Genomic DNA, 57,059 nt, shown 5'->3' with positions numbered 1-57,059 from the left:
CGGGGCGGTCAGGCGGCGGGCCAGTCGGCCGACGCGGCTTTTTCCTTGCCGATCGTCGTCGCTTCGCCGTGGCCGGTGCGGACGATCGTCGCGTCGGGGAGGGGAAAGAGGCGGTCGCGGATGGAGTGCACGATGGTCGGGTAGTCGGAGTACGAGCGGCCGGTCGCGCCGGGGCCGCCGTTGAACAGGGTGTCTCCGGTGAAGAGGACTTCCAGGTCGGGGCTGTGCAGGCAGATCGCGCCGGGCGCGTGGCCGGGCGTGTGCAGCACGGTGAGGTCGGTGCCGGCGACGGTGAGGACCTGTCCGTCGGCCAGGTCGCCGTCGGGGGCGCGGTCCGGGTGAGTCAGGTCCCAGACGACGCGGTCGGCCGGGTGCAGCAGGATCGGCGCGCCGGTGCGGTCGGCCAGCGCGGGGGCGGCGTTGACGTGGTCATTGTGCGCGTGGGTGCAGACAATCGCGCGGACCGTGCGGTCTCCGACTACGTCCGCGATCGCGTCCGCGTCGTGCGCGGCGTCGATCACGATCACCTCGGAGCCGTCGCCGACTATCCAGACGTTGTTGTCCACGTCCCAGCTGCCGCCGTCGAGCTCGAACACGCCCGACGTGACCAGGTTCTGCACTATCGCCGTCATGCCGCAGACCCTAGTGGCCCGCGAGGCATACCGCCGGTACTTACTTTCGAGTATTCTTACTCGCGGTAAGTTAGCCGCGACGACGGGACTGCACATGACCGACCCCCGGGATCTGCTCGCCGAACCGCTCAAACTGCAGTGCGGGGCCGTGTTGCCGCATCGCCTCGCGAAGTCGGCGCTCAGCGAGCAGCTTGGCGACCGCCGGAACGCGCCGTCCGCCGAACTCGCGCGGCTGTACCGGACCTGGGCGCGCGGGGGAGCCGGCCTGCTGGTGACCGGCAACGTGATGGTCGACCCCACCGCGCTCGGCGAACCGCGCAACGTCGCGGTGCCTGCCGTGCCAGACCCGGCGGCGTACCGGTCGTGGGCGAGGTCCGTGGACGGCACGGACGCGCAGTTGTGGGTGCAGCTCAACCATCCCGGTCGGCAGAGCCCGCGGTACTTGTCCCGGCAGCCGGTCGCACCGTCGGCGGTGCCGTTTGGCGATCGTGGGGTGCGGACGGCGTTCGCGACGCCGCGGGCGTTGACCGGGGACGAGATCGAAGCGGTGGTGGCGAGGTTCGCGTTGTCGGCGCGGACGTTCGTTGACGCTGGGTTCGCCGGGATCCAGATCCACGGCGCGCACGGGTATCTGATCTCGCAGTTCTTGTCTCCGTTGGTGAATCGGCGCGACGACGAGTGGGGGCGCGACCGCAGCCGGTTCCTGCTTGAGGTGGTGCGCGCCGTCCGGGGTGCGGTGGGGGATCGCGTGCCGGTTTCGGTGAAGCTCAACAGCGCTGACTTCCAGCGCGGCGGGTTCGACGAGGACGAGTCGCTGCGGGTGGTTCGCGCGCTGGGCGAGGCCGGGATCGATCTGCTGGAGATTTCCGGCGGCACGTACGAGCGAGCCGTGATGATGGGATCCGGCCGGGCGAGCACGCAGCGGCGGGAAGCGTACTTCCTGGACTACGCGGCGAAAGCGCGGCAGATCAGCGACGTCGCGCTGATGGTCACCGGCGGGTTCACCACGGCGGCGGGGATGGCGGAGGCGCTGGAATCCGGTGCGCTGGACGTGATCGGGATCGGCCGTCCGTTCACGGTGGACCCCGCGCTGCCGGGGCGGCTGCTCGCGGGCGAGGACGTCCGGGCCGAACGGCGGTGCCCGCACACGGGAATCCGGCTCGCCGACAGCCTGCTCGAGATTCAGTGGCACACACAGCAGATGCACCGCGTCGCCGCGGGCAAACCGGTCGACCTGAAGCGCGGCGCGTGGCGGGCGCTCGCTCAGGCCGGGCTCAGCGATCCGCTGAACGCGTTTCGCCGGGTACGCGCGTGAGCCGCCGGTCGGCGACCTGCGCTCCGCTGGCGAGCACGATGAAGAAGACGCCGATGAGCAGGCAGTTCAGCGCGACCTGTCCGTAGCCGAGGTTGTCGGCGTTGACGAACGGGTACGGGTAGTAGCCGTCGATCGCACCGCGGACGAGCGTGAAAACCAGCCACACCAAGGGGTAGACGAGCGACCACCAGACCGTGCGCCATTCCAGCACGCGTGGAGCGAAGATCAGCCAGCCGAGCACGCACAGCACCGGGCTGACGCGGTGCAGCAGGATGTCCGCGGCGAGGCCGAGCCCGTGCAGTTCGTACAGCCCGGCGAGCGCGACCTGGTAGACCACGCCGGTAACCACGATCCCGACCAGCGCATCGAGCCACAGCACGCGCATCAGCCGGGAGCTGCCGCGTCCGAGGGCGAACGCCGCGCTGGTGATGAGGACGAGCACGTTCGAGAGGATCGTGAAGTAGGTGAACAGGTTCGCCACCCGCCCGCCGAAGCTGGCGTACCGACCCTGCGGCGCCACCAGCGCGACGATCTGGATCACGAGCGCGGCCAGCACGACGACCGCGGTCACCCCGAACCACAGCCGGGCCAGCGCTTTCGAGGACATGCCGCTGACATTACGGCTCGATTGGGGTCCGCCCGGCCCGACACGACCAGGATCGATCGCGCCGGGCCGAGTGAACTTGCTCAAGCCGAGAGCCGCCTGCCCTCCGGAGGCAGTGCTCGGGCGTTGATTACCGCATCACCGCACCGCCTTCACCAAGGCCGGGACGAAGACCGACGCGTCGACCGTGCCCCAGCCGCTCGCGATGTCGTAGCCCGGACCGGCCTTGAAGCCCTCGACGCCGTACTGGCTGTTGTCGCCCTTGGCGACGTCAACGATCCCGGCCGCGGTGCCCTTCGGACCCAGCTTCGAGTACAGCGCCGGGTTGATCTGGCCCAGCCGGCCGTGGTTGGCCTGCACCGCCAGCGCCAGCACCCCGGCGAACAGCGGTGCCGACTGCGACGTGCCCTGGACGCCTTCCATGCTGATGTCCGGGTACGCCCGCATCGTGCTGCCGGTGATGTTCTTGACGCGGTTCTGCCAGGACGGCCGCGCGTACGCCTTCGACAGGCCCGCGCCTTCGCTGAACCCGTTGTCCGCCACGTTGACCAGGTCGTCGGGCTGGGTGCGGTTGCCGTTCGCGTCCAGGTGCAGCTGGGTGCCGCCGAGCGCGGTGACGTTCGGGTCGCTCGCCGGCCAGCTCGCCACGCGGTACGGGTACTTGCCGGGCCCTTGCAGGTACGACCCGGACGGCCCGTCGTCGCCGGACGACGCGACCAGCGTGACGCCCGCGCGGCTCGCCCGCTCCAGCGCCGGGTCGAGGGTCTTGATCGACTCGAACGACGGGAAGTTCTCCTCGGTGGTGCCGAAGCTCATCGAGACCACGTCGGCGATCCGGTGCTCAGTCAGGTAGTCGACGGCGTGCATCATTTCCGGCAATCCGGCGAAGCCCTGCGTCTCGGCGACCGGCGTGGCCGCGACGACGATCTTCGCGGCCGGAGCCATCGCGTGCATCATCGTGACGTCGAGATCGGTTTCCCCGCCCCACGACTGGCAGGTGGCGGTGTCCACCCCGGGGTCGGTGCACGCGGGCACCGCACCGGACGGCTGCAGCACCTCGACGTTCGCCGGCGGCAGGCCGTGCTGCCGCGAATACTCGTCCAGCACCTGCTTGACCTTGTCGTCGCCGAACGACACCAGCGTGGCCACGGTGGACCCGGCGCCGGTGATGCCCTGGTTCCACAACTTCGTGGCGTTGTACGCGCCGGCTTCCTTCGGCAGCTTGGCCATCGCCGCGTTGAGTCGTGCCACCCGCTCGGGCACGGTGGTCGCGCCGACGAACGACTGCGCGGCAGCCGAGAAGTGGTGTCGCGACGGCTGCGGCGGCGCCGGCGCGGCACTGGCCGGTGCCGCCACCACGGTGGCGGCGAGCGCCACGCCCGCCAGCAGGGTCATCGGCCGCCCGAATCCCCGGACGGCTGATTTCACCCGGAACGTCATGCTTTTCTCCCATCGACACAGGCCAGTGCTCCCACTCTCGGGCACGCGGCCACGGGCGCGACATCGACTTTCGTCGGGCGTTTTCCCGAGTACGGCAGGGAAAACTGCCCGATGTCCGTAATGTGCCCACTCATTCCGACGGCGGGTGCGGCGATCGTCATCCGGACGCCTCCTCGGAACCGGGCTGGTCTTCGGCACCGGACTGCTCCGCTTGGCCGGGTCCCACCGCCGGACGGCTGCCGCGCAGCAGTCCCCGGACGGTGTCGATGGTGTCGGCCTCGGCAGGGTCCTTGTCCGGCCGGTACCGCACCACCCGCGCGAACCGCAGCGCCAGCCCGCCCGGATACCGCGTGCTGACCTGTGCCCCGTCCAGTTCGATCTCGACCACCAGCTCCGGCCGGACATGGACGGTCCACCGGTCGCGGTGCGTCTCGATTTCCTGGAACCGCTCGGTCTGCCAGGCCAGCAGCTCGTCGGTGAGGCCCTTGAACGTCTTGCCCACCATGATCGGCGGTCCGCCGTCCGGATCACGCGCGCCGAGGTGCAGGTTGGACAGTTTCCCGGTGCGCCTCCCGTGGCCCCATTCCGCCGCCAGCACCACGAGGTCGATCGTGTGCACTGGTTTCACCTTCAGCCACGCGCGGCCGCGCCGCCCGGCTGCGTAGATCGAATCGAGGTCCTTCACCATCACGCCCTCGTGCCCGGCGTCCATCGCCGCGTCGAGCACCGCCGCCGGTGATTCCGGCCGGACCGAACCGGGGATCACGTGCTCGCCCGCCACGCGGCGCAGCGCCTCGTTGCGTTCGGACAACGGAGCGTCGAGCAGATCGACCCCGTCCAGATGCAGGCAGTCGAAGAAGTACGGCCGCAGCAGCAACGCCCGCACCTGTTCGTCCCGCGTGCTGCCGAACCGGCTCATCGTTTCCTGGAACGGCCGCGGCCGTCCTTCGTCGGTGAGGGCGAGGGTTTCGCCGTCCAGCACCACCGATTCGCACGGCAGCGCCCGCACCAGTTCGACCAGTTCGCCTACGCTGCCGGTGATTTCCCGCAGCGTGCGCGTGTATACGTGCACTTCCGAACCTTGCCGGTGCACCTGGATCCGCGCACCGTCCATTTTGTACTCGACGATCGCGTTCCCGTGCTCGGTCACCGCTTCCTCCAGCGATTCCGCCGGGGACGCGAGCATCGGCCGCACCGGACGGCCCAGCTCCAGCCCGAATTCCGCGAGCGCCGCCGCGCCCCCGGTCAAGGCCGCCTGCCCGGTGACCGGCAGGCGTCCGGACAGCATGAAGGCGCGCCGCACCTGGTCGACCTCCACCTCGGCCGCCGCCGCGACCGCGTCGACCATCACCCCTTCCAGCGCGCCTTGCCGCAGCTCCCCGGTGACGAGCCGGAACACGAACTCCTGCTCCGCACGGGTCAGCCGGGAGAACAGCGCGGTGAGCGCCTCCGCTCGTCGCTTCACCGAACCCGCGCCCGCCGCGGCCGCGACTTCGGTGAGCGCGACGTCGACCTCCGCCACGGAGACGGCGGGCACGGCCGCGGGTTCGACGGCGAGGTCGGCGAGCGTGCGCCAGCCGGCGCCGAGCCGGTCCTGCGCCGTCTGCCCGGTGAGATACGCGATCACCGCGGGCAGCTCGCCGGGTTCGGCCGCGCGCAGCACCTTGGCCAGCACGGCGATCTTCGTTTTCCGTGACCGCGTGGCCGCCAGTTCGGCGGAGGCGGTGACGAGGTCGGTGAACAACACCCGGCCATCATCGCCCCCGCCACCGACAAAAACTCCAGCCTCAGCCTCGACCGGGTGAAAAAGAGCTGGTCAGGCATCCGGACGAGTGCAGTACTGGTCCAGCAGTCCCTGTTTCGTCACACACGGCGTGTACCCTGCGTCCTGCAGTTCCGCCCGTGCCGTGCTGCTGCGCAGATAGTCGATGAACTGCTTCAGCAGCGAATCGTTCTCCGGCACGCCCTTGGTGTAGAGGTACTCCACCGTCCAGAAGCGATAACCAGCGTCGATGCTGGTCACGTCGGGGTAGCGGTCGTCGAGTTTCGCCATCGCGACCTGGCCGCCCGCCGCGGCGATCTTGGCCGCAGGCACGTCCGCATAGCCGATCGCTCCAGGTGTTTCGCCTACGGCACGCAGCAGATCGTCGGTCGTGCCGCGTTCGCAGCGCACCACCGCGGCGTGCGGGTCGCGGATCGGCGTCCGGCAGTCGTCCGACGACAGCCCAGGTTCGGCCGCACCCAGCACTTTCTCCTCGAAAGTCTTGCGCGTGCCCGATTCCTGCCCGCGCCCGACGACCCGGATCGGGACCGACGGGCCGTCGCGCAGCTGAGCCCAGTTGGTGTACTTCCCGCTGAAGATGCCGCGGACCTGCTCGCTGCTCAGATGGTCGACACCGACGGAGTTGTTCACTACCAGGCTGTACACGAGCACCGCTACCGGTTGCGTGACCAGATCCGGCCCGGCGTCGGGAGCCTTGCCGTCGGACAGCACTGCCAAACTGTCCTTTTGGTCTGCTGGCAACGGCCCCAGTTCGCGCACCGCGGACACGCTGCCGACAGCTTGCGTCGTGATCGTCGCACCAGGACACTGCCCGTGATACTCCGTCGCGACACTGTTCATGATCCGCGCGAACGCGCTGGATCCGTGCACCGCAAGGGTTCCGCTGCCGCAGCCGGGCGCAGGACCGCGCGACGCGGCCACGATCAGCGTGCTCAGCAACACCCCGCTCAGCAGTACTCCGATCGCCACGGTCACCACCGGCCACGACAGCCAGCGCTGTTTGCGTTCGTCCTTGATCCGCCCGCCGCTGAGCCGTCCGACGACGTCCAGTTCCTTGGACAACGACCCGCCGCGCCAGTCGTCCGGCTCGCGCAGCACGACGACGAGCTTGAACTTTTCCCGTCGCTTCAACGAAAGCTGTTCGAGCCGGACACCGTGCCATTGCGGGGTCTGCACCGCCGGAACCGGGGATTCGGGCTGGCGCAGGAAACCGGACAGCCGCTGCGACAGCAGGGCTCGCACACCGGACAGTCGCGCGGTGTCGGATTCAGGCGTAGGCTGATCATGAGTGAAGAATTCAAGGCCGTTCCGGACCACCTCACGCAGCCCGTCCTTGGCGTCAGACACGCGCGCGTCCCACACCACCCTCCGGCCGAAGGTGAACTGCAGCGGGTGTTCCCAGTCGTCCGGGCCGATGTCGAAGCTGCCCGTGTTGCGGATGCGGATCACGACCACGCTGAGCGGTTCCAGGAGCCGCACCGTGCGCACGAGCTCCGGATCCGCTTGCACCGCGCCGTTTTCCTGATCGCTCAACGTCACCGGGTTGAGGCCGATCTTGGAGTTGTACAGCTCCCGGTAGATGACGCGCCTGCGGCGGATCACGTAGCGGTCGACGATCGGGGCGAGGATCGTCGCGCCCGCGACGACCGCGATGGGCACGATGCCGCGATCGGACGTGAGCACCTCGGCGAGCGCTCGCAGGACATCTCCGAAGCTCACGGTCGCCTCCCCCTTGCCGCTCCCGAGAATGTCCACCCTAAGCGTCCGCCACGGGACCCTTCCCCGGTGCACCAGGTGTTCACCAGCGGTTCAACCCGCCGATGCGATCCGCTCGACGGCGGCGCGGAGCCGGTCCGGCGGGAGCGCGGCGTATCCGAGCACGAGGCCTGGATATCCCGCTGAGGTATGGGAATAAGTCGACAAAGCTGGAGCATGTACGCCTGCCGCGGCGAGCTTTTCCTGCAGCCGCACGTCATCGGTGCCGTCCGGGAGCCGGACGACCAGGTGCAGTCCGGCTGCGATCCCGACGGGCTGCCACTGTGGCAACCGCTGGGCGAGCGCTTCGATGAGCGCGTCACGACGGGCGCGATAGAGGCGCCGGGTGCGGCGCAGATGCCGGTCGTAACCGCCGGTGGCGATCAGATGCGCGAGTGCGGCTTGCGGGAGCGGCGGGCATCCCAGGTCATGCATTTCCTTGACCCGGGCCACGGCGTCGCGCAGTCGTCGCGGCGGAATGAGCCAGCCGATCCGCAACGCTGGCGCGAGCACCTTGCTGACGCTGCCGATGTACGCGACGTGATCCGGCGCGAGCGCGCGCATCGCGCCGAGAGCGGGACGGTCGTAGCGATGCTCGGCGTCGTAGTCGTCTTCCAGGATGAGCCCGCCGGTTTCCGCCGCCCACGCCAGCAGTTGCCGACGGCGTTCCGGATGCAACGCCACGCCGAGCGGGAACTGGTGCGCAGCGGTCACCAGCACGACGGAGCAGTCTGAAGTAGACAGTGCGTCGACGTTGATGCCTTTGTCGTCGACCGGAATCCCGATCGGACGCAGTCCGTGGTCTCGCAGCAGGTTCGCTTGGCCGTGGTGGCTCGGGTCCTCGACCGCGATGCGCTGGTCCGGCAAGGCTTCGGCCAGCAACGACAGTGCTTCGGCGGCACCGCTGGTGATCACGATGTCATCCGGGTTCGTCGGCAAGGCCCGGACTCGCCCGAGGTAGGCGGCCAGTTCCGCGCGCAGCGCCGGATGGCCGGTCGGATCGGGGTAGCCGAGACCGAGATCAGGCGTCGCGTTCAGGGCTTCTCGTTCGGCGGCAAGCCATTCGGCTCTCGGAAACGCTGACAACGCAGGCAGCCCGGGACGCAGGTCGAACTCCCAGGTCGGAGATTTCGCCGCACTGACCTCGGGTTTCGGCGCAGGACCGTCGATTGATGCAACGCGAGTGCCCGAACCATGCTTGCTCAGCAGGTAACCCTCGGCGGTGAGCTGCTCGTACAACGCGGTGACGGTGCCGCGCGCGACTCCGAGCTGGCGCGCGAGATCGCGACTCGACGGCAGCCGGGTGCCGACAGCCAGCCGTCCAGTGCGGATCGCGTCGCGCAACGCGCCTTCGACAGCGCGACCCCGGCGTCCGCCAGTGGCGGCGGGCAGGAGCAGCTCACGGATGGTTTCCACGGCCCCGACGGTACGGCGAAGTGGTCTAATTAGGCCACTGTCGAGTGGTCCTTCTGAATGGACCACTCTCCGCTGAAGACTGAGCGGCGTGAAACGGTCGATGGTGCTTTCAGGGGTGGCCGGTGCGGTGCTGGTCGGCGGATCGGTGCCGGTCACCGGCATGCTGGACGGGTATCCGGTGATCACCGGGCAAGCGCTGCGGTACGCGCTCGGCGGCCTTCTGCTGCTGGGCTGGGCGAAGGTCACGCGCAGTCCGCTGCCGCGCCCGAATCTGGGCGATCTGCCGACCCTGCTCGGCCTCGCCGCGACCGGGATGATCGGGTTCCAGGCCTGTCTGCTGCTGGCGCAACGCTACGCGGAACCCAGTGCGGTAGCGGCGTTTCTCGGGGCAAGTCCGCTCGTGCTCGCCTTGATCGCACCGATGCTCGACGGTCGCCGTCCGTCCGCCGCTCCAGTCGTGGGATCGGTACTGGCCGGACTCGGCATCGTGGTGCTGTCCGGTGGCGGATCCGCTTCCGCGCCAGGGCTGTTGCTGGCTGCGCTGGCGATGTTGTGCGAAGCGTCGTTCACCCTGCTCGCGGTGGGATTGCTGCGCCGGCTCGGACCGTTGGCGACCTCGACGTGGAGCTGTTTCACTGCTGCGGCAAGCGGTTCCGTGGTCGGGACGGTCGTCGATCCAGCCGGAGCCTGGCGGTGGCCGAACGCACGCGAACTCGTCGCGTTGCTGTTGCTGGCGATCCTGGTGACCGCGGTGGCGTTCGTGCTCTGGTACAGCTGCGTTGTCGGGCTGGGCGCGGACCGGGCGGGCCTGTTGATCGGGCTGATGCCGGTGTCCGGACTGGTCGTGGCGGTGCTGATCGGCGCGCAACGGTTCGAGTTGGCGGACCTGGCCGGGGTCACGCTCGTCGCCGCGGGTGTCGCATGCGGACTGCGCCCGGAAAGGTCCGTGAAGGACTCCTTGGGGGAATCAGGTTCCCTCAAGGAGTCCTTCACGGACAGCTGAAGCGCTACTTGCCGCCGCGCGCCATTCGCAGCACGTCGAGCGCCTCGTCCAGCTGCGCCTCGGTGAGCTTGCCGTCGCGGACATACCCGCGCTCCAGCACGACCTCGCGGATCGTCTTGAGTTCCTTGAGCGCCTGCTTCGCCACCGCGGCAGCTTCCTCGTAGCCGATGTACTTGTTGAGCGGCGTGACGATCGACGGCGACCCCTCGGCGTACTGTCGCGCGCGCTCGGCGTTCGCGGCGACCCCGGCGAACACCTTGTCCGCCAACAGTCGCGAGACGGCCGCGAGCAGCCGCGCCGATTCCAGCACGTTGCGCGCGATGACCGGCAGGTTGACGTTGAGCTGGAAGTTGCCCGCCGCGCCGGCGAACGCGACCGCCGCGTCGTTGCCGACGACCTGCGCGACGACCTGCAGCGTCGCTTCCGGGATGACCGGGTTGACCTTGCCCGGCATGATCGACGAACCCGGCTGCAGGTCCGGCAGCGCCAACTCGGCCAGCCCGGTGCGCGGGCCGGATCCCAGCCAGCGAAGGTCGTTCGCGATCTTGTTGAGCGACACCGCGACCGTGCGCAGGTGCCCGGAGGTTTCGACAACGCTGTCCTGCGTCGCCTGCGCCTCGAAGTGGTTGCGCGCCTCGGTGAGCGGCAACCCCGTGATCTGCGCCAGCTCGGCCGACACTGCCGCGCCGAACCCGTCGGGCGCGTTCAGACCGGAGCCGACCGCGGTGCCGCCGATCGGCAGCTCGCCCAGCCGCGGCAGACCGGACTGCAGCCGCTCGATGCCGAACCGGATCTGCGCCGCCCACGCACCTGCCTCCTGGCCGAGCGTGATCGGCACGGCGTCCATCAGGTGCGTGCGGCCGGACTTGACGACGTCCTGCCACTCCTCGGCGCGCCCCTCGATCGCGCCGGCGAGGTGCTCCAGCGCGGGGATGACGTCGGTGAGGACGGCCTCGGTGGCGGCGACGTGGATCGTCGTCGGGAAGGTGTCGTTGGACGACTGCGACGCGTTGACGTGGTCGTTCGGGTGCACGTCGCGGCCGAGCGCGCGGGTGGCCAGCGTCGCGATGACCTCGTTCGCGTTCATGTTGGACGACGTGCCCGAGCCGGTCTGGAAGACGTCGATCGGGAAGTGCTCGTCGTGCTTGCCCTCGGCGACCTCGTCGGCGGCCTTCGCGATCGCGTCGGCGACGTCGGTGTCGAGGACGCCAAGACGCGCGTTCACGCGGGCGGCGGCGGCCTTCAACAGGCCCAGCGCGCGGATCTGGGCGCGCTCGAGACCGCGGCCGGAGATGGGGAAGTTCTCGACGGCACGCTGCGTCTGCGCGCGGTAGAGCGCGTCGACCGGGACGCGGACCTCACCCATCGTGTCGTGTTCGATCCGGTATTCCTGTTCAGCCATACCCCCGATTCTGGCCCCGTTTCGCGCACGTGGCCGGGTGTTGTCGCCCACCCCGGCGACTAACCCGCGCCCGCCCCGCCACCACCCTCAACGGAATGGCTACGCCATACTGGTTACGACCAATGTGTTCTCGATCACCGCCACCCACCACTGGCATGGAGCGAGCCTCATGGATTACGACCTCGTCGTCATCGGAGCCGGTCCCACCGGCCTCTTCGCCGCCTACTACGCGGGATTCCGCGGCCTGTCGATGGCCGTCGTCGATTCGCTGCCCGAACCCGGCGGCCAGGTCACCGCGATGTATCCGGAGAAGATGATCTACGACGTCGGCGGGTTCCCCGCGGTTCGCGGCCGCGACCTCGTGCAGGGCCTGGTGGACCAGGCCGCGCCGTGGAAGCCGGACTACCTGCTCGGCCGCAAGGCGGAGAAGCTGGAGAGCGTCGACGGCGGGCTGGAGCTGACCCTCGACGGCGGTGACGTGCTGCGTGCGGGCGCGGTCCTGATCACCGCGGGCATCGGCGAGTTCACGCCCCGTCCGCTGCCCGCCGGGGACGGCTGGCTCGGCCGGGGGATGGTCCATTTCGTCCCGTCGCTCGCGGCCCACGCGGGCCAGCACGTCGTCGTGGTCGGCGGCGGGGATTCGGCGTTCGACTGGTGCCTGGCGCTGCACCCGGTCGCGGCGAGCGTGACGCTGGTGCACCGCCGCGCGAAGTTCCGGGCCGCGGAATCGATCGTGCGGCAGGTGCGGGAGCTGGGCGTGCGGCTGGTCACGGACGCCGAGGTGTCCCGGTTCGTGGAAGCCCCGGACGGTTCGCTGACGGCGGTCGACGTGACGGTAAAGGGCGGCGGGGAAGAGCAATTGCGCGCGGACGCTGTGGTCGCGGCGTTGGGATTCACCGCGGATTTGGGCCCGATCGAAAGCTGGGGGCTGGAAATCGATCACCGCGCGATTTCGGTGGACTCGACCATGGCGACGGCCCGGCCGCGCGTTTACGCGGCGGGGGACGTGGCGGCGTATCCGGGAAAGGTGAAGCTGATCGCGACGGGATTCGGGGAGGCGGCGACGGCGGTGAACAACATCGCGGTGGCGTTGAATCCCGAGGCGCATTTGTTCCCCGGGCATTCGAGCAACGTCGAGTGACTCAGCCGGTTTTCTCCGCCAGCCAAGGCTGATACGCCACCGCCGAGGTCGCGATCGACGGTGCCGATCCGCAGGCCGACGACCGGTTTCCCGGGCGGCTGACCATCCCGGCCAGCACCCACCGGTCGCCGTCGCGGAGCAGCTCTGGGCCTCCGGAATCGCCGTAGCACGAGCCGGATCCGCCGGGGCTTTCCGTGCACAGCTCGGAAGTTCCGTCGAACGTCGACGTGCATTTCGCGCCCGGCACCAGTTGCGTGTCGAGCTGGCGCAGTGTCTTCGACACCGGGCCGCAATTCGGCGTCGCGCATGTCTGGCCCCAGCCGATTACCCGGACCGCCGTGCCTGGTGCGGCCGAACCGGCGATCGCGATAGGCGCGGCTTTCACCGGAGCGGTCAGCCGGATCAGGCCGATGTCGCCCGTTTGCGTTTCGGCATTGAAATGCGGGTGCAGTACGAATTCCGCCGCTTTCGGAGTTTCCCCGCCCTCGTCCGCGTCGTTGCTGCCGACGCGCAACCCGAGCGTCGCCGGGTCCTTCGCGGACAGGCAATGCGCCGCGGTGACCACCCACGTGGGCGCGATCAGCGAGCCGCCGCAGAACAGCGCGCCGCCCGAAGTGTGCAGGGACACCGCGAACGGGTACGGCTGGTCCGCGTCGGTCCCGCCGACGATCGACGGCGCAGCGGGCCCGGCCGAAGCGCTGCCCGCGCTGAGCACGACTCCGGTGAGGACAGTCAGCACCAGCGCGAGCAGCCGTTTCGACACCGGGAAACTCCTTGGCAGATCAGGGCAGCGGAGGCACCACGTGGTCGTCCTCGTCGAGGTCGAGGTTGCCGTCGAAGTTGACCGACGAGTACGCCCGCAGCTTCTCGAGCCGGTGGTAGCCGTCGATCATTCTGACCGTCCCGGACTTCGACCGCATGACGATCGACTGCGTCGTCGCGCCGCCCGCCCGGTAGTGGACGCCGCGCAGCAGGTCGCCGTCGGTGACGCCGGTCGCGCAGAAGAACACGTTGTCGCCGGTGACCAGGTCGTCGTTGAGCAGGATCCGGTCCAGATCGTGGCCCGCCGCGAGCGCCTTCTCGCGCTCCGCGTCGTCCTTCGGCCACAGCCGGCCCTGCAGCTCGCCGCCGAGGCACTTCATCGCGCAGGCGGCGATGATGCCCTCGGGCGTCCCGCCGATGCCGAGCAGCATGTCGACGCCGGTGGTCGGCCGGGCCGCGGCGATGGCCCCCGCGACGTCGCCGTCCGAGATGAACCGGATCCGGGCCCCCGCCTCGCGGACCTCCTTGACCAGCTGCTCGTGCCGCGGCCGGTCGAGGATGCAGACCGTCACGTCGCTGACGCTGGAGTTCTTCGCCTTCGCCACGCGCCGGATGTTCTCCGCGACCGGGGCGGAGATGTCCACCTTGCCCGCCGCGTCCGGGCCGACGGCCAGCTTCTCCATGTAGAACACCGCGGACGGGTCGAACATCGCGCCGCGCTCGGCGACGGCGAGCACGGCCAGCGCGTTCGGCATGCCCTTCGCCATGAGCGTGGTGCCGTCGACCGGGTCGACCGCGACGTCGCAGTCCGGGCCGTCGCCGTTGCCGACTTCTTCGCCGTTGAACAGCATCGGCGCTTCGTCCTTCTCGCCCTCGCCGATGACGACGACGCCGCGCATCGAGACGGTGGAGACGAGCTGGCGCATCGCGTCGACGGCAGCACCGTCGCCGCCGATCTTGTCGCCGCGGCCGACCCAGCGGCCGGCCGCCATCGCGGCTGCCTCGGTCACCCGCACCAGTTCCATGGCGAGGTTGCGATCAGGCGCTTCGCGTCGGCTGCGGTCACTGGCGGTGGTCATGGTGGCCTCCCGGAACACGGTTCGTCAGCGGGTGCCCAGTCTGTCAGATCCCGGAACCACCTGACCGATTCAGCCACGCATGGTGCACGTCACTCTGTGTCGTCGTCGGTCTCGACCGAGGCCAGCGCGGCCTCGATCCGCTCGCGGGCGCCTTCCAGATGCCGTTCGCACACCTTGGCGAGCCGCTCGCCCTTCTCCCAGAGCTCGAGCGACTGCTCCAGGGACAGCCCGCCGGCCTCGAGTTCCTTCACCACTTCGACGAGCTGGTCGCGGGCCTGCTCGTAACCGAGTCCGGCGGTGTCTGCTTCGCTCACGTTCTCCGACCTTGTGGTGCACGGGGCTGTCGGCGCAGACTACCGCGTTCGGCGGCGGTTCCGGGCTGGCCGGGGACGCTGGGGCGAGTCCGCCGCGGGCAAGCCACCACCGCGCTGGCCATCGCGTGGTCGTACCCGACGAAAGCCAGCGCGAACTCTTGCCCGTCACCGTCCGCGATGGCGTCTTCGAGGTTCTCCTGCGCGCTCGCCACCCGTCGCCGGTGCCCGGTCCCTTCGGCGAACCACCACCGGACGCCGACGTGCTCCGACGTCGCCTCGGACAGTCGCCTGAGCTGCGGAGCCAGTCCGCGCCGGGCGGCGGTGCCGCAGCCCGCGAGCAGCGCCGTCCAGCATTCGTCGGCCGCGCGGTCGGTGACCAGGGCCTGCCGCAGCAGGAGACCGGCGTCGAGCCGGGCGGCGGCGTCCACCGTGAGCGGGAGGAACGCCGGGGCCCGGTGCATCACGGCCGCTCTCCTTCCGGTACGGGTGTCGTCGGCTCGACGGATTCGGCCACCGCGTGGACCGCCCCGTCGGCGACCCGCACGCGCAGCCGCGCACCGTCCTCGATCTGGGAGACGGAGCGGAGCACGTGGAGGTTGCCCGCGGAATCAGTGAACTGGACAACGGCGTATCCGCGCTCCATCGTGGCCGCCGGGCCGAGCGCGGTCAGCCTGCCCCGCGCGTTCGCGACTTCCGCCTGGTCCTTGGCGAGCAGGCTGAGCATCGCGCGACGGCCGCGTTCGCGGTGCATCTCGACGTCGCTGAGCCTGCGTTCGATCGGACCCAGCGGATCGGCCAGCGACGGACGGCTGCGGAGCTGGGTCAGCAGCCGCGTCTCCCGGTCGACCCAGCCGTGCAGCGCGCGACGGCCGCGGTCGCGCATCTGCCGCACCCGGGCGGTTTCCTCGCGGACGTCCGGCACGATGCGCTTGCTCGCGTCGGTCGGAGTGGAGCAGCGCAGGTCGGCGACGTGATCGAGCAGCGGCGTGTCCGGCTCGTGCCCGATGGCGCTGACGATCGGCGTGCCCGCGGCCGCGACCGCCCGGCACAGCGCTTCGTCGGAGAACGGCAGCAGGTCCTCGACGCTGCCGCCGCCGCGGGCGATGACGATCACGTCGATGTCCGGATCTTTGTCCAAGATGGACAGTGCGCGGAGGATTTGCGGCACCGCCTGCGAACCCTGCACGGCGGTGTTCAGCACCTTGAACAACACGTGCGGCCAGCGTGCCTGTGCGTTCGCCAGCACGTCCCGCTCGGCCGCCGACGCGCGTCCGGTGATCAGGCCGATTCCCTTGGGCAGAAAGGGAATCGGACGTTTCCGCTCCCGGGCGAACATGCCCTCGGCGGCCAGCAGCTTGCGCAGCCGTTCGATCCGCGCGAGCAGTTCGCCGATGCCGACCGCGCGGATCTGGTCCGCGCGCAGGCTCAGCGTGCCGCGGCCGAAGAAGAACGACGGCTTGGCGTGGATGACCACCCGGTCGCCTTCGCGCAGCGGCGTCGGCAGTTCGCGCACCAGCCACATCGGACAGGTGACGGACATCGAGACGTCCGCGGACGGGTCGCGCAGGGTCAGGAACGCGGTCTGCGTGCCGGGCCGCGCGTTCATCTGCGTGACCTGGCCTTCGACCCAGACGTCGCCGAGCCGGTGGATCCAGTCGCCGATTTTGCGCGCGACGGTGCGGACCGGCCACGGATTCTCCGCGCTGGTGGCGGGGTCGTTGCTCACTGGCCTTCCGCGGGGTCGCCCGGCTGTTCCTCGGCCTTGCGCGCGTTGCCGATCCGCCGCGTCAGCATGCCGACGAACGACGCGCGGTCGGCGTGGGCCTTCTCGTACTCCAGCAGCTCCTCCAGCTGGGGCACGGTCAGCCGGCGCAGCCGGGCGCGCAGCTGCGGCAGGGTCAGCTCGTCGTAATTGCCCAGGCCAGCCGGGCCGGAGCTGTCGTTCTCGCCCTCGGAGTGCTCCTCGGCGAGCGCGCGGGTCTCCTCGACCCACGGATCGTCGATGGTTTCCGCGGGGAGATCCGGCGGCTGCGTGCGGTGGCCGTTGGTGCGCGGCTCGGGCAGGTCGTCGACCGGCACGAGCGTGGGCCGGGGCCGGGCGAACTCGGGCTCGGCGTCCTCGTCGAACGTGGCCCAGCTGGGGGTGTCCTCGACCGGGCGCAGCATCGACAGCGCGTCGTCGCCTTTGATGGCCAGCTCGGTGACGTGCTGCTGGACGCGCATGGACAGCTGCAGCACCTGGCTCACGACGGTGACCGGCAGGCCGGTGAGCTGCTTCGGGAGCTCACGAACCCGCTCGGCGGTGGTGACGGCGAGGCCCGCGGCGACCCGGAGGGGGAGCGGGAGTGGCTTCATGGGTCCAGCGTGCCGCATCCAGGCCGTCCTGCCCAACCGAACGGGTGGCCAGAGGCACCGGACGTGACGCCCGGCACAGCCTGAATGGCCGCGGCGGTCATCCGAACGAGGACTTCAACCCCGGATCGGCACTGCCCGTACCCTGGAGGCATGACTTCTGCGAGTCCCGGAACCGAACCCGCCGGTACCCCGACGATCACCCGGTCCGGCGCCGCCAAACGCGTGCTGCTCGCGAAGCCGCGCGGTTACTGCGCCGGCGTTGACCGCGCTGTCGTCGCCGTCGAGAAGGCGCTCGAGCTGTACGGGCCGCCGGTGTACGTGCGCAAGGAAATCGTGCACAACCGGCATGTCGTCGACACCCTGCGCGAACGCGGTGTGATTTTCGTCGACGAGACCTCCGAGGTGCCCGAGGGCGCGCTCGTGGTGTTCTCCGCGCACGGCGTCTCGCCCGCGGTGCACGCCGAGGCCGCGGAGCGGAACCTGCGCACCATCGACGCGACCTGCCCGTTGGTCACCAAGGTGCACAAAGAGGTCAACCGGTTCGCGAAGGACGACTACGACATCCTCCTCATCGGCCACGAAGGCCACGAGGAGGTCGAGGGCACGGCCGGTGAGGCTCCGGAGAAGGTGCAGCTGGTCGACAAGCCCGAGGACGTCGACAAGGTCGACGTGCGCGATCCGTCGAAGGTGATCTGGCTGTCGCAGACGACGCTGTCGGTGGACGAGACGATGGAACGCGTCGACCAGCTGCGCGACCGCTTCCCGACCTTGGCCGACCCGCCCAGCGACGACATCTGTTACGCCACCACCAACCGCCAGGTCGCGGTCAAGGCGATGGCCCCGGAGTGCGACCTGGTGCTGGTCGTCGGCTCGAAGAACTCGTCGAACTCGAAGCGGCTGGTAGAGGTCGCGTTGAAGGCTGGCGCGTCGGCTTCGCACCTGATCGACTTCGCGTCCGAGGTCGACGAGGCGTGGCTGGAGGGCGTGTCGACGGTCGGGGTCACGTCGGGTGCCTCCGTGCCGGACGTGCTGGTGATGGACCTGCTGAAGTGGCTGGCCGAGCGCGGGTACGGGCAGGTGGACGAGGTGACCACGGCGAACGAGAAGATCGCGTTCGCGTTGCCTAAGGAGCTTCGGAAGGCTGTTAAGCCGGAGTCCTGAGGGCAGGTTGTCTTCCGCATGTCTCTCCTCGCGGTGATTTCTGGCGAGGGAGTTCGGATCGGCGGGCTTTCGTTTGGTGCTGCGATGTTCGGCCGGGCGCGCGGTGCGCTTTGCCGCTGTACCGATTAGTCGAGAGCTGATCTTTGCTTCGGGACCCGTCATGCCTGGCAACTCCGCGTGAAGCTTGTCCACTGAGCAGCCACGGCGCTGGGAATCCCTTTAGCCACAACGAAAAGGCCGCCGACCCCGGTGAGGGGATCGGCGGCCTTTTCGTTTGCCTGCGGAGTGCCTGCCTTGTGCGCTCGGTCAGCCTTCGTCTTCCCAAGGACGCTGGCGGCGGGGCGGTTCCCGGCGAGGCGGACGCGGACGTCCGGGCGGCGGCTCGTCCCCGCGCGGCCGACGACGCGGCGGCGGTGCGTCGCCCCGCGGATCACGACGGCGCGGATCGCCTTCCGGCGGCCGGGGACGACGACCCTCCGGAGGCGGCTTGCGGCCACCGCGCGGAGCGTTCGGATCCAACGGCTCGCGCCGCGGACGGGCACCCGGGTCGGCAGGCGGACGCGGACGGCGCGGCGGCGGAGCGTCGAGATCCCGGTCCCGAGGCGGACGGCGACGGTTGCCCGGAGGCGGCGTCTGACCGGACTGCCCGGTGCGACCGGCAGGCGGACGCGAGCGCGGACGGCTGGCTTTGTCGTCGTCCTCGTTCCGGCCGCGCGGGACCTTGCCGTCCTTGATCTTGACGGGAGCGTCCGGGTCGCGTTCGCGGTAGATCCGGAAGAAGCCGAAGAGCAGCGTGACGCCGGTGGTGACCGCCATCGTCGGGAAGCCCTTGATCAGCGGCGTGCCGATGTTGAGCAGCTTCGACAGAGTGTCGCTGGCCTCCGAACCCCCGCCGGTCAGCAGCACGACGCCCGGCACGGTGACGGCGAGCACCAGCGGCGGCTGCACCATCGGACCGAACAGCCCGCGTCTTTGCACCGCACCGACCGCGATCACGGCCCCGAGGAAGTAGCCGGCCTTGAAAACAAAACCGAGGCTGCCGGAGGACTTCTCGTCGATGATGGCGCCGAGCACTGCCAAGCCGAAGCCCACGAGCACGGCCGCCCACCAGGGCAGGCCGCGCCTCGTGCCGACGACGAGACGCTCGTCCCACGGCACGGGGGCGTCATCGGCATCAGGATCGCTCTGGCGATCGCGTATCGCGGTCACGAGGCACACCGTAGCCCGTACTTGTCACGATCTTGTTGGCACTGCCGAGGACAGCACGAAGCAGCCACTCGACCGCATGACATTTCGTACGGTCGAGCGGTACCCGCGGTACGGCCTGTCCGCCCCGCTCCGCCGGACGGGGAACCAGTGGACCAGACCTCTGACCAGCGGTGATACCGACGGTATGGTCTGGCTGCCCGTTTCCCGGCCCTGCGCTGACCCCAGGCTAGGCCACCAGCCGACAACGGCAACGGCGGCATCGCCGGTCCCGTTCCGGAACATTCGCCGTTCCGGAACTTGACCAGGAATTGACGTTCCCGTGAGCCGCCTGAGCGTTCAGACCCTGCCCGTGCGACGTCGGAACCCTGCCCTTTCGCCCGCCCGGGCGGCAGTGTCCAACCTGGACTCCGCCGTTGGTTCCGGGCAATCCGGACTCCGGCGCGCGCTCGCTCGACGCGCGCCACCGCCGAAAGCTGCCGACGGCGGAGGACGTGATCACGCGGACCGCGGCCCCGCCTTGCCTGCCGACACACTCTCGCGGCTCGCCGCTCATCGGGACGGCGCTCAGCGGACGTTCGACGCCTGCCGCCTCGCTGCGGTGCGCTACCGCTCCCGGCAAACGCCCGTGCGAGACCGCACTCCGTAGGCAAGTCGTCAGGGCAGCCGTGCCAGACGTCGCTGGGACGCTCTGCCGATCCGGCTGCCAGCTCACGCCCCGCCGGACCGAGCCGACCGCGCTCGCCCCGCCAGGCTGTGCCGCCGACGTTCGCCCCGCCAGGCTGTGCCGCCGACGTTCGCCCCGCCAGGCTGTGCCGCCGACGTTCGCCCCCGTCAGACTGCGCCGCCAATGCTCGCCCCACCGGGCCGCGTTGGCGAGGCTCACCCCGCCGGTAGGCGCTGGCGAGGCTCACGCCGCCGGGCCGTGCCGCTCAGCTTGCTCCGTCAGGTCAGGCTGCCAAGGCTCACGCCGTCGGGCACCGCCCTGTCGGAGCTCACGACCGCCGGGCCGCGCCGCCCAGCCTGGATGCACCACATCGCACCCGCTGAGACCTACGCCACGGGATCGCGCCGCTGAGACTCGCTCCGCCAGTTCGCGCTTCCGCGCTCGTTCCGCCGGGCCGTGCCCGCCGGGACTGTGTCATCGGATCCGTGTCGCAGTCTCATACCGTCGGACCGTGCCGCCACACCCAAGGCCCGCCACACAGCGCTGGCGTCGCGTCACCACCCCGCCTGACCGAACTCCGCTCGACCCCAAAGCCCTGCCAGGCTCCAAGCATCAGCTCGCATCCAGCGAACCTGAGGCCGTCATCCCGACGCCCGCAAGCGACGCTGCCAGACCCGTCCCGCGAAAGCAGGCGTCGATCGTCCGATCGCGACTGTCGAGCCTGCGGCCATCGCACCGCTCCCTCAACCAGCTGCCACCTCGTCTCCCTTCCGAAGCTGCGGCACCGGTGCCGGACTGCCCGACGCGTCGGTGAGCGGCGCGACTGTCGCACGGAACGACTCCAGTGCCTCGAGTTCCCGACGACGGGCCGAGACGAAGCGCTGCAGGTGCGTCGTGGACAGATTCAGCGCCTCGACCGCATTGCCCGCGGCGCGGTGCGCGGCGGCGGCGCCCGCGCGCACTTGCTCGACGTCCTCGACGAGCGCCCGGTCGCTGGCGGCGAACAGCGCAGCCGACGCGAGTACCCCGAATCCCGTTGGGCCGCACAGGAAGACGCGACGGTCGATCAGCCAGCGCAGCAGTTCGGGATCGGTGTCGAGAGCGGCGACCACGGCAGCGTCGGACGGGATGAACATGATGGTGCCGTAAATCGCGTCCGCCCAGCGCTGGTAGCCCTTGCCCGCCAGCTCCGCCGCGCGGGAGCGCAGCTGCCGGACGTGGACGCGCAGCGCGTCGAGCCGTTCCTCCGGGTCGTCGGTCTCGACCGCCTCCGCCCAGATGGCCATGCTCGCCTTCGCGTCGACCGGAACTGCCCGGCCGCCGCCGACATTCAGCACCAGGTCGGGCTTGGCGCTCCCGCCGCCGCCCAGATCGGTCTGCAGGGTGAAGTGCAGTCCCTCCCGCAGTCCGAGTGCGCGCGCGGTTTCCACGAGCACCTGCTCGCCGAGTTCGCCGCGGCCGTGGATCGACGCGAACGCCACCTCGTACCGGCGCAGCGCGAGCTGCTGCTGGTCGCCTTTCGCGCGCTCCGCCGCCACGAGCCGCGCGGCCGCGTCGGCGCGGCGCATTCCGTCGTTGTACAGCCGCCACAGTGCGACTACCGCGACGCACAGGAGCAGCGCGAGCACGACGGCCGCGGTGGTGATCACCGTCTCCACCCGGTCCTCCTCTCCGTCGGGTCCGGCGGGTGTCCGGACGCGAGACATCATGGCGGACCGCACTGACAAAAACCGGCACCCGCGGTCGCGCTGCGTAGCTGACCTGCGACTTTCCAGATCCGAGGCTGGGCGTGTCCGCAGTGGACCTGGATCGGCTTCGTACACACGTTCGAGTGGGGTACCGGCGTGCCTCCGGGATTTCGTCAGGGTCTGCTCCTAACGTGGTCGCCGTGAGAGTCCTCCATACGTCTGACTGGCACGTCGGCCGCACGTTCCACGGCGCCGATCTGCTCACCGAACAGGAGGCCGCCCTCACGCACATCGCCGAACTCGTCGACCGCGAGTCGGTCGACGTCGTGGTGGTGGCCGGTGACATCTACGACCGAGCGGTGCCGTCCGCCGAAGCTGTCCGCGTCGCCACGGCCGCGATGACCCGCATCCGCCGGGCCGGCGCGGAACTCGTGGTCACGCCGGGCAACCACGATTCGGCCGCGCGGCTGGGCGCGTTCGCCGAATTCGCGGCGGCGGGCGGGCTGCACGTCCGCGCGACCGTCGAAGGCATCGCGGAACCTGTTGTGCTGCACGACGAACACGGCGAGGTCGCGTTCTACGGTATCCCGTATCTCGAACCCGAGCCGTCGCGGCACGCATTGGGCGTGCCGCAGGCGCGCGGCCACACCGGTGTGCTCGGCGAGGCGATGCGGCGGGTGCGGGACGATTTGGTCACTCGTCCAGGAACTCGATCCGTAGTGCTGGCGCACGCTTTCGTCACCGGCGGCGAGGCCAGCGAATCGGAGCGCACCATCGCGGTCGGCGGCGTCGAGCAGGTTCCCGGCTCGGTCTTCGACGGCGTGGACTATGTGGCGCTCGGGCATTTGCACGGACCGCAGACGCTCGCGGACCACCTCCGGTATTCCGGAAGTCCGCTGGCGTACTCGTTTTCCGAAGCGCGGCAACGGAAATCGGTATGGTTCGTGGATCTCGACGCCACCGGCCTGGCCGAGGTCCGCCGGCACGAGCTGCCGGTGCCGCGTCCGCTCGCGACGCTCTCCGGCGAGCTCGCCGCCTTGCTCGAGGACCCGGAGCATGAGCAATGGCGCGAGCATTTCCTCTCGATCACCGTCACTGATCGAGTGCGCCCGATCGATGCGATGCGGTTGCTGCAGGGCCGTTTTCCCTACGCGGTGCACATGGATTGGCGACCCGATGGCGGGGTCGCCGGCACCGAACTGAAGTATGCCGAAGCAGTGCGCGGGCGCAGTGACATCGAGATCGCGCGCAGTTTCCTCGACGACTGCCGCGGCGCTCCGCCGACTGAACGCGAGGAGCGGCTCGTGCACCTGGCGCTCGAAGCAGCGAACCGGGCGGCGGTGGAGAAGCCGTGAGACTGCATCTGCTGGAGGTAGAAGCCTTCGGCCCCTATGCGGGGCGGGAGGTGGTGGACTTCGACGCCCTTGGCGCCGACGGTCTCTTCCTTCTCCACGGCGACACCGGCGCGGGCAAAACCACGCTGCTCGACGCGATCGCGTTCGCGTTGTTCGGCGTGGTGCCGGGCGCGCGCGGCGACGTCAAGCGGTTGCGGTGCGATCTCGCCGAGCGCGATCGGCAAACCGAGGTAGTGCTGGAGCTGACCGTGCAGGGTCAGCGGCTGCGGATCGTGCGCAGCCCGGAGTACCAGCGGCCGAAGAAACGCGGCGACGGATTCACCACGCAGCAGGCCCGGGTTTCACTGACCTGGGTCGGCGAACCGCCCGCCGGGCTGCCGGCCGACGGGAGCATCCGCATCGACGAGGTGGCGCGCACCGTCGAGCGACTGCTGGGCATGACGGCGGCGCAGTTCTTCCAGGTCGTGCTGCTGCCGCAAGGAGAGTTCGCGAAGTTCCTCCGCAGCGACACCACGGAGCGCGAGAAGCTGCTGGAACGGCTTTTCGGCACCGAGCGGTTCTCCGACGTCGAACGCTGGTTCGCGGACCTTCGCGCGGAACGCGGCCGGGCGCTGGAAAAGCGGCAGCAGGAGGTCCGCGAGCTGCTCGCCCGCTACGCCCAGGAAGCGCAGCAGGAACCGCCGGAGGAAGGACAGCCGGAATGGGTCGAGGCTGTGCTGGCCGAGGTCGCTACCCGGGCCGAGGCAGTGGAAACCGAGGCGGCGCAAGCACGTTCGGCGGCGAAGGCCGCTGAGGTCGCTTTGCGCGAGGCGGAGGAGGACGCGGAAAAGATCCGCCGGGTCCGCACCGCGCACACCCGGCTGACGCAGGTCGCCGAGCAGACGGCCGAACGTGCTGAGTGGACGGAAGAGATCGCGGCGGCTCGGCGCGCTGCCGCGGTGGTTCCTGAGGCCGAGCTGATGGACCGGCGCACGGCCGAACTCGGTGATGCGCAGGTGCTGGTGGCGGACCGGATCCGAGACCTCGCCGACCTCGGTTTCGACGCGGTCGGCCTCGCCGTCGCCGACCTTCGCGAGCGCGCGGGTTCCGTCCGCGAGGAGGCTGGCGCTCTCGCCGAGTTGGCGGCGGAGGCCGACCAGCAGAAGAGCGACGAACAACGCCGTGCGGAGCGGCAGAAAGTCGCGGAGAAGGCCGCCGAGCAGGTTGCCGGGCTCGCGGAGCGATTGGCGGAGTTGCCCGGTCTGATTTCCGCTGCGCGTACCGAAGCGACAGTGGCTGGCGAAGCGGCGGCGAAGCTGGACGGTGCGAGGTCTCGCGTCGAAGAGCTGACGGCGCTCACTCGTGCGGCCGAGGAGTTGCCGCCGGCTGAAGCCAAGGTCGCGCGCGGCGAAGCGAAGCTGCGCGAAGTGGTCGACGAGCACCAGGCGGCTCGGCAGCGTCGGCTCGATCTCCGCGAACGGCGTCTCGACGGAATGGCAGCAGAGTTGGCTGCTGGCTTGGCCGAGGGAGCGCCGTGCCCGGTGTGCGGGTCGGCCGAACATCCGGTACTGGCGAACCATGACGCGCCTCTGGTGGATGCGGATGAGGAACGCGCTGCCGAAGAGGCCGAGCAGAAGGCGTCGGCGTTGCGTCAGCGCGTGGTGTCGGCGTTGGAGGAGGCCAAGGCGCGGGTTGTCTCCTTGCGCGAACGGTTGGACGGACGCACCGCGGAGGAGATCGCGACCGCGCTGACCGAAGCCCGTGCGGTCGTCGCGGAACTCTCCGAAAAGGCGCAGCGCAAGGATCAACTGAACGCGAAGGTCGCTGAACTGGAGCGCAGCGCCGAGCAGTTGGCCGGACAGCAGCGCCTCGCTGAGCAGACGGTCACCGAGGCGAACGCCGAGATCCGGGCGTTGGACGTGCGGATGGCCGAGCGCGAGCAGCGGCTGGTCGCAGGCAGGGGAGAATTCCCGGACGTTCCCGTCCGGCGACAGCATTTGCTCACGCTTGCTGGTGCGCTCGACTTGGCGGCGGAGGCGCACACCGCGGTGTCCGGAGCGGAGGCCCGGCTCGCGGAGCAACGGGATCTGGTGGAAATCTCGTTGCACGCCAAGGGGTTCTCGACCCTCGAAGAAATGCGCGCCGCGGTCCGGACCGATGAGCAGGTCACGAAGCTCGAACAGGGCCTCGCTGAGGCGGAAGCCATGGCCGCCGGTGCGCGGGAGATGCTCGCGCAACCGGAACTGTTCGGGATCTCGCCGGACGACACGGTGGACGTCGCGCCGCTGGCCGAGCGAGCGATGGAGACGCGGGCTCGTGCGGACACCGCTTTTGCCGCGCTGCAAGCGGTTTCGGCGCAACACCGCGAACTGGTGAAGCTGGCTGGGCGGTTGAGCACAGCGCTGTCGGAGCTGCGTCCGCTGGAGGAGGAGTACGCCGAACTTCGGGCACTGTCCGAAGTGGTCAACGGGCGGGGGCAGAACTCACGGAAGATGTCGTTGCGCTCGTACGTCCTGGCTGCTCGGCTGGAGGAGGTCGCGCTCGCGGCGACCGCACGGCTGCGGACCATGAGCCAGGGCCGCTACTCGTTCGTGCACTCGGACGCGGCCGGTGCGCGTGGTACCAGGGGCGGCCTCGGCCTCGACGTGCTGGACGACTACTCCGGCACGGTGCGCCCAGCGAAAACGCTGTCGGGCGGCGAGTCGTTCCTCGCGTCGCTGTCGCTCGCGCTGGGCCTGGCCGACGTGGTGGCAGGCGAAACCGGCGGTGCGCTGCTCGACACCCTTTTCGTGGACGAGGGTTTCGGCACGCTGGACGCCGAGACGCTGGACGTGGTGATGAACATCCTCGACGAACTCCGTGCTGGTGGCCGCGTGGTGGGCCTGGTGTCGCACGTCGAGGAGCTCCGCCAGCGCATCCCCACGCGCCTGCGGGTGCGGAAGTCCCGCACCGGGTCGAAAGTGGAGCTGCAGATGGCCTGACGAGAGCAGGATGCTCCTGCGCCGTGTTGACGGCTGCGGCTCCTTCGCCGGGTTGCTGATGGCCTGGCCGGGCGGCTCGCGACGACAGTCGCATTGCGGTGCTCGCGGCAGGGCTAGCCGGGATGTGGTTGGCCGGTGAGCGGCTGGCTGGATGTGGTTGGCCGGTGAGCGGGCTGAGCGCTGCGGCTGGCGGTTGCTGCGGTGGTGCCCGAGTCGGGCGCTGTCAGTGGTGGGCAGTTGGTGCAGTCGTTGGGTGGCCGCTGCGGTGGTGGGCCGAGCTGGCTGCTGTGGCCGAGCCGGGTGCCGTCGATGGCGGGCTGTGGTCGGCTGCCGTGCCGGTGGCGGGCTGTGGCTGCCGTGGCGGTGGTGGGCTGTGGTCGGCTGCTGTAGCGGTCGTGGGCCGAGCCGGGCGCTGTCGGCGGTCGTAGCCGAGGTGGGCCGAGCAGCGCTGTCGGCGGGAACAGACGGCCGTCAGGCGCGATCGGCCAGCAAACTCCGCCACGCGCGGCGGCTCCGCGCCGCCACCTTGACCGCGTTCGCCCGCGGGCGAACGCGGGCGAAGCCAACCACAACGCGGCCCGAGCCGACCCGCGACGCCGTCCGAGCCAATCGTGACCCGGCTCGAGCGAACTGCTACCTGGCCCGAGTCAGCCGCAACGTGGCCCAAGCCAGCCGTGACCCGGCCCGAGCGAACTGCGACCTGGCCGGAGCCAACCGCGACGCGGCCCGAGCGAACCGCAACCTGGCCCTAGTCAGCCGCGACGCGGCCCGAGCGAACCGCAACCTGGCCCTAGTCAGCCGCAACGCGGCCCGAGCCAACTGCGAGCTGGCCCGAGTCAACCGCGACCCGGCTCGAGCCAACTCCAACGACCTCAGCCGCCCCCGGCCTCGTGTGAACCGTCAGGCGGATTCTTCGTGGTGCAGAAGCCACCGCTTCGCGTCCACGCCCCAGCGGAAGTTGCCGATCGCTCCGCCGGTCCGCACGACTCGGTGGCAGGGCACGAACAGGGCAGCCGCGTTGCGGGCGCAGGCGGTCGCTGCCGCGCGGACTGCGGAGGGGTTGCCGGAGAGGGCGGCGTACTCCGCGTAGCTCACTGGGCTTCCGGCGGGGACCTTGCGCAGCATCTCCCACGCGTGCTCGCGGAAGGGGCCGGATCGTTGCCGTACCTCGATGTCGGCCACGGCGTCGAGGTCGCCGCCGTGGTAGCGGCGGATCGCGGCGGTTACCGGGCCCAGGTCGCGGCGTTCGGTGAGGGTCGTCGGGGCTAGGGACGGCGAGATGAGCGGCGTCAGCTCGGCGACGTCGCCCGTCCAGCCGGAGGCCAGTACGGCACCGTCGCCGGTTGCGACTGCGGTGAACGGGCCGATCTTGGTGTCCAAAGTGGACCAGAAGGCGGTGGGCACGGAAAGTCTCCTCAAGCGGTTCGGGAACTGAGATAGCGGCTGGCGTAAGAACTCCACGGCTGCCAGTCGCGCGCGGACGTCGCCAGGTCGATGCCCAGCTCGGCCGCTCCGCGGCGGACGGCTGGGTCGCCGGTCAACAGGACGTCGGGGGCGCTGAGCAGGCGCATCACGACGTAGTCGGCGGTGCCGGAATCGACGCCGGCCGCGAGCATTTCGGCGCGCAACTCGTCGGCGTCCCGGCCCACGTGCAGGTCTAGTTCACCGGCGACGATCGCGGCGGCGACCTCCTTGACCAGCGGCTTCACGTCGGCCTCGGCGATGGCTGACGGGCTCGGGAACAGGGTCGTCAGGGCGTCCATGGGTGGGTCGGCGGGCGGGACTGGCTCGCCAAGTTCGACGACGTCGGCCACGTCCTCGCCCAGCAGGGCGCGGAGCAGAACTTCCGGGCCGTCAACGGCGCCCGGTACGCGGATGCCCGGAGTGGCGGCGACCAGCGGGGCCAGCGCCGAATCGGCGGAGAGCACGCGTGAGACGGCTTCCGGGTCGGCGTCCAGGTCCGACAGCCGCCGCACTCGGCTGACGGCGCTGCTCAGGTCACGCAGATCCGAAAGGGCCAGGTCGCACTGCACGTAGCCAGCGCGCGGGCTGACCCACACCGAGCCCGGGCCGTGGGGCAGCCGCAAGGTGCGGCCGTAGCCATCGTCCGAGACGGCTTCGATGCCCGGCAGCGCCCGGGAGGCGTGGTAGTTCAGCACGCCCGCGGCGTCGAACGGGGCACGGAACGGCAGGCGGAGGCTGAGCCGCGTCGCGCCGGTGGGTTCGCTGCGGTTTCCGCGGCGCAGGCTCGCCGCGCGCAGCTGTGACGGGGTTGTCGCGAACACCTCGCGGATCGTCTCGTTGAACTGGCGGATGCTGGAGAACCCGGCTGCGAACGCGACGTCCGTGAGCTGCAGTTGCGACATCTCGATCAGCAACCGCGCCGAGTGGGCGCGATGGGCTCGGGCGAGGCGGATGGGCCCCGCGCCCAGCTCGGCCGTCAACACGCGGCCGAGCTGGCGTTCCGAGTAGCCGAGCTGACGGGCCAAGCCGGGCACACCCTCGCGCTCGACCAGGCCGTCCGAAATCAGCCGCATCGCGCGGGCGGCCAGGTCGGCGCGCACGTTCCAATCCGGCGAACCCGGGACCGCGTCCGGCAGGCAGCGGCGGCACGCGCGGAAACCACCGGCCTGCGCGGCGGCCGAAGTGGGATAGAAACGGACGTTCTGCGCCTTCGGCGTGAGCGCCGGGCAGGACGGGCGGCAGTAGATGCCCGTGGTGCGCACCGCCATGATGAACTGGCCGTCGAACCGCTGGTCGCGGGCGGTCACCGCGCGGTAGCAGCGCTCGGTGTCACGCCAGATCGGGATGGTCGAGGTAGCCATGCCGTCGATCATGCCAGCAGGTGAGAGCCCTGACTGGCGGAAAACCGACACGACGTTGCGGCCGCGCTCACCGGGTCGGCGGGGGCCCGCGCGCAGCACGTAGACTTACCGGCCGTGAGTCTCACCCTCGGTATCGTCGGCCTGCCCAACGTCGGCAAGTCCACCCTGTTCAACGCGCTGACGCGCAACGACGTGCTCGCCGCGAACTACCCGTTCGCCACGATCGAGCCCAACGTCGGCGTCGTGCCGCTGCCGGACCCGCGGCTGGACAAGCTGGCCGAGGTCTTCTCGTCCGAGAAGATCGTGCCCGCCGTGGTGTCCTTTGTGGACATCGCGGGCATCGTGAAGGGCGCTTCCGAGGGGGCCGGGCTCGGCAACAAGTTCCTCGCGAACATCCGCGAGGCCAACGCGATCTGCCAGGTCATCCGCGTGTTCGACGACCCGGACGTGGTGCACGTCGACGGCCGGATCGACCCGATGTCCGACATCGAGACGATCAACACCGAGCTGATCCTCGCCGACCTGCAGACGCTCGAGAAGGCGCTGCCGCGGCTCGAGAAAGAGGCGCGCACCAAGAAGGAAGCGCGGCCGGCGCTCGAAAACGCCCAGAAGGCCAAGGAAATCCTCGACTCCGGGCGCACGCTGTTCCAGGCGCAGAAGGACGTCGACGGCGAGGCGCTGCGCGAACTGAGCCTGCTCACCACGAAGCCGTTCCTGTACGTCTTCAACGCCGACGAGGCCGTGCTCACCGACGAGGCGCGCCGCGAGGAGCTGGCGAAGCTCGTCGCGCCGGCGGACGCGGTGTTCCTCGACGCCAAGGTCGAAGCCGAACTGCTGGAGCTGGACGACGAGGAGTCCGTCCGCGAGCTGCTGGAGTCCGTCGGCCAGATGGAACCGGGCCTGCACGCGCTGGCCCGCGCCGGTTTCCACACGCTCGGCCTGCAGACGTACCTCACGGCCGGCCCGAAGGAATCGCGCGCCTGGACGATCCCGCAGGGCGCGACCGCCCCGCAGGCCGCCGGCGTGATCCACACGGACTTCGAGCGCGGCTTCATCAAGGCCGAGGTCGTGTCGTTCGAAGACCTCGTCGAGGCGGGCTCGATGGCGGCCGCGCGCTCGGCGGGCAAGGTCCGCATGGAGGGCAAGGACTACGTGATGGCGGACGGTGACGTCGTGGAGTTCCGCTTCAACGTCTAGCCTCACCAAAAGGCGTAGCTGTCGCTTCCGGCACGCATAACCGAGCAGGCATGACTTCAGGTCGGCAACCGGGGCCTCCGACGGGATGGAGCCCCGCCGTGAGCGCCAGCACGCTTTCGCGGTTTCTGGCACTGCCCGGACTCACCAGGTGCTGACGAGCGACCTGGCCGCGGCGTCGGCATCCCGGCCCGAAAGCTGCGCGGCCACGGCGGTTTTCAGTACGGCTGCTGCCTGCGCGAAGATCATTTCAGACGAATTGACCAGGTCGAAGCCTGCGCGGTCGATTGTGAGTGTCCCGGCTGGGAGGCCGGGCCTTCCGCTTCAACGTTTGAGCCCCGCCGCCGCGCAGGTTCTTTCCTGGGAAGGATCCTTCCTAGGAAAGAACCCGAACTGGTACCCCTTCGCGCCTTGAACGACTGTGGAAGGCAGACCGGGGAAACGCCCCGGGCCTGACTGAGGAGGCTTCATGGCCACCGGCACCGTCGAGCACGTCAAGTTCCGCAATCGCGACATGTACTGGGACATCGCGGCGGATCTGCACTTTCCGCCGGGCTTCGACGAGTCCAAGACCTATCCCGCGATCGTCGTGGCGCATCCGATCGGCAGCTGCAAGGAGCAGACCTCCGGCAACGTCTACGCCCCCGCTCTCGCGGAGGCCGGAAACGTGGTCATCGCGTTCGACGCCAGCTTCCAGGGCGCGAGCGGCGGCGAACCGCGGTTCCTCGAGGACCCTGCCCAGCGTGTCCAGGACTTCAGCCGCGTCGTCGATTACCTCGTGACCCTTCCGTACGTCGACGCCGACCGGATCGGCGTGCTCGGGATTTGCGGCGGCGGCGGGTACACCCTCGCGGCAGCGAAGACCGAGAAGCGCTTCAAGGTCGTGGCGTCCGTCACCGGTGCCAACTTCGGACGGCTCCAGCGAGAGATGGCGGGTCAGAACGGCGGCGTCATCCAGGCGCTCAGCACGATCGGCCAGCAGCGCACCGCGGAGGCGCGCGGCGAGCAGAGCGCGGTCAACGGCTTCCTGCCTGATACGGCTGAGGCCGCGAAGCAGACCGGAGACATCGACATCATCGAGGCCTTCGAGTACTACCGCACCGATCGCGGCCAGGCGGAGCACGGCTGCGTCCTGTTCGAGGCCGCGCACGGCACGGCGGTGCTGGGCTGGGACGCGTTCTACCTGGCCGAAGAACTGCTCGACCAGCCGCTGCTGATCGTGATCGGCGACAAGGACAAGCAGGGCGCGTTCGGTGCTTACCGCGACGGCCACGAGATCTACGAGCGGGCCGCGTCCGCCGACAAGACTCTCCTTGAGATCGACGGTGCTTCGCACTACGACCTGTACGACCGTCCGAACGGGGCGGGCGAGGCGTTGAAGACGATCGTTCCCTTCTTCAACGACAAGCTCTGACCCGCAGTTCCGAACGAGTCGACCATCGCCTCGGCAGGACGGCGGTCCTGCCGAGGCCAGTGTTCAGCTCAGTTCGGTGACGCTGGGAACGACCACGCCGTACAGATCGCCGATGGTCGCCAGCGCGCTGGCGTGCAGTTGGTCAGCGCTCACTTCCCCGGCCGGAGTCGGCAACGGCCGCGTGGCGCAGGCGTCGGCGACGACGGTCGGGTGGTTGCCGCGCAGGAACGCGCCCTCGGTGGTGAACGTGACGCACATGTTGGTCATGAACCCGGCGATCACCACGTTTTTGTGCCCAGCTGCGTCGACCTGCTCGCCTAGGTCGGTGTTCACAAACGAGTTCGGTGCGCTCTTGACGACGACCGGCTCGCCCTCGATCGGAGCGACGTCCGGGTGGATGCCGCCGATTTCGGCTCGGATGTCGTACGGCGTGCCCTCGCCGCTGTCGTGGGCGACATGGATCACCTTCGCTCCGGCGGCGCGGGCCTTGGCGAGCAACTGTTTCGCCGCGGTCAGCGCCGGCCGCCAGCCTTCCAGCTCCATCACGCCGCGGGTGTAGGTGTTCTGGTAGTCGACCAGGATCAGCGTCGCGTCGGCCAGCGTCGCCGGGGTCTGGTCGAGACCGCTTAGCTCCCGCAGCGTTTTCCTTGCCATAGTGGGGTTTCCTCTCGTTTCCGTTCCGCACGACCGACGCTAGACTCGGCGTCGGATGTCGGCAATGACATGCGAAGCGCAGAAACCGACACGGGAGTGCGATGAAGAGGCTGCTGGTCGTCGTCCTGTTCGACCAGATCGACCTGCTCGACGTGACCGGTCCCGCTGAGGTGTTTTCCTTGCTGCAGCGGGAAATGAGCCGCCCGACCGGCTACGAGGTGGTGCTCGCGGCGGAGACGCTGGAGCCGGTGACCACCTCGGCCGGGGTGCGCGTCGTGCCGGACGTGACCTTCGCAGAGCTGTCCCGGAAGGCGATCGACACCCTGATCGTGCCCGGCGCGGTGACCACCGGAGAGAACGGGAAGGTCATCGCCCGATGCGACCCGGCGGTGGTCGAGGAGGTCCGCCGCCTGGCCGGGCGGACGCGCCGGGTGGCGTCCGTTTGCGTCGGCGCGCACATCCTCGCGGCGGCGGGGCTGCTCGACGGCAAACGCGCCACTACGCACTGGTCGACCGCCCGGCAGCTTGCTGCGGAGCATCCAGCGGTGACTGTCGACGCGGACCCGATTTTCATCCGCGACGGTTCCGTGTGGACCGGTGCCGGGCTGAGTGCTTGCCTCGATCTCGCGCTGGCCTTGGTGGCCGACGATTTCGGCCCGAAATTGGCTTCGCGGGTGGCTCGTCAGCTGGTGATGTTCCTGCGGCGGCCGGGCGGGCAGAGCCAGTTCAGCGTGTCACTGGAGCCCGCGTCCGCGACCCGGCGGGTGGACGAGCTGCGGCAGTACATCGCGGCTCATCTGTCCGATCCGCTGACGGTGTCCGATCTCGCCGCGCATGCGCACGTGACGGATCGGCAGATCACGCGGGTGTTCAAGGCGGAGTTGGGGATGACGCCCGCCGCCTACGTCGAGCACGCGCGGGTCGAGGCGGCGCGGCATCGGCTGGAGACGACTGACGAGACGTTGTCGCGGATCGCCGGGGCATGCGGATTCGGCACCGTTTCGACGCTGAACCGGTCTTTTCGGCGGACTCTGAACACGACGCCTAACGAATACCGAGAGCGGTTCCGGATCGGTTAGTGGCAGCGGAATATTCCTTGCCGGGCCGCGCCGCCCTGGAGCTACCGCGACGACGTGCTGAGCTACACCTGCCACCTGGCGGCCTTGATGGCGGACGGCGCCGATCTCAGCCAGGTCGAGGACGGGACGCTCCCGTCGGCTCCGTGGCGTTCATGATCGCCTTCGCGGCGACCGTCGTGGTGCAGCTGAGGAAAGCCCGGCGGCGCAAGATCGCGGCGCTTCCGAAACCGTGAGTGACAGCTCGCCTCGTGAAGGGGCGACGCTTCAGGTGGCGGTGAACCCCGAGAACCCGGCCGAATCAGTCCCCGAGGGGGCGACCGGGTCCGGGGTGATCGGCTGCGCGTCGATCGCGATCGGGACCATCGGGATCGCCATGTTCTGGTTCATCCGGATGTTCCCGCTGCCGTAACGGCTCAGCCGAGCAGGCCGAGCACCACCATCGACAGGAGGACGACAGTGGGCGCGAACACCGCGACCCAGGTGCGCTGTGCGGCGGTGAGCTGGGCGGATGTGCTGTTCATGGCGGGTCCTAGCGGGGCGAGTGCCGATGATTACCGCTGGGTTAGCGCCTTGATCTAGCTCACCGTTACCGCTTGTGATCAAGGTCACGACGGTTGCGCGCGGTGTGCCACAGCACCCCGCCCGCGGCGGCCACCATCAGGCCGAACGAACCGATTCCCACCACGAGTGCCTGGACCATGCTGGCCTCCTTTCGTCGCGTCTGTTCGGAAGACGCGCGAAGGGGCCGTTCATGGTGCCAGGGTTGCCGACGTCACACCTGGTCAGCGGGCCGCCACGACCTCGTCGATCTGCTTGGCCAGTGCGAAATCGCGTTCGGTCAGGCCGCCTTCGGAGTGGGTGCTGAGACGGAAGGTCAGGGTGCGCCAGCGGATGTCGATGTCGGGATGGTGGCCGGCCTCCTCGGCCAGTTCGGCCACCCGGTCCACCACCTCGATCGCCGCCGGGAAGGACGGGAGTTCGGTCGTCCGCACGATGGTGTCGCCCTCGCGCCGCCACTCCGGAACGGTGCCGAGGGCCTTCTCCACTGCCGAGTCGTTCAATAGCTGAGTCATCCCTCCATGGTGTCGGCTACGCTGCGGCATTGCCACGGGAGTCCGGTACGCCGGGCTGAGAGGCGGGCCGTCAACCCGCGACCGTTCGCACCTGGATCCGGATCATGCCGGCGTAGGGAGGCCGTATCGCTCTCCCTTATCCGGCGCAGTGCAGGAGGGGAAGAATGATGTCGCGGACCGTCCGCACGGTGGTGGGCCTCGCCACGGTCTCGGTGCTCGCCAGCGCCTGCTCGCTGTCCGGCGGCGATTCCGGCGGGTCGTCCGCGAGCTCGGACCAGCAGACGCCGACCGTCACGCTGGTCACGCACGATTCGTTCGCCGCCCCGCAGGACGTGCTCGACGCCTTCCAGCGCCAGTCCGGGATCAAGCTCAAGATCCTCAAATCCGGCGACGCCGGCGCGCTTACGAACAAGCTCGTCCTCACCAAGGGCAGCCCGATCGGCGACGTCGCGTACGGCGTCGACAACACCTTCGCCTCGCGTGCGCTCGGCGAGGGCGTCTTCCAGCCCTACACGAGCCCGGAGGCCGACCGCGGCCCGCAGCGCTACTCCGTGGACCCGCAGCACCGGCTGTCGGCGGTCGACCTCGGCGACGTCTGCGTGAACATCGACCCGGCGTACTTCGCGAGCAAGGGCCTCCCGGAGCCGAAGAGCTACGACGACCTCGCCGACCCCAAGTACAAGGACCTGACCGTCGCGGAGAGCCCGGCCACCGCGTCGCCGGGGCTGGCCTTCCTGCTCGGCACGGTCGCGAAGTACGGCGAGGACGGCTGGAAGGGCTACTGGCAGAAGCTGAAGGACAACGGCCTCAAGACCGTCAGCGGCTGGGAGGAGGCCTACACCAAGGACTTCTCGGGCTCGTCGGGCAAGGGCCCGCGGCCGATCGTCGTGTCCTACGCCTCGTCGCCGGCCGCGGAGGTCGGCGAGGACGGCAAGCCGCGGACCAAGGCGCTGCTCGACACGTGTTTCCGCCAGGTCGAGTACGCAGGGGTGCTCACTAACAGCAAGCAGATACCGCAGGCGCAGAAGGTCGTCGACTTCCTGTTGTCGCAGCAGTTCCAGACCACCGTCGCGGCGAACATGTACGTCTACCCGGCACGCCAGGGCGTCGAACTGCCCGCCGGCTGGGCCACCGCGGCTCCGCTGCCGCAGGCGCCGGCCACCATGCCCGCGGACAAGGTGCAGGCAGGCCGGGAGAAGTGGATCGGGGAATGGCGCTCGCTCATGGGCGCGTGATCCCCGCGCGCACTATCGGGCTCACGCTGCTCGGCCTGCTGCCGGTCGCGTTCCTGGTGGTGTTCTTCGCCTGGCCGGTCGTCGCGATCGTCGGCCGGGGGTTTTCCGCGGGCGGCGTCGACACCGTGCTCGGCGACCCGCAGACGTGGCGGCTCGCCGGATTCACGCTGGCCAGCGCGGCCGCGTCGACCGTGGTCGCGGTGCTCGCCGGGCTGCCGGTCGCGTATCTGCTGGCGAGGGTCCGGCTGCCCGGGGTCGGATTGGCGCGGACGATCGTGCTGGTGCCGTTCGTGCTGCCGACCGTCGTCGTCGGCCTGGCTTTCCGGGCGATCTGGCCGGACGGCGGCGTGCTGCCGCTCGTCCTGGCCAACGCGTTTTTCAACGTCGCGGTCGTTGCGCGCACGGTCGCCGGGCTGTGGACGCACCTCGATCCGCGAGCGACCGAGGCCGCGCGGGCACTCGGTGCCTCGCCGTGGCGGGCGTTCCGGTCGGTGACGTTGCCCGCGCTCGGCCCGGCTGTCGCGTCTGCCGCCGCGGTGGTGTTTTTGTTCTGCGCCACCAGTTTCGGTGTGGTGTTGATCCTCGGCGGCGGGACTTACCGGACGCTCGAAACCGAGATTTACCTCCGGACGGTCGACCTGCTCGACCTCTCCGGCGCGGCTGCGTTGTCGTTGATCCAGTTCGCGGCCGTCGTCGCCGCGCTGGTGCTGGGGGCGATGGCGCGCCGGAAGCGGGAGAACGCGGTGAAGCTGCGGTCCGCGCAGGTGACCGCACGTCGGCCGCGCGGAGGGGAGTGGTGGACGGTCGGTGCCGCGGTCGTGGTGCTCGGTCTGCTGCTGACGCCGATCGTCTCGCTGCTCGTCGAGTCGGTGTCCGGTTCGGACGGATGGAGTCTCGCCGGATACCGGGCGCTGAACACCGTCGGGCAGAACGGCGCGCTGCAGGTATCCGGCTGGATCGCGGCACAGAATTCGCTCGCCGCCGCCACCGACGCGACGCTCCTGGCGATGGCGGTCGGCCTGGTCGCCAGCGTGGTGCTGGTAGCGCTTCGCCGTTCGCCGGGCGGGCTCGCACGCGGGATGGGCGAGACCATGGACATCGCGTTGATGCTGCCGTTGGGCGTGTCCGCGGTGACCGTCGGCTTCGGTTATCTCGTGACGCTCGACGCGCTGCCCGGCGACCTGCGCACGTCGCCGCTGCTCGTGCCGTTCGCGCAAGCGCTGGTGATCATGCCGCTGGTAGTGCGGATGATCCTGCCGGTGCTGCGCGCGGTCGACGTCCGGTTGCGCCAAGCCGCCGCAACGCTCGGCGCGAGCCCGCTGCGAGTGTGGCGGGAGATCGACTTTCCGCTGGTCGCGCGGTCGGTGGTGGCCGCGGCGGGCTTCGGGTACGTCGTCGCGCTCGGCGAGTTCGGCGCGACCAGCTTCCTCGCCCGGCCGGACGCGCCGACGCTCCCGGTGGCCGTCGCGACGCTGATCAGCCGGCCGGGGGAATTGAACAACCAGATGGCGTACGCCTCGTGCGCCCTGCTCATGGTGGTGACCGTGGTGGCGGTGGCGCTGATCGACCGGTTCGGTTCGGTCCGCGGCCGCAGCACGGTCGGGGAGTTCTGATGGCGCTGACGGTACGGGACCTGACTGTCCACTATGGATCGTTCGCCGCGGTCCGCGACGCGAAGCTGGACATCGCCGACGGCGAGGTGCTGGCGCTGCTGGGCCCGTCCGGGTCGGGCAAGTCGACGTTGCTGCGCGCGATCACCGGGCTCGAGCCGGTGTCGTCCGGTTCGGTGTCCTGGGACGGCACCGATCTCGCCGCGGTGCCGGTGCACAAGCGCGAATTCGGTCTGGTGTTCCAGGACGGGCAGCTGTTTCCGCACCGCGACGTCGCCGCGAACATCGCGTTCGGCCTGCGGATGCACGGCGTGCCTCGCGAACGGCACGCGGCGCGCGTCGAGGAATTGCTGAAGCTGGTCGGCTTGGAAGGCTACGAACGGCGACGGGTGACCGAACTGTCCGGCGGCCAGGCGCAGCGGGTGGCGCTGGCTCGTGCGCTGGCTCCGGAACCGCGTTTGCTGCTGCTGGACGAGCCACTGTCCGGATTGGACGCTGGACTGCGCGAGCAGCTGGCGATCGATCTGGCGGACCTGTTGCGGCGCAGCAAGATCACCGCGCTGCTGGTGACGCACGATCAAGAGGAAGCGTTCACGCTCGCCGATCGCGTGGCGGTGCTCGACGCCGGGGAAATCCGGCAGGAGGGCGCGGTCCGCTCGGTGTGGAACAGGCCGGTGGACGACACCGTGGCGCGCTTCCTCGGCGTCACTACGTTCCTGGACGGCACCGCGGTCGAGGGCGTGGTGCGGACCGAGCTGGGCACCGTTGAGCTGGAAGTGGACGACGGCCCCGTCCGGCTCGGCTTGCGCCCGCACGGCTTGAAGGTCTCCGCCGGGGGCGTGCCGGGCGAAGTGACCGCGGCGGTGCACCGACGGGAGCATTTGCGGCTGGTCGTCCGGTGCGGCGAGTCCACTGTGGACGCGATCGCCCCGGCCGGAGCGGACTTCCGGGCGGGCGACCCCGTCCGGCTCGAGCCGGATCCGGACGGGATCGCCGTGGTGGGCTGAACCCCCAGGTCAGCCGTCCCGGGTGGCGAGGCGCCCGTAGGCGAGCGAAAGCCCGACCACGATGTAGCAGAGCGCGCGGACCGCGCCCTCGCCGATCATCGACAGCGACATCGGATCCTGCAGGACCGACGCCGGGGCCAGCGTCCAGTTTTGCGTGAGCAGGAACGGGTGCAGCCACTTCAGCGAGTCGAGGAAGCCGAGGATGGTGAACACGATGTTCGCGGCCAGCACCGAGGCGACCACGAGCATCGGGTGCTCGGTCCAGCTCGACACCGCCAGCGCGATCGCGCCGACCGCCCACAGCTGCAGCACGATCCAGCCGCCGACGAGCAGGATCCGCAGCAGCGCCTCGCCGAGCGACAGCGTGGTGCCCGACAGCGTGAACAGCGAATCCGTGCCGTTGATGATCAACCCGGTGGCCACGCCGGTCACGCACATCGCGAGCACCGCGACCACGGACACCGTCGCCACGCCGAACGCCTTGACCGCCAGCAGTCGTCCCCGGCTGACCGGCGCGATGAGCCAGCCGCGGAGCGTGCCGTGCGCGGCCTCACCGGCGATCGCGTCCGCTCCCGCCATCGCGGAAGCGAGCGGCAGCAGCAGCGTCAGCGTCATGACCATCGCGGCGATCGGCAGCACGAACGCGTTGTTGACCGCCGACACCAGCAGCGCGCCGCCGCTGTCGTCCGGTGCGTTGCTCCCGGTGTTCTGCCCGACCAGCGTGAGGCCGATCCCGATCACGATCGGCACCAGCGCCAGCAGCCCCAGCACCGCGAGCGTGCGCGGCCTGCGGAAGATCCAGCGCAGTTCCGCGGCGATCAGCCGGGTCACCGGCACCGTGTCGTGCCCGGTCCGGCTCACCGGCACCGCAACAGCCGCGGTAGTCATTTCGCCTCCCCGGGAGGAAGTACATCGGCGGCAGTCATGACTGATCCCCCTCGGCTTCGTCGCCAGCCGCCGATTCCCCTTCGGTCAGCCGCGCGAACAGGTCCTCCAGCCCGGTCCGCGCCCGGGTCGCCTCGTGCACCTCGACCCCCGATTGCACGAGCACCTGCAGCACTCGCGGCGCGGGCGTCGCGGTGAGGTCGGCACGGACGCCGTCCGGAGTGAGCCGGGCCCCGATCCGGTTCTCCCGCAACACTTCCACCGCCTGCTCGGCGTCCGGCGTGCGCACCAGCAGCGCGGCGTTCCCGGACTCCAGCAGATCCGCCAGCTCGCCCTGAGCGACCACCGTGCCGGACTGCAACACCGCCACGTGCGTGCAGGTCGCTTCGACCTCGGCCAGCAGATGCGAGGAAACCACCACGGTCACGCCGTCAGCGTGCAGATCGGCGATGATACGGCGGATCTCCCTGGTACCCGCCGGATCCAGACCGTTGGTGGGTTCGTCGAGCACGACCATCCGGCGCGGCACCAGCAGTGCGCTCGCCAATCCGAGCCGCTGCTTCATGCCGAGCGAATAGCCCTTGTACCGGCGGCGCGCGGCGGCCGTCAGCCCGACGCGGTCCAGCGCGGCGTCGACCGCGCCGGGGATCGCGGACGACGCCAGCCGCGGTTCGGCGGCGGCGAACCGCAGCAGGTTGTCGCGTCCGGACAGGAACGGGTGGAAGCCCGGCCCCTCGACCAGCGCGCCGACATCCGGCAGTGCGTGCGCGGACTCCTCGGGCATGGTGTGCCCGAGCAATTCGACCTCGCCGGCGGTCGGGCGGACGAGCCCGAGCAGCATCCGGATCGTCGTCGTCTTGCCCGAACCGTTGGGCCCGAGCATGCCGAGCACGGCGCCCTCGGGCACGTCCAGGTCCACGTGGTCCACCGCGACCGTGCTGCGGTAGACCTTGCGCACCCCTCGGGTGCGCGCGGCCAGCGGGACCGCCGGGGCGGGCACCTCGTCCGAGATGCCCGCCCCGGTTTCGACCGCGGTGCTGGTCACTTGGCGCCCAGCGCTTCGTAGAGAACCTGCTCCGGGACCGCGCCGGCGGCGAACCGGCCGTCGTCGGTCAGGACCGCGCCGCCCACCTTCGTGGTGAAGAGGTAGCCGCTGCCCCACGGGCCGTTGACCCGCTTGGCGAACCGGCTCAGCATCTTCTGCACGTCAGGGCCCTTTTGCTCGCCCTGCGCCTGCTTCTGCTTCATCAGGTCCGCGGGCACCTTGCCGGTGACGACGGTGTCCCAGCCGTCGCCGACGACCTTGGTGGCCTGCTTGGCCTCGTTCGCGAGCGCCTTGTCGCGCTCGTCGATCTTGGCCTGCTTCTCGGTCACCTTCGCGCCCTTGGGCGGGGTGAAGGCGAACAGGTCGGGCGACTGGTCGGCGAACTCGATCTTGCTGAACGCCAGCTCCAGCGCCGGGGAGGTGGTTCCGTTGCTCAGGACCGAAAGCCGCAGCGGCATCCGGGTCTGCGAGTCGATCGCGACGCGGATCTCGCGCAGCAGCGTGCGTTCGGACGGCTTCGGTGTCAGGACCAGCTCGTACGCCGGCCGGTCGGCGACCGTGGCCGTGCCGTCGACCGCGACGTTGCTGCTCTCGCGCACCTTGGCGAGCAGTTCCTTGGCCGCGGTGGACGGGTCGGCGCCCTTGCCCTCAGCGCCCTCGGCCGCCTTGTGCTTGGTCGCGACGTCCGCCGGGACCGTGGTCTTGGTCGCGCTGTTGGTCTTGGAGTCGTAGTCCCACACGGTGTTGCCGTTGTGGATGATCGTTTCCTGCGCCTGCCCCTTGGTGAGCGACACCTTCGTCTTGCCGGCGCCGTCGCTGAACACCTGCGCCGAGTCGACGCCCAGCGCGCTCGCCCCCGGGATCGCGCCCGTCGCCATCTTCGGCAGGCCGAGGTCGTTGCTCACCGTGACCGTGCCGTCGAACGGCACTGGTTTCGCGGTGGCCACCGACTGGACCAAGTCCTCCGCGCTGACCTGCGGCAGCTTCGGCGCGTCCCCCGCCGAGGCAGGCATCGCCACGACAACCAGCCCGCCCACGCCGAGCGCGGTGCCGACGACGGCCGCGGTGATGGCCTTCTTCTTCGGATCCATCTCGTCTCTCCCTGTGTTCCCGGGCTTTGGTGGGCCCGGCTCCCGGTGCAGACGTTCCCCTGCCGAGGCTGAGATACCCCTGAATGGTCGGCCCGTTCAGCTGAGATGGCACTGAGAGTACGCGCGTCAACTGCACAAACCGGCCATGATGAGGATCGTGAAACCTCGGGTGCTGGTGGTCGACGACGAACCTGGCGTGCGCAAGGCGCTGCAACGCGGCCTGCGCGCGGAGGACATGGACGTGGTCACCGCCGCGGACGGGCCGACCGGGCTGCAGCTCGCGCGCACCGGATCGTTCGACGTCGTGCTGCTGGACATCATGCTGCCCGGCTTGTCCGGCTATCGCGTGCTGGAACGCTTGCGCGCGGAGAACGTGGCCACGCCGGTGCTGCTGGTGTCGGCGAAGGACGGCGAGATCGACCAGGCCGACGGCCTCGACCTCGGCGCGGACGGTTACCTCGTGAAGCCGTTCTCGTTCGTCGTGCTGGTCGCGCAGGTGCGGGCGGTGCTGCGGCGCGTCGGGCCGGACGCCTCGCGCGGCGCGCTGAAACTCGGTGCGCTGGAGGTCGACCGGGCGCTGCGGCAGGTGCGCTGGGACGGTCAGGAAGTGCCGTTGAGCCCGCGCGAATTCGGCTTGCTGGAGGTGCTCGTCGGCCGCGCGGGGACGGTCGTGACGAAGGACGAATTGCTGCGCGCGGTGTGGGGCGAGGAGCAGGCTGTCACGCGGAATCTCGTTGAGGTGTACGTGGGTTACGTGCGGCGCAAGCTCGACGCGGTCGGCGCGGGTTCGATTCTGCGGACGGTGCGCGGGCACGGCTATCTCGCCTCCGACGACCAGCTTGACGAGGTCATGTGACCGGCTCGCCGTCGTCGTGGTGGAGCCGCCGTTCGCTTCAGGTCCGGATCACCGTGCTGGCCGCGGCGATCACCCTCGGCTGCCTGCTGGGCCTCGCCGCACTGGCGGCGAACAAGCTCGACCCGCTGCTCACTGATTCGGTCGACAAGGAACTGATCGCCGCGCTCGGCCCGGCTACTCGAGCGGTCTCCGCCGGGACACCGCTGACCTCGGCGGACCCGGTTTCGGTGCGGGTGCTGGACATCTCGGGTGATCCGGCGGACGGGCAGGCCCGGCCGAAGCTGAGCGAGCACGACGTCTCGCAGCTCAAGGCGGGTTTGCCGGTGCAGTCCGACGGATCGCGCTGGCGCGGCCAGGTGGTCAGCACGCCGAACGGGAGCCAGCGGCTGGTCGTCGCCGGGGCCGGGCTGGTCGGCTTCGCCGCCGCGGTGCATTACGGCGGGTTGTGGCTGGTCGTGGTCGCGCTGGTCGGAGCGCTGGTCGCGGGGCTGGCGACCTGGTTGGTCGTCCGGCTCGCGCTGCGGCCGGTGGCGCGGATGCGCGGGCTGGTGCGTGCGTTGCCGCCGGGCTCGCGGCTGCCGCTGCCGACGTCGCACGACGAAATGCGCGCGCTGGCCGAGGAATTCAACGCGCTGCTCGAACGCCAGGAAGAGGTCAGCCAGCGGCTGCGCCGGTTCACCGGCGACGCGGCGCACGAGCTGCGCTCGCCGGTCGCGTCGATCCGGGTGCAGGCCGAGGTGGCCGTGACAAACCCCGATCCGGAGCTGGCGCAGGAAACGCTCTCGGACATCCTCGAGGAGTCGGAGCGGCTGTCCGGGCTGCTCGACGGTTTACTCGCGCTCGCTCGTTCCGACGCGGGCGAGGTGCCGCCCGCGGAACCGGTCGAGGTGGTGTCCGAGGTCCGCGCGGCGGTGCGGCGGCTGCCGCCCGGGACGCCGGACACGCGGGTGAGCAGTGCGGTGGCACAGGCCTGGGCGTCGGCAGCGCACCAGGAGGTCGAACTGGTGCTGGACAACCTGCTGCGCAACGCCTGCCGGTACGCGTCCGGGCAGATCGTGGTGTCCGTGCTGGCTTCGCGTTCGAAGGTGCGGGTCGTGGTGGACGACGACGGCCCGGGCATCGCGCCCGAGCACCGGAGCAAGGTGTTCGACCGGTTCTACCGGGTGTCCGACGACCGGGCGCGCTCGTCCGGCGGAACCGGGCTGGGCCTGGCGATGGTCGCCGAAACAGTGCGCCGCCGAGGCGGTCAGGTGCGCGTCGGCGAATCGCCGGACGGCGGCGCGCGGTTCGAGGTCACCTGGCGGGCGGGCGCGGACCGGTGAATCCGGTGGGGGAGACTGAGCGCATGGACGCGGTCATCGTCGGGGCGGCACTGGTGCGCGACGGCAAGCTTCTTGCCCAGCAACGGGCTTGGCCGCCGCATCACGCGGGACAGTGGGAACTGCCGGGCGGGCGCGTCGAGGAGGGCGAGACCGAGGCCTTCGCGCTGGCTCGGGAATGCCACGAGGAACTGGACGTCGTGGTCACCGTCGGCGACCGGGTCGGCCCGGAAATCCCGCTGCCGGGCGGAAAAGTGCTGCGCGTGTACTCCGCCGCGCTGCTGTCTCCCGGAGACGAACCGCGCGCGGTCGAACACACCGCACTGCGCTGGGTCGGAGAAGACGAACTGGACGATCTGGACTGGCTCCCGGCGGACCGGGACCTGCTGCCCGCACTGCACGCCCTCGTGAGTGCTGATTCCCAGTAGAACCAGCACTCACGAGGCTCTTCAAGCAGCCCCGACCATCCGCAGCGCCGCCGACACCCGGTGCGAGCTGCGATCGATCGCCCGTTCCGCACCCGCCTTGCGAACCCGCTCCAACTCGGCGACGTCGTCCAGCAACGCACGCGTGCCCTCGCGCACCGGACGCAACTCCTCGATCACCGCGTCAGCGACGACGTCCTTGAGCACGCCGTACGACGGGTACTTCTCGGCCAGCTCCGCAGGTTCGCCGCCCACGCAAGCGGCCAGGATCTCCAGCAAATTCGAAATCCCCGGCCGGTTTTCCGGGTCGTACGCGGGTGCGGAATCGCCGTCCGTGCGAGCCTTGCGAATCTTGCGCCGAATCTGGTCCGGCTCGTCGAGCACGAACACGACACCCGCGGAATCCTGCGCGGACTTGGACATCTTCCGCGTCGGCTCAGCCAGGTCCTTCACCCGCGCACCAGCAGGCGGCAACGTCGCCTCCGGAACGACGAACACCTCGCCGTACGTGGAGTTGAACCGCCGGGCAAGCGTGCGCGCCAGCTCGACGTGCTGCCGCTGATCCTCGCCGACCGGCACCTCGTCCGCGCCCTGCAGCAGAATGTCGGCCGCCATCAGGACCGGATAGGTGAGCAGACTGAGCCGAACACCGGCCTGTCCCTTGGATTTCTCCTTGAACTGGATCATCCGCGCGGCCTCGCCGTAGGAGCAGGTGCACTCCAGCACCCAGGTCAGCGCCCCGAGCTCCCGCGCGAGATCGGACTGCACGAACACCCGCTCCGGCGCGATCCCCGCGGCGACCAGGACGGCCAGCTGTTCGGTCGCCAGCGACCGCAACTTCGCCGGATTGTGCGCGGTGGTCATCGCATGCAGGTCAGACACGAAATACAGATCGTCCGGCCCGCCTTCAGCCGCCCAGCGACGCAACGCGCCGAGGTGGTTGCCGAGCTGAACGTGACCGGACGGCGTGATGCCGGACAACTGGACCATCGGGTTTCCTCTCCCTGGATGTTCAGACCCCGGGAGCAGGCACGAAAAAAGCCGCCCACCGGGGCGGCCTTCGCTGGATTTTCAGCGCAGAGCTACGGGGCCGCCGAGAGGCGGCCACCACTGAGTGCTCTGGAAACGCATGCGGCGAGCCTAGCACCAGGCTACGGTTCGAACCATGTTCGTCGTCGTGCTCACGTACATCGTTCCGCTAGAGGAAATCGACCGCGCCCTCCCGGCCCACAACGAGTGGCTCACGAAGCAGTACGAAGACGGCCATTTCCTGGCCTCCGGAGGCCAACGGCCCCGCACCGGCGGCGTACTGATCACCCGCCCGATGGAACGCGCCCAGCTGGACGCGATCCTGGCCACCGACCCCTTCGCGATCGGCAAGCTGGCCACCTACGAAATCATTCACTTCCAGCCCACCCGGACCGCCCCGGAACTGAACCTGGTGAACGAACTCCTGGACAAGTAGCGCGGACCGGGAGGGGCCTCTTCACGAACCACCCGCCCACCCCGGAAACGACCGGATTGCGCGCTATCCCGGCAGCCGCGCAACCAAGCACCCAACCCGCGCACCCGCACGACCAAACCGCCGCCGACGCCCGCCAACCATCGGTGCACCCACACCCTCCCCCGCACCCCGATACGAAGCCTCCCTGCGGTCTGGGGGTGCTTGTCAAGGCATCTTTCCCGCCTTGACAAGCACTCCCAGACCGTCAGCACAATCCAGCTTCGGGGTGCCCCACGCACACGAACCGACAGCAATGTCGCCCCCCAGGGCGACGAGCCGAAACCCGGCTCAAGCAGCCTTAGCCACCCCAGCCTTGGCCTTCTTCAAAGCCAAAACCGGACACTTCTTGCACCGGTCCTTGGACCGGCAGCACTTCTTCTTGACCTTCCCGGCCTTCATCAGCTTCCGCACCACAGCCCGAGGGTCGTCCGCGTGCTTCTTGCCCATCGCGCGCTCCTCAAACCGGCGGCCAGCAGTACCCATAAGGTTAGGTGAGCCTAACCGATCATGGGGCGTGGCGCTCCTCACACCGACCGAGCAGGTATCCTGATGAAGTCCGCGTGTGGCCAAAGCCGGTCAGCGAGAGCCGGTCTCTGTGCCCGGAGCCCGTGATCTCTTCTTCGCCGCGCGGCGCCACCCGCCTTCTTTCGAGTTCAGGAGTCTTCGCGTGCCCGCAGCCAGCGCCACCGCGGTCGAAACCGGCCGCGCGTCCGGCAAGACCCGGCCCGACCTGCGCAACGTCGCGATCGTCGCCCACGTCGACCACGGCAAGACGACCCTGGTCGACGCCATGCTCCGCCAGTCCGGCGCCTTCGCCGAACGCGCCGAGCTGGTCGACCGCGTGATGGACTCCGGTGAGCTCGAGCGGGAAAAGGGCATCACCATTCTCGCGAAGAACACCTCCATCCACCGCCAGACCGCCGACGGCACGGTCACCATCAACGTGATCGACACCCCGGGCCACGCCGACTTCGGCGGCGAGGTCGAGCGCGGCCTGTCCATGGTCGACGGCGTCGTGCTGCTCGTCGACGCGAGCGAGGGCCCGCTGCCGCAGACCCGCTTCGTGCTGCGCAAGACGCTCGAGGCGAAGCTGCCGGTCATCCTGCTGGTCAACAAGGTCGACCGGCCGGACGCGCGGATCTCCGAGGTTGTCGAGGAGACCCACGACCTGCTGCTCGACCTGGCGGGCGACATCGAGGACGCCGACCTCGACGCGATCCTCGACCTGCCCGTCGTCTACGCCTCCGCGCGCGCCGGCAAGGCGTCGCTGGAGCAGCCCGAGGACGGCGGCCTTCCCGACAGCGAAAACCTCGACCCGCTGTTCGAGACCCTGCTCCAGCACGTCCCGGCCCCGGCCGCGGACCTGGACGCCCCGCTGCAGGCGCTCGTCACCAACCTCGACGCGTCGAACTTCCTCGGCCGCATCGCGCTGATCCGCATCCACGCCGGCAAGCTGCGCAAGGGCCAGACCGTGGCCTGGATGCGCGAGGACGGCACCGTGCAGAACGTCCGGATCTCGGAGCTGCTCGTCACCGAGGCGCTCACCCGCGTCCCGGCGTCCGAGGCCAGCGCGGGCGAACTGGTCGCGATCGCGGGCATCCCGGACATCACCATCGGCGACACCCTCGCCGACCCGGAGAACCCGGTCGCGCTGCCGCGGATCACCGTGGACGAGCCCGCCATCTCGATGACCATCGGCGTCAACACCTCGCCGCTGGCCGGACGCAACGGTGGCGACAAGGTCACCGCGCGGCTGGTCAAGGCCCGCCTCGACCAGGAGCTGATCGGCAACGTCTCGATCCGCGTCCTGCCCACCGAGCGCCCGGACACCTGGGAGGTGCAGGGCCGCGGCGAGCTGGCGCTGGCCATCCTGGTCGAGCAGATGCGCCGCGAGGGCTTCGAGCTGACCGTCGGCAAGCCGCAGGTGGTGCTCCGCACGATCGACGGCAAGCTGCACGAGCCGTTCGAGCGGCTGTACATCGACTCGCCCGAGGAGCACCTCGGCGCGATCACGCAGCTGCTCGCGTCCCGCAAGGGCCGCATGGAGGACATGAGCGGCAATGGCACCGGCCGGATCAAGCTGGTCTACGTGCTGCCGTCGCGCGGCCTCATCGGCTTCCGCACCGACTTCCTCACCGAAACCCGCGGCACCGGCATCGCGAACCACGTGTTCGAGGGCTACTTCCCGTGGGCGGGCGAGATCCGCACCCGGCACAGCGGCTCCCTGGTCGCCGACCGTTCGGGCCCGATCACCGCGTACGCGATGATCCAGCTCGCCGACCGCGGCACGTTCTTCGTCGAGCCCGGCGCGGAGGTGTACGAGGGCATGGTCGTGGGCGAGAACCCGCGGTTCGAGGACCTCGACATCAACATCACCAAGGAAAAGAAGCTGACCAACATGCGGCAGTCGTCCGCCGACGTGATGGAGACGCTGGCCCGCCCGCGCAAGCTCAGCCTGGAAGAGGCGCTGGAGTTCTGCGCGAGCGACGAATGCGTCGAGGTCGCGCCGGAGGTCGTGCGGGTCCGCAAGGTCACGCTCGACATCAACACCCGCGCCAAGGAGCGCTCGCGGGCCAAGAGCCGCGACAACAACAGCTGAACCTCGCTCAGGTGAAAAAGGGCGCCTCCCATTCCCGGGAGGCGCCCTTTCGCGTGAACCCCGACGGCCCTTCGCGCGTCCACTCTTATGGCGGTATCCACTCCGATGTCACGGAGTGAAGGCCGATGTGGGAATCTCGATGTCGGCCCCCGCCCTGGCATGGCAGCATGTCCGCTCGGACCACGGAGCGCGGCGGGAACTTTCAGGAGGACGAGCGTGCGATTCGGACGCCGGCTGGGGCCGGTGCTGGCGCTGGCGGGAGTGCTGCTCGCCGCGTGTTCGAACACCCCGCCGCCCCCGGTGGTCACGTCGGCCCCGCCTTCGAGCACGACCAGCGCGGCGGCGCAGTCGCAGATCGTGGTCGGCGTGGACGACGTCGTCGGCGGCTACAACCCGCACAGCATCGCGGACGCGTCGACGATCACCACGGCGCTGTCGCAGCTCCTGCTTCCCTCGGTGTTCCGGCAGTCCGACGACGGCACGCGCACCCTCGACAAGACGCTGATGGTCTCCGCCGACGTCGTGTCGCAGGTGCCGTTCACGGTGAAGTACGTGATCCGCCCGGACGCCTCATGGTCCGACGGCGCTCCGATCGCCACCGAGGACTTCATCTACCTCGCCAACGCGATGAAGACGAACCCCGGCGTGATCGAACCGGCCGGGTACCGGCTGATCTCGGACATCGAATCCCGCGACGGCGGCAAGGGCGTCGAGGTCACCTTCAGCAAGCCGTATCCGGCGTGGCAGACGCTGTTCGACAATCTGCTGCCGCAACACCTGCTCAAGGACTCGCCCGGCGGCTGGACGAACGCCCTCGCGACGAGCTTCCCCGCGGTAGCCGGACCGTTCGCGATCAAAACGATCGACACCGCTCGCGGTGAAGCGACCCTCCAGCGCAACGACCGCTACTGGGAAAAGCCAGCCGCAGTCGACACGTTGATCCTCCGCCGCTCCGACGCGTCCGGCATCGCGACGGCCCTGCGCAGCGGCAACGACCAGTTCTCCTTGACCCACACCGATTCCACCGGCCTGCAGCTGCTGAACGACCTGGGCTCCGCGGTCAAACTGCATACGCTGCCGCGTCCGTTGACCGCGTCGGTGCTGCTGCGTCCCGTGAGCGCGACGCTTTCCGATCCCCAAGTCCGCGCGGGAATCGCCGCACTGCTGGACCGCGGAAAGCTGATCACCGCCGGGGCGAAGGGCGGCCCGTCCGCGACGCTGAAAGCGGACGCGCAGGTCCTGCCGCCTTCGGCCAAGGGTTACGCGGCCACCATTCCGGCTGGCCCGCCCGCCGCGCCGGACCTGGCGAAGGCCGAGCAATACTTCACCGCCGCCGGGTACAAAAAGGAAGCCGGCGTGTGGCGCAAGGGAAACAAGACGCTGTCGATCGTGCTCGCGTCGCCCGGGGAACAGGAACCGTACGCGTCGATCGCGAAGGAACTGGCGTCGGAGCTGGTCGCGGGCGGCGTCGAGGTCAACCAGATCACACCGCAGCCGCGCGACCTGTTCTCGTCCCTGCTGGCCATGCCGGTGGTGAACGGAAAACAGCAGGCGAGCCCGGACTCGAACAGCACCGTCGGAGTCGACATCGCCGTCGTGGGCCAACCTGTCGACGGCGACCCGGCGACGGTCCTGGCGTCCAACTACGGCTGCGCCCCCGAGGCCGCGCCCGTCGACAAGACAAAGCCCGTGATACCAGCCAATCCCGCGGGCCTGTGCGACCACGGCCTGCAAGCGACGATCGACTCCGCGCTCACCGGCTCCGCGACCGTCACCGACTCGCTCAAGACGCTGGAACCGCAGCTGTGGTCTCAGAACGTCGTGATCCCGTTGTTCCAGGAAGCCGAGACTTTGGCCATCGGCAAGGGAATCTCCGGCCTGACGCCGGGGCCGCCCATGCAGGGCCCGTTCGGCTCCGCCGTGAACTGGACCCGCGGCGCCACCTGATCGGGCCTGCTGCAATCAGGTGTTCTCAGTAGCGCGGCGCGCGATGGGTTCGCTGTCGCGATGCTTGCCGAGGGCGATGCGGAGCACCGGCTGTGGCGAGACAGGCCGTGCGGCTCCGCTCCCCAACCCGCTCCCGGCCGCCGGGCTCGTTCGCCACAGCCAGAGCACCGGGCCTGCGAGGACGACCGCCCGCGCACCACGGAGAAAACCCTCAACGCCGCATTAAGTGCCCCCGATTAGGGGCAAGCCCTGCCGAACCGGCCGGACACGCGAAAGGGGCCCCGCACGGACAAGTGCGAGGCCCCTTTCGTCGCCGCGTCAGATCAGCTGCAGGCTTTCCGCGAAGTGGCACGCCACCGGGTGCGCGTGCCCGCGGTCGATCAAGGCCGGCTCCTCCGTCTTGCACTTCTCGCGACCGGCGTCGTCCAGCTCGTTGGCGAACTTCGGGCACCGGGTGCGGAACCGGCAGCCGGACGGCGGGTTGGCCGGGCTGGGCACGTCACCGGTGATCACGATCCGCTGCCGCGTCCGCTCCTTGCGCGGATCCGGCACCGGGATCGCCGAAATCAGCGCCTGCGTGTACGGATGCGCCGGAGTCTGGAACAGCTCCTCCGACGGCGCGGTCTCCACGATCTTGCCGAGGTACATCACCGCGATCCGGTCCGCCACGTGGCGCACCACCGAAAGGTCGTGCGACACGAACAGGTACGACAGCCCGAGCTCCGCCTGCAGGTCCTTCAGCAGGTTGAGCACACCGGCCTGGATCGAGACGTCCAGCGCGGACACCGGCTCGTCCAGCACCAGCACCTTCGGCTTCAGCGCGAGCGCGCGGGCGATGCCGATGCGCTGCCGCTGCCCGCCGGAGAACTCGTGCGGGAACCGGTTGCCGTGCTCCGGGCGCAGGCCGACGGTCTTCATCAGGTCGCGGACCTGTTGTTTGCCGCCGTTCTCGTACAGTCCGTGGATGCGCAGCGGTTCGGCGATGATCTCGTTCACCGGCAGCCGCGGGTCGACCGAGGCGTACGGGTCCTGGAACACGATCTGCATGCTGCGCCGCAGCCGCTGCAGTTCGCGCTTGCCCATCGTCGCGAGGTCTTTGCCCTCGTAGGTCACCTTGCCGCCGGTGAGCGGCTGCAGGGCCAGCGCCACCCGGGCGGTGGTCGACTTGCCGCACCCGGACTCGCCGACCAGTGCCAGCGTCTCGTGCGGGTAGATGTCGAACGACACGTCCGACACCGCCTGCACCGCGCCCGAGATGCGGCGGATCAGGCCGCCGCCGCGGATCGGGAAGTGCTTGACCAGGTTCTGCGCGGAGAGGACGGGCGTCTTTCCCGCCGTGGCCTCGCTCATCGGTTCGTCTCCGTGTCGGTCGCGACGGCGTCCACGGCGACCGGGACGGCTGCCGCGTCGGCCGAGGTGGCGCTGAACAGCTCGGCCGGGTTCTTCCCGACGACCTGCTCGGTGAAGTGGCAGGCCGCGTGCTGGCCGTTCGGGCCCGCGACCAGCGCGGGCTCCTCCTCGTCGCAAATCGGCTGCGACAGCGGGCAGCGCGGGCTGAACGGGCAGCCCGGCGGCATGTTCTGCGTGGCGGGCGGCGAACCGGTGATCGGCGTGAGCCGGTCGGTCTTCACGTCCAGCCGCGGAAGGCTGCCGAGCAGGCCCAGCGTGTACGGCATCCGCGGGTTGTAGAAGATGTCGTCGACCGTGCCGGACTCGACGACCTTGCCCGCGTACATCACGTGCACCCGGTCGGCCTGGCCGGCGATCACGCCGAGGTCGTGCGTGATCAGCACCATCGCCGCGCCGGTTTCCTTCTGCGCGGCCTGCAGCGCCTCGAGGATCTGCGCCTGCACGGTCACGTCGAGCGCGGTGGTCGGCTCGTCCGCGATGATCACGTCCGGGTTGTTGGCCATCGCGATCGCGATCACCACCCGCTGGCGCATGCCGCCGGACAGCTGGTGCGGGTACTCGTCCGCGCGCTGCTTCGGGTTCGGGATGCGGACCAGGTCGAGCAGTTCGACGGCCTGCTTCTTCGCGACGTCCTTGCGCACGTCGTGGTGCGCGGTGATCGCCTCGGCGATCTGGTCGCCCACCGTGTACACCGGGTTCAGCGAGGTCATCGGGTCCTGGAAGACCATCGCGATGCCCCTGCCGCGGACCTTGTTCAGTTCCTTCTCGTTCGACTTCAGCAGGTCTTTCCCGCCGAACCGGATCGAGCCGGTCACCCTCGCGGTCTTCGGCAGCAGGCCCATCACCGCGAGCGAGGTCACCGATTTGCCGGAGCCGGATTCGCCGACGATGCCGAGCACCTCGCCGCGGCGAAGCTCGTAGTTCACGCCGCGCACGGCGCTGACCACGCCGTCGCCGGTCGGGAACTGCACGGTCAGGTCCTCAACGACGAGGACGGGATCGCCGCCGCGTCCTTGCGAGCCGTTCTGGGTCATGCGCGCACCTTCGTCTGCTGGGGGTCGAACGCGTCCCGCAGGCCGTCCCCGATGAAGTTGATCGTCAGTGCGATCAGGATGATGAAAATGCCCGGGAAGTAGAACAGCCACGGCCGCGTGTCGATCGCGGTCTGCGCGCTGCTCACGAGCAGCCCGAGCGAGGTGTCCGGCGGCTGCACGCCGAAGCCGAGGAACGACAGCGCCGTCTCGAGCAGGATGGCGATCGACACGAGGATCGTCAGGTTGACGATGATCGCGCCGAGCGCGTTGGGCACCAGGTGCCGGAAGATGATCCGGCTGTCGCTCGCGCCGAGCGCCTTCGACGCCTCGACGAACTCCTTCTCGCGCAAGGAAAGCACGACACCGCGCGCCACCCGGGACACATAGGCCCAGTAGAGGCCGCCGATGACGACCGCGATCAGCCACCACGTGCCGCCGGACTGGTGGCCCAGCACCGCGGCCACCGCGAGCAGCGGCAGCGTGAGCACGAGGTCGGCGATGCGCATCAGGATCGTGTCGAGCCAGCCGCGGTAATAACCGGCGACCGCGCCCCAGACCGTGCCCACGACGGTCGCGAAGATCGCCACGAGGATCGAGATCTGCAGGGAGATCTGCGTCCCGCGCATCACCTGCGCGAGCGTGTCGTGGCCGACCGCGTCGGTGCCGAACGGGTGGTCGCCCGAGGGCGGGGCCGAGTTCTGCTCGGTGATGTCGGCCGCGTTGTACTTCCAGATCGCCGCGCCGACGTAGGCGAACAGGATGATCAGCACGAACACGACGAGACTGATCATCGCGAGCCGGTGCTGCAGGAACCGCCGGAACACCAGCTGCGACTGGCTGCGCTCCTTGACCGTGAACTCGCGTTCCGGCGCGCCCTGCGGGGTCTGCGGGTCGTCCGGAGCGAACCGAGCACCGCCCAGGGTGGTGGGCGGGGTGTCGAATACGTCGTTAGGCATAGCGGATCCTCGGGTCGAGCAGGCCGTAGAGCAGGTCGGCGATCAGGTTGAGCAGGATGATGAACGTGGCCGCGATGAGCAGCCACGCCTCCACCGCGTACACGTCGCTGCGCTTGATCGCGTCCAGCAGGAAAGCGCCCGCACCCTGCCATTGGAACACGGTTTCGGTCACCACGGCGCCGCCGAGGATCGAGCCGATGTCGAGTGCGGTCACCGTGGTCAGCGGGATCAGCGCGTTGCGCAGCGCGTGCTTGCGCGTCACCGTCCAGCGCGGCAGGCCCTTGGCCCTCGCGAGGCGGACGTAATCGCTGTTGAGCACCTCGAGCATCGAGGCGCGCTGGTAGCGGCTCCAGGCCGCGTAACTGGTCAGCGCGAGCGAGATGGTCGGCAGGATCAGGTGGCCGAGCACGTCGCCGAACTGGGTCCAGAACCCGCCCGCGGCGACCACCGACGAGGAACCGATCGTGTAGAAGACCTGGTCGCCGACCGTCGTGTTGATCGAGATGCCGATCTGCTTCAGCACCAGCGCGAACCAGAACGACGGCATCGACAGGAAGAGGAAGCCGAAGAAGGTCGCGGTGTAGTCGAACTTGGAGTACTGCCGCGACGCGCTGATCACGCCGATCAGGACGGCGAGGATCAGCGCCACCACCATGGCGAGCACGATCAGCCGCAGCGTCACGCCGAACCGGCCGAACACCTCGCTGCCGATGTTCATGGTGGACTGGACCGAGGGGCCGAAATCACCGTGCAGCACGCCGGTGATCCAGTGCCAGTACCGCTCGAGAATCGGCTGGTCGAGATGCAGCCGGATGCGTTCGAGTTCGATGGTGCGAGGGGGCGGCGGCGGGTTTCTCGCGATCAGCGGGGTCAACGGGTTGGCCGAAAGCGACACCATCACGAAGACGACGAACGTCGACACGATGAGGATCGGCACCGAGACGAAAAGCCGGCGCAGTGCGAAGGCAAGCATGGAGGTCTTCCTGCTCTGGACGGTGTTCTGCCGGCGCCCGCCGCTCGTGGTGGCAGGGCCTTGGCGACGTAACGGGGCAATCGTGGTGTTCGGGAACTAAAGGGGCACTAGCTGGCGGATACGGTGAAGGGCCGGCTTCGCGGCCGGCCCTTCACCGGGTGTCCTGCGGGAATCTACCGGTCGTTGATCACTTCCGGATGCCCCACTCCGCCATGTTGTACACCGGCCCGTCGAGGGTCGAGTTGTTGCGGATGTTCGCGATCTTGTCCGACGACGCGATGAAGGTCGGCTTCTGGTACAGCGGAAGCACGTACGCGTCGCTCGACATGATCTGGTCGGCCTGGTTCAGCAGGTCCGCCGCCTTGGTCTGGTCGGTCTCGGCGTTGGCCTGCGCCATCAGGCTGTCGACCTGCGGGTTGCTGTACTTGCCGTAGTTGTTGCCCTGCCCGGTGCCCCAGTTCTGGATGGCGCCGCCGAACGGGAACGGCGAGGCGACCCAGGCGAACACGATGACGTCGTAGTCGCCGCTGGTGGTGGTCTGGCCGAGGTCGTCGGTGGACTGGACCTTCACCTTGACGCCCAGCTGGGCCGCGGTCTGCGCGAACAGCTCGCATTCGTTCTGCCGGATCTGGTTGCCGACGGTGTAGCGGATGCGCAGCTCGGGGATCGGCTTGCCGCTCGGGTCGGACAGCTGGTTGTTGTTCAGCTTGTAACCCGCGTCGGTCAGGATCTTCTTGGCCTTCTCGATGTCACCGGAACCCTGGCCGGTCGAGCTCACCGTGTCCTTGTAGCCGGTCTGCTGCGGCACGAAGTTGTGGTTGTTGAGCGGCTCGACCTTGTTGGTGAACTGGCCGACGGTCTTGGCGATCATGTCCTTGCGGTTGATCGCGGTGAACAGCGCCTGGCGCAGCGGCTTCTGGGACAGCGCCGGGTTCTTCAGGTTGAAGTCGAAGTGCTCCCAGGTCAGGCCGAGGCCGATGAACGAGGAGATGTTCGGCATCTGCTTAACCTGGTTGATCAGGTCGACCTGCGGCTGCGGGTAGATGACCTGCACCTCGTTGTTCTGCAGTGCGGTCGGCTCCTGCGTCGCGTCGGTGATGACGCGGAAGATGACGCTGTTCAGCTTCGGCTTCGCGCCCCAGTACTTCTCGTTCGGGACCTCGGTGATCGACTGGTTGTTGACGAACTTCGAGATCTTCCACGGGCCGCCGGACCAGGTCGGGACGGTCGTGCCGAACCACTTGAACGACTGCGCGAGGCCGGCCGGGGTGTTGATGTCGCCGTGCTGCTTGGCCAGGTGCGCCGGGTACATCGCGCCGCCGGAGCTCCAGAGCAGCTTCCAGTCGGTGAACGGCTTGTCGAACACGACCGTGACGGTCTTGCCGCCGTCGGAGCCGGTGACGGACTTGACCTGGTCGTAGCCCGCGGAGCTGGCCGCGGCGCAGTCGGGGCAGTCCTTGCCGTTCTGGACCTTGTAGTTGTAGATGAAGTCGTCGGCGGAGAACGGCGTGCCGTCCGACCACACGGCCTTCGGGTTGAGCTTGTAGACCACCGTCTGCGGGCTGGTGCTGGTGACCTCGGCCGAATCGACGAAGTCCTTGTTCAGGACCGGCTTGAGGTCCGGCGTCGCGTAGAAGGTGTAGGGCAGGAGGCCCTTGGTGACCTCGCCGGTTTCGAAGACGTTGCCCTCGGCCGAGATGACGTTCCAGTTCGGGACGTTCTTCTCGATGGCGTAGGTGACGTCGCCGCCCTGCTGAAGCTGATCGGCCGGGGCCGAGTTGCACGTGTTCGGGTTCTTGTCGCAGTCGGCGAATGCCTGCCCGGTCTGCACCGCGCTGTTGCCGCCTCCGCCACCACCGCATGCGGAGAGCAGAAGGGCCGCGCCCGCGACGAACGCGCCGAGTTTCGCGGCGCGCGACCTAGTCGTCACTAACATTCATTCTCCTTGCTCGACGCCTTCGCGGGTTTGCGAGGCGGCTCTTCCTGACGCGCAAGCACCGATCTGTATCGCGTTGCTCACCGTAGCCGTGAAACTTAGGCATTGGACAGACGCCAAACCTATCGATCCGGACACTCTCAGTGAGATCGTTGCGGAACAGATATCTCGTGCCCCCTGGTTGCATCGTGGTTTCCGCACTTGATCGACTACGGTTAGTAGTTGATCACGAGAAATCGCGACCGGTTCGGGTGGCAGTTCAGTCCCGTGGGCCGGCCGGCCCGGCGGACAATAACCGCCCCGTTCCGTATGCGGTGCCCCAGCTAATGGAGCAGTCGCGCGGCCGCGACGAACCCGAAGTGACAAGAAAATGGTCCGATCTCGTGAAGCGAAACAATGCGCCCGCCGCCGGGCACGGGCGCGGACGCCCGCAACGGCGGCGGATCCCGGTGGGTGTTCCGAGCATCTTGCGTCCTCGCCTCCGTATTCCGAACCGCGGAACGTTCCGCGAACGGGAACGCCCACGGGCCGGGACGCTGATCCGACTTTGTGGGATGCCAATGCATTTTCCCGTGCACGCTGCGGTTTTCCGGTTCCGGAACGCCGCGCCGGGGGTCGGCCTCCCGGGCGCGGACCCGGCGGTCACTAACCTGAGGGCGTGAAGCGGAAGCTGCTCCTGGTCCACGCGCACCCGGACGACGAAAGCATCGCCACCGGCGGGACCATCGCGCGTTACGCGGCCGAAGGCGCCGAGGTGTGCGTCGTGACCTGCACGCTCGGCGAAGAGGGCGAAATCGTCCCGCCGAGGCTCGCGCTGCTCGTCGCGGCCGAGGCCGACCAGCTCGGCGGGTACCGGTCGGGGGAAATGGCCGCCGCGGCCGCCGCGCCCGGCCCGACCCCGCACGAGGACCCCCGCGGCCTCGGCCGGGGGGGCGACCCCGGCATGGGGG

General features: G+C 69.5%; 49 protein-coding genes and 1 riboswitch. Of the genes, 19 read left to right on the top strand and 30 right to left on the bottom strand.

The features are described from left to right. Positions 1–8 precede the first annotated feature (8 nt). Entirely contained in the window at positions 9–632 is a 624-nt protein-coding gene (locus tag H5411_RS13195) for an MBL fold metallo-hydrolase (RefSeq protein WP_183123905.1), read from the bottom strand. Positions 633–726: 94 nt separating this feature from the next. On the opposite strand from H5411_RS13195, the gene H5411_RS13190 reads away from it, so the two are divergent. Beyond that, positions 727–1,947 carry an NADH:flavin oxidoreductase/NADH oxidase family protein gene (locus H5411_RS13190; protein WP_183123904.1) on the top strand — a complete coding sequence of 407 codons (1,221 nt, stop codon included), beginning with the start codon at positions 727–729 and terminating at the stop codon, positions 1,945–1,947. On the opposite strand, the gene H5411_RS13185 is transcribed toward H5411_RS13190, so the two are convergent. From H5411_RS13185 to pdxR, 5 genes are all read right to left on the bottom strand, one after another. Continuing rightward, complete coding sequence (locus tag H5411_RS13185) at positions 1,907–2,554, bottom strand: Pr6Pr family membrane protein (RefSeq protein WP_183123903.1); 648 nt, start codon at positions 2,552–2,554, stop codon at positions 1,907–1,909. The genes H5411_RS13190 and H5411_RS13185 overlap by 41 nt on opposite strands. Positions 2,555–2,689: 135 nt before the next feature. Beyond that, a complete protein-coding gene (locus H5411_RS13180) occupies positions 2,690–3,991 on the bottom strand; it encodes a S53 family peptidase (protein ID WP_246368944.1) in 1,302 nt (433 codons plus the stop codon). 157 nt (positions 3,992–4,148) lie between these two features. Continuing rightward, the gene (locus H5411_RS13175; protein WP_312878188.1) at positions 4,149–5,738 is read right to left on the bottom strand and encodes an ATP-dependent DNA ligase; all 1,590 of its coding nucleotides are present in this window, start codon (positions 5,736–5,738) and stop codon (positions 4,149–4,151) included. Between the two features lie 69 nt (positions 5,739–5,807). Further along, on the bottom strand, positions 5,808–7,493 hold the full coding sequence (locus H5411_RS13170; RefSeq protein WP_183123902.1) for a PstS family phosphate ABC transporter substrate-binding protein: 1,686 nt from the start codon (positions 7,491–7,493) through the stop codon (positions 5,808–5,810). Positions 7,494–7,583: 90 nt separating this feature from the next. Further along, positions 7,584–8,945 carry a MocR-like pyridoxine biosynthesis transcription factor PdxR gene (gene pdxR, locus H5411_RS13165; protein ID WP_183123901.1) on the bottom strand — a complete coding sequence of 454 codons (1,362 nt, stop codon included), beginning with the start codon at positions 8,943–8,945 and terminating at the stop codon, positions 7,584–7,586. A gap of 88 nt (positions 8,946–9,033) precedes the next feature. Here pdxR and H5411_RS13160 point away from each other — a divergent pair, with 88 nt between their 5' ends. Continuing rightward, positions 9,034–9,948 carry a DMT family transporter gene (locus H5411_RS13160; protein ID WP_312878187.1) on the top strand — a complete coding sequence of 305 codons (915 nt, stop codon included), beginning with the start codon at positions 9,034–9,036 and terminating at the stop codon, positions 9,946–9,948. Positions 9,949–9,952: 4 nt separating this feature from the next. Here the strand turns inward: H5411_RS13160 and H5411_RS13155 are convergent, their stop codons facing one another. Next, complete coding sequence (locus H5411_RS13155; protein WP_183123900.1) at positions 9,953–11,350, bottom strand: class II fumarate hydratase; 1,398 nt, start codon at positions 11,348–11,350, stop codon at positions 9,953–9,955. A 169-nt stretch (positions 11,351–11,519) separates the two neighbouring features. Between H5411_RS13155 and H5411_RS13150 the strand changes: the two genes are divergently transcribed. Continuing rightward, on the top strand, positions 11,520–12,491 hold the full coding sequence (locus H5411_RS13150; RefSeq protein ID WP_101437772.1) for an NAD(P)/FAD-dependent oxidoreductase: 972 nt from the start codon (positions 11,520–11,522) through the stop codon (positions 12,489–12,491). 1 nt (position 12,492) lies between these two features. Here the strand turns inward: H5411_RS13150 and H5411_RS13145 are convergent, their stop codons facing one another. The 6 genes from H5411_RS13145 to H5411_RS13120 all read right to left on the bottom strand — a co-directional run bounded on the left by H5411_RS13145 (position 12,493) and on the right by H5411_RS13120 (position 17,001). Continuing rightward, positions 12,493–13,254, bottom strand: a complete 762-nt coding sequence (locus tag H5411_RS13145) for a S1 family peptidase (RefSeq protein WP_101437773.1) — start codon at positions 13,252–13,254, stop codon at positions 12,493–12,495. Positions 13,255–13,273: 19 nt separating this feature from the next. After that, a complete protein-coding gene (glpX, locus tag H5411_RS13140) occupies positions 13,274–14,332 on the bottom strand; it encodes a class II fructose-bisphosphatase (protein ID WP_167442003.1) in 1,059 nt (352 codons plus the stop codon). Positions 14,333–14,421: 89 nt separating this feature from the next. Beyond that, a complete protein-coding gene (locus H5411_RS13135) occupies positions 14,422–14,646 on the bottom strand; it encodes an exodeoxyribonuclease VII small subunit (RefSeq protein ID WP_037367840.1) in 225 nt (74 codons plus the stop codon). After that, positions 14,643–15,107, bottom strand: coding sequence for a hypothetical protein (locus H5411_RS13130; RefSeq protein ID WP_101437774.1), 465 nt, complete (start codon positions 15,105–15,107; stop codon positions 14,643–14,645). Before H5411_RS13130 ends, H5411_RS13135 begins: the two co-directional genes overlap by 4 nt. Further along, the gene (gene xseA / locus H5411_RS13125) at positions 15,107–16,372 is read right to left on the bottom strand and encodes an exodeoxyribonuclease VII large subunit (protein ID WP_101437775.1); all 1,266 of its coding nucleotides are present in this window, start codon (positions 16,370–16,372) and stop codon (positions 15,107–15,109) included. The genes H5411_RS13130 and xseA overlap by 1 nt, the downstream gene beginning before the upstream one ends. Then, positions 16,369–17,001, bottom strand: coding sequence for a lipid droplet-associated protein (locus tag H5411_RS13120; protein ID WP_101437776.1), 633 nt, complete (start codon positions 16,999–17,001; stop codon positions 16,369–16,371). Before H5411_RS13120 ends, xseA begins: the two co-directional genes overlap by 4 nt. 150 nt (positions 17,002–17,151) lie before the next feature. On the opposite strand from H5411_RS13120, the gene H5411_RS13115 reads away from it, so the two are divergent. Continuing rightward, positions 17,152–18,162 (top strand): 4-hydroxy-3-methylbut-2-enyl diphosphate reductase, encoded by a 1,011-nt coding sequence (locus H5411_RS13115; protein ID WP_167442004.1) that lies wholly within the window; start codon positions 17,152–17,154, stop codon positions 18,160–18,162. A 306-nt stretch (positions 18,163–18,468) separates the two neighbouring features. On the opposite strand, the gene H5411_RS13110 is transcribed toward H5411_RS13115, so the two are convergent. After that, positions 18,469–19,371 (bottom strand): DUF6542 domain-containing protein, encoded by a 903-nt coding sequence (locus H5411_RS13110; protein WP_167442005.1) that lies wholly within the window; start codon positions 19,369–19,371, stop codon positions 18,469–18,471. Between the two features lie 1,407 nt (positions 19,372–20,778). Continuing rightward, entirely contained in the window at positions 20,779–21,693 is a 915-nt protein-coding gene (gene rmuC, locus H5411_RS13105; protein WP_101437778.1) for a DNA recombination protein RmuC, read from the bottom strand. A 230-nt stretch (positions 21,694–21,923) separates the two neighbouring features. Between rmuC and H5411_RS13100 the strand changes: the two genes are divergently transcribed. Beyond that, positions 21,924–23,078: an exonuclease SbcCD subunit D gene (locus tag H5411_RS13100; protein WP_183123899.1), complete on the top strand. Its 1,155-nt coding sequence runs from the start codon at positions 21,924–21,926 to the stop codon at positions 23,076–23,078. Next, entirely contained in the window at positions 23,075–26,038 is a 2,964-nt protein-coding gene (locus H5411_RS13095; protein ID WP_183123898.1) for an AAA family ATPase, read from the top strand. Before H5411_RS13100 ends, H5411_RS13095 begins: the two co-directional genes overlap by 4 nt. Before the next feature lie 900 nt (positions 26,039–26,938). Here the strand turns inward: H5411_RS13095 and H5411_RS13090 are convergent. Further along, positions 26,939–27,442, bottom strand: a complete 504-nt coding sequence (locus tag H5411_RS13090) for a methylated-DNA--[protein]-cysteine S-methyltransferase (RefSeq protein WP_101437781.1) — start codon at positions 27,440–27,442, stop codon at positions 26,939–26,941. A gap of 11 nt (positions 27,443–27,453) precedes the next feature. Further along, complete coding sequence (locus H5411_RS13085) at positions 27,454–28,863, bottom strand: DNA-3-methyladenine glycosylase 2 family protein (RefSeq protein ID WP_183123897.1); 1,410 nt, start codon at positions 28,861–28,863, stop codon at positions 27,454–27,456. A gap of 114 nt (positions 28,864–28,977) precedes the next feature. Between H5411_RS13085 and ychF the strand changes: the two genes are divergently transcribed. Both ychF and H5411_RS13075 read left to right on the top strand, forming a co-directional pair. Beyond that, positions 28,978–30,060, top strand: a complete 1,083-nt coding sequence (gene ychF, locus H5411_RS13080; protein ID WP_101437783.1) for a redox-regulated ATPase YchF — start codon at positions 28,978–28,980, stop codon at positions 30,058–30,060. 466 nt (positions 30,061–30,526) lie between these two features. Further along, a complete protein-coding gene (locus tag H5411_RS13075) occupies positions 30,527–31,471 on the top strand; it encodes an alpha/beta hydrolase (protein WP_183123896.1) in 945 nt (314 codons plus the stop codon). 63 nt (positions 31,472–31,534) lie between these two features. Here the strand turns inward: H5411_RS13075 and H5411_RS13070 are convergent, their stop codons facing one another. After that, the gene (locus tag H5411_RS13070) at positions 31,535–32,125 is read right to left on the bottom strand and encodes a cysteine hydrolase family protein (RefSeq protein ID WP_183123895.1); all 591 of its coding nucleotides are present in this window, start codon (positions 32,123–32,125) and stop codon (positions 31,535–31,537) included. A gap of 101 nt (positions 32,126–32,226) precedes the next feature. Here H5411_RS13070 and H5411_RS13065 point away from each other — a divergent pair, with 101 nt between their 5' ends. After that, complete coding sequence (locus H5411_RS13065) at positions 32,227–33,204, top strand: GlxA family transcriptional regulator (RefSeq protein ID WP_183123894.1); 978 nt, start codon at positions 32,227–32,229, stop codon at positions 33,202–33,204. Positions 33,205–33,468: 264 nt separating this feature from the next. Here H5411_RS13065 and H5411_RS48420 read toward each other — a convergent pair whose 3' ends face one another. Both H5411_RS48420 and H5411_RS13060 read right to left on the bottom strand, forming a co-directional pair. Beyond that, positions 33,469–33,591 carry a hypothetical protein gene (locus tag H5411_RS48420; protein ID WP_281377202.1) on the bottom strand — a complete coding sequence of 41 codons (123 nt, stop codon included), beginning with the start codon at positions 33,589–33,591 and terminating at the stop codon, positions 33,469–33,471. Between the two features lie 395 nt (positions 33,592–33,986). Next, positions 33,987–34,277 carry a 4a-hydroxytetrahydrobiopterin dehydratase gene (locus H5411_RS13060; RefSeq protein ID WP_101437787.1) on the bottom strand — a complete coding sequence of 97 codons (291 nt, stop codon included), beginning with the start codon at positions 34,275–34,277 and terminating at the stop codon, positions 33,987–33,989. A 24-nt stretch (positions 34,278–34,301) separates the two neighbouring features. Then, positions 34,302–34,413: riboswitch (TPP riboswitch) on the top strand. 31 nt (positions 34,414–34,444) lie between these two features. Here H5411_RS13060 and H5411_RS13055 point away from each other — a divergent pair. Genes H5411_RS13055 through H5411_RS13045 form a run of 3 tightly spaced genes read left to right on the top strand, consistent with a single transcriptional unit; the run spans position 34,445 to position 38,129 of the window. Further along, positions 34,445–35,512: a thiamine ABC transporter substrate-binding protein gene (locus H5411_RS13055; protein WP_183123947.1), complete on the top strand. Its 1,068-nt coding sequence runs from the start codon at positions 34,445–34,447 to the stop codon at positions 35,510–35,512. After that, positions 35,488–37,125: an ABC transporter permease gene (locus tag H5411_RS13050; RefSeq protein WP_183123893.1), complete on the top strand. Its 1,638-nt coding sequence runs from the start codon at positions 35,488–35,490 to the stop codon at positions 37,123–37,125. Before H5411_RS13055 ends, H5411_RS13050 begins: the two co-directional genes overlap by 25 nt. Beyond that, the gene (locus H5411_RS13045) at positions 37,125–38,129 is read left to right on the top strand and encodes an ABC transporter ATP-binding protein (RefSeq protein WP_183123892.1); all 1,005 of its coding nucleotides are present in this window, start codon (positions 37,125–37,127) and stop codon (positions 38,127–38,129) included. Before H5411_RS13050 ends, H5411_RS13045 begins: the two co-directional genes overlap by 1 nt. 9 nt (positions 38,130–38,138) lie before the next feature. Here H5411_RS13045 and H5411_RS13040 read toward each other — a convergent pair whose 3' ends face one another. The 3 genes from H5411_RS13040 to H5411_RS13030 are packed head-to-tail and all read right to left on the bottom strand — an operon-like array spanning position 38,139 to position 41,150. Next, entirely contained in the window at positions 38,139–39,017 is an 879-nt protein-coding gene (locus H5411_RS13040; protein WP_183123891.1) for an ABC transporter permease, read from the bottom strand. Positions 39,018–39,051: 34 nt separating this feature from the next. Then, positions 39,052–40,059 carry an ABC transporter ATP-binding protein gene (locus H5411_RS13035; protein ID WP_101437790.1) on the bottom strand — a complete coding sequence of 336 codons (1,008 nt, stop codon included), beginning with the start codon at positions 40,057–40,059 and terminating at the stop codon, positions 39,052–39,054. After that, complete coding sequence (locus H5411_RS13030) at positions 40,056–41,150, bottom strand: LolA family protein (protein WP_101437791.1); 1,095 nt, start codon at positions 41,148–41,150, stop codon at positions 40,056–40,058. Before H5411_RS13030 ends, H5411_RS13035 begins: the two co-directional genes overlap by 4 nt. 145 nt (positions 41,151–41,295) lie before the next feature. On the opposite strand from H5411_RS13030, the gene H5411_RS13025 reads away from it, so the two are divergent. Genes H5411_RS13025 through H5411_RS13015 form a run of 3 tightly spaced genes read left to right on the top strand, consistent with a single transcriptional unit; the run spans position 41,296 to position 43,753 of the window. Continuing rightward, the gene (locus H5411_RS13025; RefSeq protein WP_167442007.1) at positions 41,296–42,006 is read left to right on the top strand and encodes a response regulator transcription factor; all 711 of its coding nucleotides are present in this window, start codon (positions 41,296–41,298) and stop codon (positions 42,004–42,006) included. After that, the gene (locus tag H5411_RS13020) at positions 42,003–43,328 is read left to right on the top strand and encodes a sensor histidine kinase (RefSeq protein ID WP_101437793.1); all 1,326 of its coding nucleotides are present in this window, start codon (positions 42,003–42,005) and stop codon (positions 43,326–43,328) included. The genes H5411_RS13025 and H5411_RS13020 overlap by 4 nt, the downstream gene beginning before the upstream one ends. A gap of 23 nt (positions 43,329–43,351) precedes the next feature. Further along, positions 43,352–43,753, top strand: coding sequence for a (deoxy)nucleoside triphosphate pyrophosphohydrolase (locus tag H5411_RS13015; RefSeq protein WP_101437794.1), 402 nt, complete (start codon positions 43,352–43,354; stop codon positions 43,751–43,753). A gap of 21 nt (positions 43,754–43,774) precedes the next feature. On the opposite strand, the gene trpS is transcribed toward H5411_RS13015, so the two are convergent. Next, on the bottom strand, positions 43,775–44,740 hold the full coding sequence (gene trpS, locus H5411_RS13010; protein WP_183123890.1) for a tryptophan--tRNA ligase: 966 nt from the start codon (positions 44,738–44,740) through the stop codon (positions 43,775–43,777). A gap of 175 nt (positions 44,741–44,915) precedes the next feature. Here trpS and H5411_RS13005 point away from each other — a divergent pair, with 175 nt between their 5' ends. Then, a complete protein-coding gene (locus H5411_RS13005) occupies positions 44,916–45,215 on the top strand; it encodes a YciI family protein (protein ID WP_101437796.1) in 300 nt (99 codons plus the stop codon). Positions 45,216–45,542: 327 nt separating this feature from the next. On the opposite strand, the gene H5411_RS13000 is transcribed toward H5411_RS13005, so the two are convergent. Further along, a complete protein-coding gene (locus H5411_RS13000; protein ID WP_167442008.1) occupies positions 45,543–45,701 on the bottom strand; it encodes a hypothetical protein in 159 nt (52 codons plus the stop codon). A 220-nt stretch (positions 45,702–45,921) separates the two neighbouring features. Between H5411_RS13000 and typA the strand changes: the two genes are divergently transcribed. Together typA and H5411_RS12990 are read left to right on the top strand one after the other, a co-directional pair. Beyond that, positions 45,922–47,853 (top strand): translational GTPase TypA, encoded by a 1,932-nt coding sequence (gene typA / locus H5411_RS12995; protein ID WP_101437797.1) that lies wholly within the window; start codon positions 45,922–45,924, stop codon positions 47,851–47,853. A 243-nt stretch (positions 47,854–48,096) separates the two neighbouring features. Then, positions 48,097–49,800, top strand: coding sequence for an ABC transporter family substrate-binding protein (locus H5411_RS12990; protein ID WP_376772142.1), 1,704 nt, complete (start codon positions 48,097–48,099; stop codon positions 49,798–49,800). A gap of 318 nt (positions 49,801–50,118) precedes the next feature. On the opposite strand, the gene H5411_RS12985 is transcribed toward H5411_RS12990, so the two are convergent. From H5411_RS12985 to H5411_RS12965, 5 genes are all read right to left on the bottom strand, one after another. Continuing rightward, complete coding sequence (locus H5411_RS12985) at positions 50,119–51,150, bottom strand: ABC transporter ATP-binding protein (RefSeq protein WP_101437799.1); 1,032 nt, start codon at positions 51,148–51,150, stop codon at positions 50,119–50,121. Further along, on the bottom strand, positions 51,147–52,244 hold the full coding sequence (locus H5411_RS12980; protein WP_101437800.1) for an ABC transporter ATP-binding protein: 1,098 nt from the start codon (positions 52,242–52,244) through the stop codon (positions 51,147–51,149). The genes H5411_RS12985 and H5411_RS12980 overlap by 4 nt, the downstream gene beginning before the upstream one ends. Beyond that, entirely contained in the window at positions 52,241–53,200 is a 960-nt protein-coding gene (locus H5411_RS12975) for an ABC transporter permease (RefSeq protein WP_246368943.1), read from the bottom strand. The genes H5411_RS12980 and H5411_RS12975 overlap by 4 nt, the downstream gene beginning before the upstream one ends. Beyond that, positions 53,193–54,173 carry an ABC transporter permease gene (locus H5411_RS12970; RefSeq protein ID WP_101437801.1) on the bottom strand — a complete coding sequence of 327 codons (981 nt, stop codon included), beginning with the start codon at positions 54,171–54,173 and terminating at the stop codon, positions 53,193–53,195. Before H5411_RS12970 ends, H5411_RS12975 begins: the two co-directional genes overlap by 8 nt. A 187-nt stretch (positions 54,174–54,360) precedes the next feature. Next, complete coding sequence (locus tag H5411_RS12965; protein ID WP_101437802.1) at positions 54,361–56,109, bottom strand: ABC transporter family substrate-binding protein; 1,749 nt, start codon at positions 56,107–56,109, stop codon at positions 54,361–54,363. 658 nt (positions 56,110–56,767) lie between these two features. Here H5411_RS12965 and H5411_RS12960 point away from each other — a divergent pair. Beyond that, the coding region (locus H5411_RS12960) for a PIG-L family deacetylase (RefSeq protein WP_183123888.1) at positions 56,768–57,059 on the top strand (292 nt) is incomplete at its 3' end.

Origin of the sequence: Amycolatopsis echigonensis (assembly GCF_014174495.1) — a bacterium.
In the GTDB taxonomy this organism is placed as follows: Bacteria; Actinomycetota; Actinomycetes; order Mycobacteriales; family Pseudonocardiaceae; genus Amycolatopsis; species Amycolatopsis echigonensis.
This window is presented reverse-complemented; position numbering and strand designations above follow the sequence as displayed.

What these genes read in the sequence shown, in the direction of transcription:
- H5411_RS12980 (WP_101437800.1), bottom strand. Translation starts at nt 52,244, where the DNA reads ATGACCCAGAACGGCTCGCAAGGACGCGGCGGCGATCCCGTCCTCGTC.
- H5411_RS12965 (WP_101437802.1), bottom strand. Translation starts at nt 56,109, where the DNA reads ATGTTAGTGACGACTAGGTCGCGCGCCGCGAAACTCGGCGCGTTCGTC.
- H5411_RS13050 (WP_183123893.1), top strand. Translation starts at nt 35,488, where the DNA reads ATGGCGCTCGCTCATGGGCGCGTGATCCCCGCGCGCACTATCGGGCTC.
- H5411_RS13025 (WP_167442007.1), top strand. Translation starts at nt 41,296, where the DNA reads ATGATGAGGATCGTGAAACCTCGGGTGCTGGTGGTCGACGACGAACCT.
- H5411_RS13085 (WP_183123897.1), bottom strand. Translation starts at nt 28,863, where the DNA reads ATGGCTACCTCGACCATCCCGATCTGGCGTGACACCGAGCGCTGCTAC.
- H5411_RS13060 (WP_101437787.1), bottom strand. Translation starts at nt 34,277, where the DNA reads ATGACTCAGCTATTGAACGACTCGGCAGTGGAGAAGGCCCTCGGCACC.
- H5411_RS13005 (WP_101437796.1), top strand. Translation starts at nt 44,916, where the DNA reads ATGTTCGTCGTCGTGCTCACGTACATCGTTCCGCTAGAGGAAATCGAC.
- H5411_RS13030 (WP_101437791.1), bottom strand. Translation starts at nt 41,150, where the DNA reads ATGGATCCGAAGAAGAAGGCCATCACCGCGGCCGTCGTCGGCACCGCG.
- H5411_RS12970 (WP_101437801.1), bottom strand. Translation starts at nt 54,173, where the DNA reads ATGCTTGCCTTCGCACTGCGCCGGCTTTTCGTCTCGGTGCCGATCCTC.
- H5411_RS13150 (WP_101437772.1), top strand. Translation starts at nt 11,520, where the DNA reads ATGGATTACGACCTCGTCGTCATCGGAGCCGGTCCCACCGGCCTCTTC.
- H5411_RS13055 (WP_183123947.1), top strand. Translation starts at nt 34,445, where the DNA reads ATGTCGCGGACCGTCCGCACGGTGGTGGGCCTCGCCACGGTCTCGGTG.
- H5411_RS13015 (WP_101437794.1), top strand. Translation starts at nt 43,352, where the DNA reads ATGGACGCGGTCATCGTCGGGGCGGCACTGGTGCGCGACGGCAAGCTT.
- H5411_RS13065 (WP_183123894.1), top strand. Translation starts at nt 32,227, where the DNA reads ATGAAGAGGCTGCTGGTCGTCGTCCTGTTCGACCAGATCGACCTGCTC.
- H5411_RS13190 (WP_183123904.1), top strand. Translation starts at nt 727, where the DNA reads ATGACCGACCCCCGGGATCTGCTCGCCGAACCGCTCAAACTGCAGTGC.
- H5411_RS13120 (WP_101437776.1), bottom strand. Translation starts at nt 17,001, where the DNA reads ATGAAGCCACTCCCGCTCCCCCTCCGGGTCGCCGCGGGCCTCGCCGTC.
- H5411_RS13000 (WP_167442008.1), bottom strand. Translation starts at nt 45,701, where the DNA reads ATGGGCAAGAAGCACGCGGACGACCCTCGGGCTGTGGTGCGGAAGCTG.
- H5411_RS13070 (WP_183123895.1), bottom strand. Translation starts at nt 32,125, where the DNA reads ATGGCAAGGAAAACGCTGCGGGAGCTAAGCGGTCTCGACCAGACCCCG.
- H5411_RS13115 (WP_167442004.1), top strand. Translation starts at nt 17,152, where the DNA reads ATGACTTCTGCGAGTCCCGGAACCGAACCCGCCGGTACCCCGACGATC.
- H5411_RS13040 (WP_183123891.1), bottom strand. Translation starts at nt 39,017, where the DNA reads ATGACTACCGCGGCTGTTGCGGTGCCGGTGAGCCGGACCGGGCACGAC.
- H5411_RS13185 (WP_183123903.1), bottom strand. Translation starts at nt 2,554, where the DNA reads ATGTCCTCGAAAGCGCTGGCCCGGCTGTGGTTCGGGGTGACCGCGGTC.
- H5411_RS12985 (WP_101437799.1), bottom strand. Translation starts at nt 51,150, where the DNA reads ATGAGCGAGGCCACGGCGGGAAAGACGCCCGTCCTCTCCGCGCAGAAC.
- H5411_RS12975 (WP_246368943.1), bottom strand. Translation starts at nt 53,200, where the DNA reads ATGCCTAACGACGTATTCGACACCCCGCCCACCACCCTGGGCGGTGCT.
- H5411_RS13155 (WP_183123900.1), bottom strand. Translation starts at nt 11,350, where the DNA reads ATGGCTGAACAGGAATACCGGATCGAACACGACACGATGGGTGAGGTC.
- H5411_RS13180 (WP_246368944.1), bottom strand. Translation starts at nt 3,991, where the DNA reads ATGACGTTCCGGGTGAAATCAGCCGTCCGGGGATTCGGGCGGCCGATG.
- H5411_RS13075 (WP_183123896.1), top strand. Translation starts at nt 30,527, where the DNA reads ATGGCCACCGGCACCGTCGAGCACGTCAAGTTCCGCAATCGCGACATG.
- H5411_RS48420 (WP_281377202.1), bottom strand. Translation starts at nt 33,591, where the DNA reads ATGAACCAGAACATGGCGATCCCGATGGTCCCGATCGCGATCGACGCG.
- trpS (WP_183123890.1), bottom strand. Translation starts at nt 44,740, where the DNA reads ATGGTCCAGTTGTCCGGCATCACGCCGTCCGGTCACGTTCAGCTCGGC.
- glpX (WP_167442003.1), bottom strand. Translation starts at nt 14,332, where the DNA reads ATGACCACCGCCAGTGACCGCAGCCGACGCGAAGCGCCTGATCGCAAC.
- H5411_RS13045 (WP_183123892.1), top strand. Translation starts at nt 37,125, where the DNA reads ATGGCGCTGACGGTACGGGACCTGACTGTCCACTATGGATCGTTCGCC.
- H5411_RS13130 (WP_101437774.1), bottom strand. Translation starts at nt 15,107, where the DNA reads ATGCACCGGGCCCCGGCGTTCCTCCCGCTCACGGTGGACGCCGCCGCC.
- H5411_RS13195 (WP_183123905.1), bottom strand. Translation starts at nt 632, where the DNA reads ATGACGGCGATAGTGCAGAACCTGGTCACGTCGGGCGTGTTCGAGCTC.